The sequence below is a fragment of the Arcicella aurantiaca genome, from assembly GCF_003148625.1.
GTDB classification, from domain to species: domain Bacteria; phylum Bacteroidota; class Bacteroidia; order Cytophagales; family Spirosomataceae; genus Arcicella; species Arcicella aurantiaca.
This window is the reverse complement of the sequence record NZ_QGGO01000005.1, coordinates 57,672-106,009: the sequence shown is the minus strand read 5'-3', so window position 1 is coordinate 106,009 and position 48,338 is coordinate 57,672. Positions and strand designations below refer to the sequence as shown.

Annotated in this window: 55 protein-coding genes (1 of these 55 only partly in view); 36 read left to right on the top strand and 19 right to left on the bottom strand. The window is 35.4% G+C overall.

The features are described 5' to 3' along the window. Positions 1-40: 40 nt before the first annotated feature. The 3 genes from LV89_RS06285 to LV89_RS06275 form a co-directional block, all read right to left on the bottom strand. The gene (locus LV89_RS06285) at positions 41-943 is read right to left on the bottom strand and encodes a hydroxypyruvate isomerase family protein (protein ID WP_109742019.1); all 903 of its coding nucleotides are present in this window, start codon (positions 941-943) and stop codon (positions 41-43) included. 113 nt (positions 944-1,056) lie between these two features. After that, on the bottom strand, positions 1,057-1,416 hold the full coding sequence (locus tag LV89_RS06280) for a TM2 domain-containing protein (protein WP_229201481.1): 360 nt from the start codon (positions 1,414-1,416) through the stop codon (positions 1,057-1,059). Positions 1,417-1,465: 49 nt separating this feature from the next. Beyond that, the gene (locus LV89_RS06275) at positions 1,466-1,741 is read right to left on the bottom strand and encodes a DUF2752 domain-containing protein (protein WP_109742017.1); all 276 of its coding nucleotides are present in this window, start codon (positions 1,739-1,741) and stop codon (positions 1,466-1,468) included. A gap of 165 nt (positions 1,742-1,906) precedes the next feature. On the opposite strand from LV89_RS06275, the gene LV89_RS06270 reads away from it, so the two are divergent. The 4 genes from LV89_RS06270 to LV89_RS06255 all read left to right on the top strand — a co-directional run bounded on the left by LV89_RS06270 (position 1,907) and on the right by LV89_RS06255 (position 5,971). After that, positions 1,907-2,338: an HYC_CC_PP family protein gene (locus LV89_RS06270; RefSeq protein ID WP_109742016.1), complete on the top strand. Its 432-nt coding sequence runs from the start codon at positions 1,907-1,909 to the stop codon at positions 2,336-2,338. Positions 2,339-2,469: 131 nt separating this feature from the next. Continuing rightward, on the top strand, positions 2,470-4,707 hold the full coding sequence (locus LV89_RS06265; RefSeq protein WP_229201480.1) for a TonB-dependent receptor: 2,238 nt from the start codon (positions 2,470-2,472) through the stop codon (positions 4,705-4,707). A gap of 67 nt (positions 4,708-4,774) precedes the next feature. Next, positions 4,775-5,509: a heavy-metal-associated domain-containing protein gene (locus tag LV89_RS06260; RefSeq protein WP_158279525.1), complete on the top strand. Its 735-nt coding sequence runs from the start codon at positions 4,775-4,777 to the stop codon at positions 5,507-5,509. 114 nt (positions 5,510-5,623) lie between these two features. Continuing rightward, positions 5,624-5,971 carry a heavy-metal-associated domain-containing protein gene (locus LV89_RS06255; protein WP_109742014.1) on the top strand — a complete coding sequence of 116 codons (348 nt, stop codon included), beginning with the start codon at positions 5,624-5,626 and terminating at the stop codon, positions 5,969-5,971. Between the two features lie 97 nt (positions 5,972-6,068). Here LV89_RS06255 and accD read toward each other — a convergent pair whose 3' ends face one another. From accD to LV89_RS06225, 6 genes are all read right to left on the bottom strand, one after another. Then, positions 6,069-6,911 (bottom strand): acetyl-CoA carboxylase, carboxyltransferase subunit beta, encoded by an 843-nt coding sequence (gene accD, locus LV89_RS06250; protein ID WP_109742013.1) that lies wholly within the window; start codon positions 6,909-6,911, stop codon positions 6,069-6,071. 166 nt (positions 6,912-7,077) lie between these two features. Next, on the bottom strand, positions 7,078-9,735 hold the full coding sequence (locus tag LV89_RS06245) for a T9SS type A sorting domain-containing protein (protein ID WP_109742012.1): 2,658 nt from the start codon (positions 9,733-9,735) through the stop codon (positions 7,078-7,080). 293 nt (positions 9,736-10,028) lie between these two features. Beyond that, the gene (locus tag LV89_RS06240) at positions 10,029-11,393 is read right to left on the bottom strand and encodes a DUF4302 domain-containing protein (RefSeq protein WP_109742011.1); all 1,365 of its coding nucleotides are present in this window, start codon (positions 11,391-11,393) and stop codon (positions 10,029-10,031) included. Positions 11,394-11,480: 87 nt separating this feature from the next. After that, positions 11,481-12,341: a zinc-binding metallopeptidase gene (locus tag LV89_RS06235; RefSeq protein WP_109742010.1), complete on the bottom strand. Its 861-nt coding sequence runs from the start codon at positions 12,339-12,341 to the stop codon at positions 11,481-11,483. Positions 12,342-12,417: 76 nt separating this feature from the next. After that, entirely contained in the window at positions 12,418-13,869 is a 1,452-nt protein-coding gene (locus tag LV89_RS06230; RefSeq protein ID WP_109742009.1) for a RagB/SusD family nutrient uptake outer membrane protein, read from the bottom strand. Between the two features lie 91 nt (positions 13,870-13,960). Next, positions 13,961-17,341 (bottom strand): SusC/RagA family TonB-linked outer membrane protein, encoded by a 3,381-nt coding sequence (locus LV89_RS06225; RefSeq protein WP_109742008.1) that lies wholly within the window; start codon positions 17,339-17,341, stop codon positions 13,961-13,963. 506 nt (positions 17,342-17,847) lie between these two features. On the opposite strand from LV89_RS06225, the gene LV89_RS06220 reads away from it, so the two are divergent. Further along, positions 17,848-19,602: a phospho-sugar mutase gene (locus LV89_RS06220; protein ID WP_109742007.1), complete on the top strand. Its 1,755-nt coding sequence runs from the start codon at positions 17,848-17,850 to the stop codon at positions 19,600-19,602. Between the two features lie 308 nt (positions 19,603-19,910). Continuing rightward, positions 19,911-20,426, top strand: coding sequence for a putative outer membrane beta-barrel protein (locus LV89_RS06215; protein WP_109742006.1), 516 nt, complete (start codon positions 19,911-19,913; stop codon positions 20,424-20,426). A 56-nt stretch (positions 20,427-20,482) separates the two neighbouring features. On the opposite strand, the gene LV89_RS06210 is transcribed toward LV89_RS06215, so the two are convergent. The 3 genes from LV89_RS06210 to LV89_RS06200 all read right to left on the bottom strand — a co-directional run bounded on the left by LV89_RS06210 (position 20,483) and on the right by LV89_RS06200 (position 24,189). Next, complete coding sequence (locus LV89_RS06210) at positions 20,483-22,075, bottom strand: peptide chain release factor 3 (RefSeq protein WP_109742005.1); 1,593 nt, start codon at positions 22,073-22,075, stop codon at positions 20,483-20,485. 147 nt (positions 22,076-22,222) lie between these two features. Next, a complete protein-coding gene (locus LV89_RS06205; RefSeq protein ID WP_109742004.1) occupies positions 22,223-22,852 on the bottom strand; it encodes a hypothetical protein in 630 nt (209 codons plus the stop codon). Beyond that, a complete protein-coding gene (locus LV89_RS06200; RefSeq protein WP_109742003.1) occupies positions 22,852-24,189 on the bottom strand; it encodes an AAA family ATPase in 1,338 nt (445 codons plus the stop codon). The genes LV89_RS06205 and LV89_RS06200 overlap by 1 nt, the downstream gene beginning before the upstream one ends. Before the next feature lie 259 nt (positions 24,190-24,448). Between LV89_RS06200 and LV89_RS06195 the strand changes: the two genes are divergently transcribed. Together LV89_RS06195 and LV89_RS06190 are read left to right on the top strand one after the other, a co-directional pair. Further along, positions 24,449-26,848 carry a 3-hydroxyacyl-CoA dehydrogenase/enoyl-CoA hydratase family protein gene (locus LV89_RS06195; protein ID WP_109742002.1) on the top strand — a complete coding sequence of 800 codons (2,400 nt, stop codon included), beginning with the start codon at positions 24,449-24,451 and terminating at the stop codon, positions 26,846-26,848. Between the two features lie 99 nt (positions 26,849-26,947). Further along, the gene (locus tag LV89_RS06190; protein WP_109742001.1) at positions 26,948-28,126 is read left to right on the top strand and encodes an acetyl-CoA C-acyltransferase; all 1,179 of its coding nucleotides are present in this window, start codon (positions 26,948-26,950) and stop codon (positions 28,124-28,126) included. A gap of 42 nt (positions 28,127-28,168) precedes the next feature. On the opposite strand, the gene LV89_RS06185 is transcribed toward LV89_RS06190, so the two are convergent. Both LV89_RS06185 and LV89_RS25070 read right to left on the bottom strand, forming a co-directional pair. Next, positions 28,169-28,831, bottom strand: a complete 663-nt coding sequence (locus tag LV89_RS06185; RefSeq protein ID WP_109742000.1) for a hypothetical protein — start codon at positions 28,829-28,831, stop codon at positions 28,169-28,171. A gap of 46 nt (positions 28,832-28,877) precedes the next feature. Then, complete coding sequence (locus LV89_RS25070; protein ID WP_158279530.1) at positions 28,878-29,054, bottom strand: C1orf53 family protein; 177 nt, start codon at positions 29,052-29,054, stop codon at positions 28,878-28,880. A 334-nt stretch (positions 29,055-29,388) separates the two neighbouring features. Here LV89_RS25070 and rocD point away from each other — a divergent pair, with 334 nt between their 5' ends. Further along, positions 29,389-30,642: an ornithine--oxo-acid transaminase gene (gene rocD / locus LV89_RS06170; RefSeq protein WP_109741997.1), complete on the top strand. Its 1,254-nt coding sequence runs from the start codon at positions 29,389-29,391 to the stop codon at positions 30,640-30,642. A gap of 75 nt (positions 30,643-30,717) precedes the next feature. Here rocD and LV89_RS06165 read toward each other — a convergent pair whose 3' ends face one another. Beyond that, positions 30,718-31,293: a Crp/Fnr family transcriptional regulator gene (locus LV89_RS06165; RefSeq protein ID WP_109741996.1), complete on the bottom strand. Its 576-nt coding sequence runs from the start codon at positions 31,291-31,293 to the stop codon at positions 30,718-30,720. A gap of 287 nt (positions 31,294-31,580) precedes the next feature. On the opposite strand from LV89_RS06165, the gene LV89_RS06160 reads away from it, so the two are divergent. Then, positions 31,581-31,871, top strand: a complete 291-nt coding sequence (locus LV89_RS06160; RefSeq protein ID WP_109741995.1) for a YciI family protein — start codon at positions 31,581-31,583, stop codon at positions 31,869-31,871. Positions 31,872-32,087: 216 nt separating this feature from the next. On the opposite strand, the gene LV89_RS06155 is transcribed toward LV89_RS06160, so the two are convergent. The 3 genes from LV89_RS06155 to LV89_RS06145 are packed head-to-tail and all read right to left on the bottom strand — an operon-like array spanning position 32,088 to position 34,548. Next, positions 32,088-32,936, bottom strand: a complete 849-nt coding sequence (locus tag LV89_RS06155) for a polysaccharide deacetylase family protein (protein WP_109741994.1) — start codon at positions 32,934-32,936, stop codon at positions 32,088-32,090. Positions 32,937-32,995: 59 nt separating this feature from the next. Continuing rightward, entirely contained in the window at positions 32,996-33,760 is a 765-nt protein-coding gene (locus tag LV89_RS06150; RefSeq protein ID WP_109741993.1) for a methionyl-tRNA formyltransferase, read from the bottom strand. A 38-nt stretch (positions 33,761-33,798) separates the two neighbouring features. Then, entirely contained in the window at positions 33,799-34,548 is a 750-nt protein-coding gene (locus LV89_RS06145) for a glycosyltransferase family 2 protein (protein WP_109741992.1), read from the bottom strand. 3 nt (positions 34,549-34,551) lie between these two features. Here LV89_RS06145 and LV89_RS25065 point away from each other — a divergent pair, with 3 nt between their 5' ends. Next, entirely contained in the window at positions 34,552-34,710 is a 159-nt protein-coding gene (locus LV89_RS25065) for a hypothetical protein (protein WP_158279524.1), read from the top strand. Between the two features lie 276 nt (positions 34,711-34,986). Here LV89_RS25065 and LV89_RS25795 read toward each other — a convergent pair whose 3' ends face one another. Further along, on the bottom strand, positions 34,987-35,112 hold the full coding sequence (locus LV89_RS25795) for a hypothetical protein (RefSeq protein ID WP_262509854.1): 126 nt from the start codon (positions 35,110-35,112) through the stop codon (positions 34,987-34,989). 145 nt (positions 35,113-35,257) lie between these two features. On the opposite strand from LV89_RS25795, the gene rplC reads away from it, so the two are divergent. From rplC to rpsM, 25 genes are all read left to right on the top strand, one after another. Then, positions 35,258-35,875 (top strand): 50S ribosomal protein L3, encoded by a 618-nt coding sequence (gene rplC / locus LV89_RS06140; RefSeq protein WP_109741991.1) that lies wholly within the window; start codon positions 35,258-35,260, stop codon positions 35,873-35,875. A gap of 105 nt (positions 35,876-35,980) precedes the next feature. After that, on the top strand, positions 35,981-36,610 hold the full coding sequence (rplD, locus tag LV89_RS06135; protein WP_109742168.1) for a 50S ribosomal protein L4: 630 nt from the start codon (positions 35,981-35,983) through the stop codon (positions 36,608-36,610). A gap of 71 nt (positions 36,611-36,681) precedes the next feature. Then, positions 36,682-36,969, top strand: a complete 288-nt coding sequence (gene rplW, locus LV89_RS06130; protein WP_109741990.1) for a 50S ribosomal protein L23 — start codon at positions 36,682-36,684, stop codon at positions 36,967-36,969. 73 nt (positions 36,970-37,042) lie between these two features. Continuing rightward, positions 37,043-37,870, top strand: a complete 828-nt coding sequence (rplB, locus tag LV89_RS06125) for a 50S ribosomal protein L2 (RefSeq protein WP_109741989.1) — start codon at positions 37,043-37,045, stop codon at positions 37,868-37,870. A gap of 4 nt (positions 37,871-37,874) precedes the next feature. Next, a complete protein-coding gene (rpsS, locus tag LV89_RS06120) occupies positions 37,875-38,153 on the top strand; it encodes a 30S ribosomal protein S19 (RefSeq protein ID WP_109741988.1) in 279 nt (92 codons plus the stop codon). Between the two features lie 89 nt (positions 38,154-38,242). Beyond that, positions 38,243-38,608 (top strand): 50S ribosomal protein L22, encoded by a 366-nt coding sequence (gene rplV, locus LV89_RS06115; protein WP_109741987.1) that lies wholly within the window; start codon positions 38,243-38,245, stop codon positions 38,606-38,608. Positions 38,609-38,635: 27 nt separating this feature from the next. Continuing rightward, positions 38,636-39,508: a 30S ribosomal protein S3 gene (gene rpsC / locus LV89_RS06110; RefSeq protein ID WP_109741986.1), complete on the top strand. Its 873-nt coding sequence runs from the start codon at positions 38,636-38,638 to the stop codon at positions 39,506-39,508. Positions 39,509-39,586: 78 nt separating this feature from the next. Continuing rightward, positions 39,587-40,006, top strand: coding sequence for a 50S ribosomal protein L16 (rplP, locus tag LV89_RS06105; protein ID WP_109741985.1), 420 nt, complete (start codon positions 39,587-39,589; stop codon positions 40,004-40,006). A 90-nt stretch (positions 40,007-40,096) separates the two neighbouring features. After that, positions 40,097-40,282: a 50S ribosomal protein L29 gene (gene rpmC, locus LV89_RS06100; protein WP_109741984.1), complete on the top strand. Its 186-nt coding sequence runs from the start codon at positions 40,097-40,099 to the stop codon at positions 40,280-40,282. A 105-nt stretch (positions 40,283-40,387) separates the two neighbouring features. Next, on the top strand, positions 40,388-40,651 hold the full coding sequence (rpsQ, locus tag LV89_RS06095) for a 30S ribosomal protein S17 (RefSeq protein WP_109741983.1): 264 nt from the start codon (positions 40,388-40,390) through the stop codon (positions 40,649-40,651). Between the two features lie 80 nt (positions 40,652-40,731). Beyond that, positions 40,732-41,100, top strand: coding sequence for a 50S ribosomal protein L14 (gene rplN, locus LV89_RS06090; RefSeq protein WP_109741982.1), 369 nt, complete (start codon positions 40,732-40,734; stop codon positions 41,098-41,100). A gap of 13 nt (positions 41,101-41,113) precedes the next feature. Then, entirely contained in the window at positions 41,114-41,446 is a 333-nt protein-coding gene (gene rplX, locus LV89_RS06085) for a 50S ribosomal protein L24 (RefSeq protein ID WP_109741981.1), read from the top strand. A gap of 89 nt (positions 41,447-41,535) precedes the next feature. Then, complete coding sequence (rplE, locus tag LV89_RS06080) at positions 41,536-42,090, top strand: 50S ribosomal protein L5 (protein ID WP_109741980.1); 555 nt, start codon at positions 41,536-41,538, stop codon at positions 42,088-42,090. Between the two features lie 88 nt (positions 42,091-42,178). After that, entirely contained in the window at positions 42,179-42,448 is a 270-nt protein-coding gene (gene rpsN / locus LV89_RS06075) for a 30S ribosomal protein S14 (RefSeq protein ID WP_109741979.1), read from the top strand. Between the two features lie 173 nt (positions 42,449-42,621). Beyond that, the gene (gene rpsH / locus LV89_RS06070; protein ID WP_109741978.1) at positions 42,622-43,017 is read left to right on the top strand and encodes a 30S ribosomal protein S8; all 396 of its coding nucleotides are present in this window, start codon (positions 42,622-42,624) and stop codon (positions 43,015-43,017) included. An 86-nt stretch (positions 43,018-43,103) separates the two neighbouring features. After that, positions 43,104-43,658 carry a 50S ribosomal protein L6 gene (gene rplF, locus LV89_RS06065; protein WP_109741977.1) on the top strand — a complete coding sequence of 185 codons (555 nt, stop codon included), beginning with the start codon at positions 43,104-43,106 and terminating at the stop codon, positions 43,656-43,658. Between the two features lie 126 nt (positions 43,659-43,784). Continuing rightward, entirely contained in the window at positions 43,785-44,132 is a 348-nt protein-coding gene (gene rplR / locus LV89_RS06060) for a 50S ribosomal protein L18 (RefSeq protein WP_109741976.1), read from the top strand. A 58-nt stretch (positions 44,133-44,190) separates the two neighbouring features. After that, on the top strand, positions 44,191-44,709 hold the full coding sequence (gene rpsE / locus LV89_RS06055) for a 30S ribosomal protein S5 (RefSeq protein WP_109741975.1): 519 nt from the start codon (positions 44,191-44,193) through the stop codon (positions 44,707-44,709). Positions 44,710-44,797: 88 nt separating this feature from the next. Then, the gene (gene rpmD, locus LV89_RS06050) at positions 44,798-44,977 is read left to right on the top strand and encodes a 50S ribosomal protein L30 (protein WP_109741974.1); all 180 of its coding nucleotides are present in this window, start codon (positions 44,798-44,800) and stop codon (positions 44,975-44,977) included. A 101-nt stretch (positions 44,978-45,078) separates the two neighbouring features. Then, positions 45,079-45,525 (top strand): 50S ribosomal protein L15, encoded by a 447-nt coding sequence (gene rplO, locus LV89_RS06045; RefSeq protein WP_109742167.1) that lies wholly within the window; start codon positions 45,079-45,081, stop codon positions 45,523-45,525. Positions 45,526-45,699: 174 nt separating this feature from the next. Further along, a complete protein-coding gene (gene secY, locus LV89_RS06040) occupies positions 45,700-47,022 on the top strand; it encodes a preprotein translocase subunit SecY (protein WP_109741973.1) in 1,323 nt (440 codons plus the stop codon). A gap of 30 nt (positions 47,023-47,052) precedes the next feature. Continuing rightward, on the top strand, positions 47,053-47,859 hold the full coding sequence (map, locus tag LV89_RS06035; protein WP_109741972.1) for a type I methionyl aminopeptidase: 807 nt from the start codon (positions 47,053-47,055) through the stop codon (positions 47,857-47,859). A 2-nt stretch (positions 47,860-47,861) separates the two neighbouring features. After that, on the top strand, positions 47,862-48,080 hold the full coding sequence (infA, locus tag LV89_RS06030; protein WP_095160735.1) for a translation initiation factor IF-1: 219 nt from the start codon (positions 47,862-47,864) through the stop codon (positions 48,078-48,080). 15 nt (positions 48,081-48,095) lie between these two features. Then, positions 48,096-48,212: a 50S ribosomal protein L36 gene (gene rpmJ, locus LV89_RS06025; protein WP_109741971.1), complete on the top strand. Its 117-nt coding sequence runs from the start codon at positions 48,096-48,098 to the stop codon at positions 48,210-48,212. Positions 48,213-48,269: 57 nt separating this feature from the next. Beyond that, positions 48,270-48,338 carry the 5' end (the start) of a 30S ribosomal protein S13 gene (rpsM, locus tag LV89_RS06020; RefSeq protein ID WP_109741970.1) on the top strand. Its footprint extends 309 nt past the window's final position, so 69 of the gene's 378 nt are visible here — the first part of the coding sequence; the start codon lies at positions 48,270-48,272; the stop codon falls past the right edge of the window.

The window sequence follows — 48,338 nt, the reverse complement described above, 5'->3', positions numbered from 1 at the left end:
TTTACTGTTTACTGTTTACTGTTTACTGTTTACTGTTTTTTTACACATCACAGATTAAAACACCTTGTTTCAACGAAGCAATTTTATCAGTTCTTGCAGGAACAAACTCTTGTCCAACGAAACCTTTATAACCTGTATCAACGATAGCTTTCATAATAGCAGGGTAGTTTAATTCTTGCGTGTCATCAATTTCATTACGTCCCGGAACACCTCCTGTATGATAATGAGAAATATATTGGTTATACTTTTTGATTGTTGCAATTACGTCACCTTCCATGATTTGCATGTGGTAAATATCATAAAGCAATTTGAATTTATCAGAACCAACCATTTCGCAAAGAGCAGCACCCCAATCAGTATGGTCACATTGATAATCCTTGTGGTTTACCTTTGAATTCAGTAACTCCATCGTAATCGTAACGTCATACTTTTCAGCCGTTTTCATGATTCTTTGAAGTCCTTTTTTACAGTTAATCAAACCATCTTCATCGCTCAAACCATTACGATTTCCAGAAAAAGTAATCAAGTTTTTGATACCTGCTTTTGCTGCTTTCGGAATTAAGTCTTCATATAAAGCCACTAATCCATCATGGTTTTTAACATTGTTGAAACAAGATGTTAAGCCCATGCCGTTTCCCCATTTGTTTTCTTCTGGCCAACCAATAGCGGCAGTAAGGTCATATTTTTTAAGTATTTCCCATTCCGAAGGTCCTGTCAATTCAAGAGATTGCATCCCGATTTCTTTGGCAGATTTACACAAATCCTCAAAGGGAATTGTATTATAACACCAACGGCAAGCCGAATGATTAATTCTACCCTTGAGACCTGCACCCATTTGGGTATCAGCGGCTTCGATGCGGTTGCTGAGTGAACTTGTTAGCATAGTTGCAGTTGCTAAACCGACGCTTTGTAGTGCTGTTCGGCGTGAGATTGATTTTTCCATTTTTTAGTTATTCCTAAGTCTGAATGAGAGAGGCTTTTGTCTTTGAATTATACTCAAAAATCAATGGAATTTACAATAACTTTTTGGAATATCTATCATTTTTTAGCTGCAAATTACTGATGCCAAGTCTTCATAACATTTAGCGTTTCGTAAGCTACTTTTTGATTATACTCCAATGCTAAACTTTTGTGATTCACTAAATCTATAATTGTTCCTACAAAACAGAAACCACCCGTAAAGAAGTAAAGAATTCCCATACCGATTTGGTCGGTCAAAAAACGTTGAATACCTGCAAAACCAAAAAATCCTATAATGGTAGTAATTAAGATTAAGGTTGTGTCTCGGCGTTTATTTTGGTACATCATCACGAAGTTACGTTGTTGGTCTTCGTTCATGTCTTTAATTAAATTTTGAATAAACATGGCTTCCTCAGCATCAAGATTTGAAAGCATCATTAAAATGTTAGTGTTCATAGTTTTAGTTTTTAGTAATGCAGATTTTAGTCTGCTTGTGTTTAAAAAATTACAGACTAAAGTCTGTGTTACGAATTAATTGAAAAATTCTTTTTAAAATGACCGCTAAGGCAAAAAAACCAAGCGGATGATGTTGGAATGACGCTTTTATTTCTCCGTGAAAAAGATAAGAAATCGAATGACCTAATCCACAACCGGGGCAAAAAGAAAATCCTAAGTTTTTAATAGGGCATAAAGTAAAATGACTTTCAGAAGGATTACTAAAAGCTAAGCAAGTAAGTCCGCCAATCCAGAAAAGTAATTCTATGTTTATGCTCCGTTTCATCTTGAATCAAAGTTGTGGTAAATTTTCATTCATTGGTTATTTTTCTACATGAAGTGGTATTTTTCACATTTGACCAAGAGATTTTTTGTGATGAATATTAATTTTATCATTAGGATTGAACTAAATTAAACTTTATGTTCGTTTTAAAATTATATTTGCAATGTAATGAAAAATCAATTAACCCGCATATTTTGCCTTTTTATGGCTCTTCAAGTGCTATTTGCCAGCACTGGATTTGCTATGTACGAGCATTTTTGCAAAATAAAAGGTGAAAAGACCTATTCATTATCTGTTCCTAAAAAAAGATGTTGCCCTCCTAAAAAGGCAAATAATGAGCATTCTAAAAAAATAGTGCTGAAAAGAGCCAAATGCTGTTCAGACCATGTTGCTCATTATAAAATCACGCCGTATGCTTCGCAAAATTTAAAGGTAAAATTCAATTTTGAATTAAATCCTTATGTTTCAACACCTTTGTTTGTTTATGCTTTTGCGAGTATAAAAGAAACAATTTCTTTTAATACCCTTCATTATTCAAATTCAGCCCCTCCGCTTTCGGGACGAGATATTCTCGTGCGTAATCAATCTTTCCTAATTTGATTTTTCTCAATTAAGTATCAAGAAGTCTATTACTTAATTGCATCGTTTGCTATGTGGGCATATCATGTACGTCTATATGGTCTGAATGTGAGCGTATCCGATACGTTCTTGCATAATATAAAATCAAATTTATGAACACAAAAATATTGTTTAAATTATTGGTTTTTAGTTTTTTAATGTTTTCAAAAGATGGATTTACTCAATCAGAAATGGTTAGAGGAATTGTTTTGGAAAAGAAAGCAAATGGAAAAACAGAACCAATTATCGGAGCAACCTTACGTTGGGAAAATGCCAAAAATGGCACTTCAACCGATAAAAAAGGAGAATTTTCGTTGAATAAATCTCCACAAAATCACGAATTAATTGTTAGCTCAGTCGGATACAGAACGGACACTTTGATGGTTCATTCTTTAGATTATGTAACGATTTATTTAACGGTTCAAAATTCAGACTTACAAGAAGTTGTGGTAAAAAGTGAAGCTACATCAATAGATAAAATGAATCCAATTCATACCGAAATCATCACGACAAAAGCTCTTGCTAAAGCTGCTTGTTGTAACCTTTCGGAGAGTTTTGAGACGAATGCTTCTGTTTCGGTGAGTTATTCTGATGCCATTACGGGGTCAAAACAAATTCAATTATTGGGACTTTCTGGAAATTATATTCAAACAAATGTTGAAAATATTCCGTCGATAAGAGGATTAAATACAGCTTTTGGGCTCAATTATATTCCTGGAACTTGGTTGGCTTCCATTGATGTGGCAAAAGGGGCAGGTTCTGTTGTAAATGGATATGAATCAATGACGGGTGCTTTGAATATTGAATTAGCCAAGCCCGATATGGCAGAAAAATTGTACCTGAATGCTTATGGAAGTTCACAAGGTAGGGGCGAAATTAATTTGAATTTAGCCAATAAAATCAATAAAAAATGGTCGGTTGGTTTGCTCACACACGCCAGCACTTTGCAAACAAAATTAGACCAAAATAATGATGGATTTTTAGATTTACCACTTTACACACAGTTCAACGGTATTAATCGTTGGAAGTATCAGTCTGACAAAATGATGGCTCAGTTTGGCGTAAAAGCACTTTATGAAGATAGAACTGGCGGACAAGTTAATTTTAATCCGAATACTGACCGTAATTCTGGCAAGTTTTATGGTTTTGGAAGCAAAACACAGCGTTATGAGTTTTTTAGTAAAACTGCAAAACTTTATCAGTTGCAACCATACAAAGGTTTAGGCTTGATTATCAATGGTTTAGTGCATGATAATGTTTCGTATTTTGGTTTTAAAAATTATACAGGAACACAGAAAAGCCTTTACGCCAATCTGATTTATCAGAATATTATTGACAATACAAATCATCAATACAAAGCGGGTTTAAGTTATTTATTAGATGATTATAACGAAAAATATATTGATTCTACATTCAAAAGAATGGAGTCTGTTCCCGGGGCATTTGTGGAATATACCGAGACGATTCCTGAAAAATTGACCGTTGTCATTGGTGGGAGAGTAGATTTTCATAATCTTTACGGAACTCGATTTACCCCAAGATTTCACTTGAAATATGACGTTTCGCCAAACTCAGCTTTGCGTTTGAGTGCAGGAAAAGGTTGGAGAATGCCCAATGCTATTTCGGAGAATTTTGGAATGTTAGTCAACTCACGCCAATTGTCTGTCAATGAAGTGATTAGACCAGAGGAGTCTTGGAATTTTGGGATTAGTTTTAGCAATGATTTTTATCTTTTTGGCAAAAAAGGAACGCTAATTTTAGATGCGTATCGAACCGATTTTCAGAATCAACTCATTGTAGATATGGAAAATGCCGATTATGTAAGAATGTATAATTTGAAAGGTCGTTCGTTTTCTAATAGTTTTCAGGCAGAAATTAATTATGCTCCAATGAAACGAATGGACTTGAAATTAGCCTATCGTGTTTTTGATGTACAAAATGACGTTGCAACGCCTTCGGGAGAATTAACTTTGTTGCCTAAACAATTTGTTAATCGTGATAGGTTTTTATTGAATTTGGGATACGCTACAAAGTATGATAAATGGAAATTTGACATTACTTGGCAATGGAATGGAAAGCGAAGAATTCCTGATTTTGCAGAAGGACACGTACATTCTGCCACTTCTCCGACGGTATTTGCTCCTGCTTTTTCAAATATAAATGCCCAAATTACAAAGGCTTTTTATAAATGGGAAATGTATGTAGGAGGCGAAAATTTGAATAATTTTACGCAAAAAGACCCCATATTATCAGCAAAAGACCCTTTCAGTAAAAACTTTGATGCCTCTATGGTTTGGGGACCCGTCATTGGAAGAATGGTTTACGTAGGCATGAGGTATAAAATTAAATAAAAGTAGTGGCGTATTGCATACGCCAATTATGGATAAAAATGGCGTATGCGATACGTCACTACAAAAAATGACACAACAATTCAATATATCAGGCATGACTTGCGAAGCCTGCGAGTATAAAATACAACACGTTTTTTCTCAAATTCCAAGTGTAAAATCAGTCGTTGCAAAATTTTCAGACAATTCAGTGATAATTGAAACAGAAGAGAAATTATCTAACGACAAAATTATAGAAACCTTAAAGCCACATAGCAAATACGCTTTTATTACGAATCCAATCGTGAGTGAAATTACAACGCAGAGCCAATCGTGGACGAGTCAATATTATCCACTTTTGTTGATTGCGGGAATGATTGCAATCGTCAGTTTTTTGACCTCTTTTCATGCAGGAATTTACGCAATGGAGCATTTTCAGTTAAAAATGTTTTTACATAATTTTATGACGGGATTCTTTTTGGTGTTTTCATTTTTTAAACTATTAGACGTAAAAGCCTTCGCCGAAAGTTTCCAGATGTATGATTTATTAGCGGCAAAAGTGCCATTTTATGGTAAACTTTATCCTTTTATAGAATTGGCATTAGGCTTGCTTTGTTTAATTCACTTTCAACCTCAATTGGTTTATTGGGCAGATATTATCATTATGGCTTTCGGAGCTTTAGGGGTAATTCAAAGTGTAGTTGATAAGCGTAAAATTCGTTGTGCCTGTTTGGGTACAGTCTTTAATTTGCCAATGAGTACCGTAACGATTATTGAAAATTCGTTGATGGTGTTGATTGGAATAGCCTTACTTATTATGCTTTAGACAATAGGCTTTAAGCCATACGCAAAGAAAAAATAGATTAAAATTTTAACAAAAACATACTTATAGCTTATTGCCTACGGCTTACAGCATAAAGTACAAAACAAACAAAAAAACATGAAAAAGAGCATCATTTTATTCGTCCTGTTATTTGTGTCAGCCATTACATTTGCTGATAAACCAAAGACTGAAACCGTAAAAATCAAGACATCGGCTATTTGTGAGCAATGCAAAGAAACCATCGAGAAGAAATTAGCTTTTACAAAAGGCGTAATGGAGTCTAATGTTGATTTGGACAGTAAAGACAAAGTAACTACGGTGATTTTTAACCCAAAGAAAACATCGGTAGAGAAAATTAAAAAAGCGATTTCGGCAGTTGGTTACGATGCCGATGAATTAGTAGCTGACCCAGTTGGCTATGAAAAATTACCGGGTTGTTGCAAGAAAGGAGGAATGAGGGAGTAATTTTTAGAATTAAAGATAATGGATTGGGCATTAGTGTTATAACTCGCTATTAATCAAGTTGCAACAATAATGCCCAACACTTAAATCCTAATATCTATTAAGCTAACATTCCCAATAAAGAAGAAAGCTTGTCTTTTAAATCTTTTCTATCAACGATAAAATCTAAGAAACCGTGTTCTAAAACGAATTCGGCACTTTGGAAGCCTTTTGGAAGGTCTTTCCCAATTGTTTCACGGATTACACGTGGACCTGCAAAACCAATTAATGCACCCGGTTCAGAGATATTAAAATCACCTAACATGGCATAAGAAGCCGTTACTCCACCCGTTGTAGGGTCGGTCAAAAGAGAAATATATGGAATACCTGCTTCTGCCAATAATGCTAATTTTGCTGAAGTTTTCGCCATTTGCATTAATGAAAAACCAGCTTCCATCATTCTTGCTCCTCCAGACTTTGAAATCATCAAAAATGGGATTTTGTGTTCCAAAGCATAATCAATTCCTCTTGCGATTTTCTCCCCAACTACTGAACCCATCGAACCACCGATGAAAGAAAAGTCCATAGCAGAAATCACAATGTCAGCATCATTCATTTTTCCGTGTGCTGTTCTTACGGCATCTTTCAAACCTGTTTTCTTTTCAGTAGCCCTGATTCTATCTGGATATTTTTTGGTATCTACAAAGTTCAAAGGGTCGCCTGATGATAACATGGCATCAAGTTCTGTATATCTTGTTTGGTCAAAAAGTAGCTCAAAATATTCTTGAGAGCCTATTTTTTCGTGGTAATTGCAATTTGAACAAGTGTAAGCCAATAAACGATGTTCACGAGTGTGCATCGCTTTTTTACATGATGGACATTGATACCAAAGTCCGTCTGGAGCTTCACGTTTTGATTCTGTTGGGGTTAGGATACCCTTATCTTTTCTGGTAAACCAAGACATATTTTTAGTAGTTTGGGTGTGTATTATTCAAGAATTTATTTCAAAAAATAATACGTAACAAATAACAGACTGCAAAGATAAGCTAAAAAAGAAAAGGGAAAGAGTTGAAATTAGAATATTTATTATTCTACAAATTCAAGTCTTTCCCTTTTTGCTCAAAAATCAACTATTTCACATAAACTGCTTTACGTACAAGGGTTTCATTATTGGTTTGCATACGAATTAAGTACGTACCGCCCACAAAACGAGAAAGGTCAACTGTTTGGCTAAAATCTCTGCCTACACCTTGGAAATCCATTGAGGTAATTTCATTTCCAGATAATGTACCTACCGAAAGGGTTACATTGCCAACTGCTTTGTCAAATTTTGCAGTTAATAAAAATTGTCCCGTTGTACTTGGGTTAGGCGTTAATTTAAGTTCAGCGGTTTCAGTTGTTGGTTCGCTTGCTAAAGGTTTTACGACAACTGTTGGGCGTGGATTATTTCCTTGAATATTCAAATTGTCGATAGACCAACCCCAACCATAACCCCCAACGTCAGCTAACATTCTGAAACGAACTAATATTTGTTCGCCCGCTTTAAAATCACCCGAAGCCAACATATTAATCACTCTTGGCTTGTATAAACTTGCATCTGCTACGGCTAACGAGTTGCCATTGGCATCTACTTTGCTATCCCAAGCGGTTCTCCAAGCAGTTTGGGAGTTACTATCCCAACCATCTTGAAACCATTTCCATGTTTTACCACCATCTTTAGAACCTTCTACAATTACATAATCGAAAAAGTTACGGTTTACAGCTCCGTTACTTTGAAAAGCTAAGCCATCTTCACCAGGTTCAACTAAGGCAATTTCGTCAAAATAAATATTAGCAGTATCACTTCTTAAAATGATTGGTTTCAATAAATTAACTATTGAATTGGTATAAAAATCAGAACTTGAATTTGGATAATTATTCTCTGAACCGTCTGCATAAGGGTGGTCTGTTTGCAGAGCTGTTCCTCCATTTAGTCCAGTTCCAAAAGCTTTCACCGAGAATCCCTTTAAGTACAAATCCTCTTTGGGAGTAGATTCAAAGTCGGTTACATATTTACTAACTGCGGCTAATATTTTTTGTACTTGAATATCGTAATAACCAGTTTTAGGGAAAATAACCTTGTTTTTTGCCTTTGATTTATCCTGCACAATGACACGATATGAGATTTTTTCACCACCTTTTAACCCTAAAGAAGTAAAGTCAAAAGTACCAGAAAAACTATTGCCAAATCCACCCGAAATTACCTCAAAAGCATCTGTTCTTGTCAAACCAAAAGAAGGCAACGTTTTTCCATCTACTTGATATTCAACATAAACGGTGTCGATTCCAATGTTGTCAGAAGCCGTAAGACTTGGTAGCGTTAATTTAGTATCTGTGGCAAAAATCGAAGATAAATTATTCACAAAAGTAGCCGTAGGTTTAGTGGTATCCGCACCAATTCTGAATTTATAAGGTGTTTCAAATTTTAAAGTTAATGTTCCAATTTTTGTCGTAATTGTCTCAGGAGCTTGTGCAGGTGTTATTAATTTTCTTCCTGCGTTATCTTCGGCAGTAAAATAATATGAAATTACTTTTTCTTTTCCATCAGCAGGGAGTGTAAAAGTATAATCATCTGATGTGCCTTTTCGTGTTAATTTTACTTCAGTTGCTGTTGTTTTTACATCACCCAAACTATAAAATAACTTTACGCTTTCAGGTTTATAAGTGGTATCACTAAAGAGTTTTACATCAAAAGTTAAGGCTTTATTCAAGTCTTCTAAGTCGGTTAATCTTTTGTGTGTAATAGAAGAACCCGTCCACCCCATATCTCTGAAAAATGCCAAAACAATTGGTCCGGGATTGTTATTTACTTCTCCGTTTGCTCCTTGTGGCGTCATGGTAGCATTGATTGTGCCAGTTCTATAAGTTGTTTCATCTAAATGGCTATAACTTGAGCCTGACGAATACGTACTCGGAGCATATAAACGAGCGGGAACGCCATCATTATTTTTTAATATTTCGGGAGAATTTGCATACAGATTTCCGCCCGTTAAGGCTTTATATAAGTCTGTTGAAGGGTTTTTAAAAACATCAGTATTTAGTAATTTTTGATTAGTAGCATTTTCAGTAAAATGGTCATAAATGTATGGTAAACCTCCATCTGTAATAATTCCTTGAGTTGCATCTGCTTCGTAAGGTCTAAGAGAACCAAAGAAACCTAAACCATGCCCAATTTCATGGAGAACCGTTGATACAAAATCTTGGCGATTGGCAGGCGTTTTTCCATCTGTGCCTAAGTACCAGTTAAAATCTGAGTTGAAACGAGCAACAATATCAGGATTGTTCCCATTCAATTCTTGGTGAGCCATTTTTTCTGCCAATGCAATAGGATAATACGTAAAGGCTTTATTTGCACCCGAGAAATCACGATAAAGAGAATTTGCCGATGCCGAACCTAATATTGTTTTTCCTAAGCTTTCCCAACGGGCAGTTAATCTAATTGGCACATCTGAAATTAGGATGGATTGCCAAATATCTACGGCTTTTTGAAATGCCGCTTTTGCATCGGTCGGAAAGTCAACATAAGTAACAATAAACTTAGAACGGTCAGCTTGTGGACGTGCATTTTTATCAAATTTTCTAAGATATTCTATTGGCGGAGCAATATAAGACGGAGTATATGGCTTAGAAAAATCAGGAATAGGGCATATAATTTCTACTCCTTTAGTAGAAAAACTATCTGTTTTTTGTTGTCCGTAACTAATTACATAACAAAGCAATAATATGGCTGAGAGTAAAGTCCTTTTCATGGAAAGTATAAATAAAAATTAATTTTTGTAGTTGTTAGATGAAATGGTTTATTCGTTGTTAAATCAAGACAGTCCTTGTTTATAATTCGTTGCCTTGATTATTTTAAACGATAAAATAAAACTTGAATTGTGATAAATTATGTAGGTATCAATTCAAACTCAAATATCGTGCAAAGTAAAATTCTCAGGATAAATTCTTAAAGTAGATGTTGAAGAATTGAGTGAATTACAAAATAAAAAAGCCTTTCTTATGGGTTATAAGAAAGGCTTTGGATAATTACTATCAAAGTCAATTAGTATAAAAGACCTTTAATAGAAATATTTTGAGGGCCATTACTTTTTAGAACTGCCGTTCTCTCAGCAGTTGGGTCATAGTCCCAAAGAAATGTATTTCCTTCTAAAACATCTGTTAAAGGTTTTATACCTGCACTAACAATTCCACTAATTCCACTGCTTAATGTGCCACCACTTAGCGTTGCCGTAGTAGAAAGGCGTGTAAATTTGATATTTCCCTTACTATCAAGACTTGGTTGGTAGTACAAAACACCAGCACCATTAAAAACCAATGTTCCATCAGGGTTTGTTCTGGTATATGATACAACAAGAGCAAATACCCCGTCGTCTGGTAGATATTCCAAAAATACATTTCCGATTACTCGCACAGGAGCAGCAGTAGATAAACTAATAACATTTGCTTTTATTTTTTCATATAATGCTTTATACTCAACTGTTTGTGTTGGAATGTTTGGATTCATATTGAAACCTACAAATAAATTTCCGAGAGCATAATAAAAAGGTAAAGCAGGTTTAGATGTTCCTGTAATATTGATTCTGGTATTATTTACATTGATGTAATAAAGTTTCTTGGCATCGTCCCAGAATAATTCTTGAAATTTAATGCCATATAATGAAATGGCATCTTTTAACTGAATTCCCGTAGTAGTGACACTAAATGCAGAATAAGCGACGTCCACTTCTCCACTTTTATTGATATAGAAAAGTCCCAACTGTTTGGCAGACATATTTATCAATAAATCTGACTTTTCACCAGTAGGGAAAACCAACGTTAAAAATTTTCCTGTATTAGCATAATCATAAGTATTGTTAAAGACAGAAGCTAAACCTCCTTTTGCTAAACTTTCAGATTCGGTTTTGGTTATTTTGGTTAAAACCATTTCAGTTTGGTGGACATTGCCTACCAAATTGATTTGAGCATCTGTTGATGAGGAAATAGCCAATTCTAAATCTGCGAGTTGCCCTGTTCCTCCGTTATAATCTGGATTGACAAGTTCATGCAAATAAGAATAAGAATCGAATACCAATGTTGGTTTTTGTAATGCTTTTATCTGATACGTTGTGGTAAATGCTTTATCATAGCCATTGGTAAAATAATAGAAACCATCAATGTCTGAATACATCGAAACATTGCCATTGGCATCAAATTTTAAGAAAAAACTATATCCTCCGTCTTTTGCTCCGTTGGGGTAATAAAGTCCTTTCCAACCGTATTCAGAACTTATCAATTGTTTTTTATAGGCTTCTATTTGCGTCGTAACCCTTTTGTTACTTGACTCTTCAAATATTGGGTCAATTTCAGATTTTTTGCAAGCAAAAAATACCAATTGAAAGAGTATTGAATATATAAGAAATTTTTTCATGATAGTATGAATTAGGCGAATCGTTATTAGTGATAGAAGAGTATAGTATTTCTTTTCCCATTACTAAAAACCAGTCGCTTGATGAAATCATTTTGTAAAGTTGATAATAGCCGTTTGTGTACGAGTCTGTAAACTTTTAAAATCAATGTTATAGGATTTTTTCAAATAATCTACCACAATTTGCTCTTTCTGACGAATTGCTGCTTTGCCTGCTGTGGTTGTACTTGAGTTTACTAAAGCATCAAAACCTGTTTTGCCTTCAACCAACATTGTAGATAATATTTCAACAAAATCTTCGTCAGGGCCATTCATTGAGTATGGAGTGATATAGCCTGCGGCTAATGCCTCTGAGTCAGATACATTGTACCAATTTGAGGTATAGCTACCCGGTGTGATTTGTTTGAAACTTAATGGATACAAAATATTTTGATGTAAAATATGACCAAATTCATGGTGGATAGTATGTAACATTTGCTTTACGCCCTCTACGTTCTTTTTGTCGAAGTCATTAATTACATATAAAACAACCTTTCTTCCGCCTTCTGCCGTTCCTAAAACAATTGTTCCGTTAGTATTCCAATTGGCACTGCCTACCAATACATATTGTTTGGGACAAAACTTCTTAATAAAGTCAGAACCTGCTTCTTGTTCATAAGGGTCAATCCAGATTGCCTTTACAGCTTCCATCGTAGGTTGAACTTTTGCCACAAGTGGTGGTACTAACGTTTTGTCAAGAGGTACTTCGTAAGGGTCCCAACGGTATTTAACTTCAATATTATAAGGTTTTGTAAAGGTTTGTTCTATCCAATTATCAAGGGGTTGTTTGGTGTAAACATCTCCGCCCAATCCATCAACTTTAGGACTCAAATCTTCTACTGTACTATTACAAGCACATAGTATGCTCATGATAAGAGCAAACAGTGATATATTAATAAATGTCTTTTTCATTTTTTGTATCTTGTTAATTACTGATAAATAATAAAACACGAAAAGTTTTTATGAACTCAATACTTTGAATCATTTACTATCTCGGATTTAGAGCCATTCCTGATAGAGAGGCTTCTTGTGGAATTTGCAGAACTCGTCTTTTATCAGTAGCCGTTAACGTTTGGCTTGTACCATCAATATTATAATGAGTTACTGGAATTTTATAACGCAATAAGTCAAACCAACGCATTCCTTCGTGCATGAATTCTCTTCTTCTATAATCAATAATAGTTTGTAACAATGCCCCCGATGTATTAGTTGTGCCATAATAAGCATTGTTTTTTGCTACCGTCAGCGTGTGGGAAGCAGGGCTATAATTGGCTATTCTTAGGCTTAAAAATGTATTCAAATCTGCTAAGCAATTTGTTACATCATTTTTATACAAATAGGCTTCAGCTCTATTAAAAAGTACTTCTTCTGTTGTAAATAAAGGGTTCATGTTAAAGCCATTACCAATATTTGCACTTGAGTTTATACGTACAAAATATTCATTGTATTTAGGGAGATATACGCCATTATCACTCCCGAAAAGAGAATATGCAAAAGAGCCACCCGCTGGATTTGCTCCAAAATATAAACTACGAGCTGTATTAATGTTGAGTCCGTATCTTATAGATGCCGCCCAATATCTTCCCCAATATGAACTTGTTTCTGCTAATAACAGGTTTGCTTTTTCAGTAGCTTGGCTGTATTCTGTTCTAATAATGGTAAAGCTTTTAGTAGAATAATTGGTGTTCCAATTTCTTAAATTACTACTAAACCCATTTGTTCCTGCCACTTTTGAAGCATATTCAATGACTTTATTATAGTCTTTTTTATACAAATAAAAACGTGAAGCAAAAGCATTGGCAGCGTTTTGAGTAAAGTGATAGGCAGGCACTTTATAAACTTGGTCGCTGATTAAAGGTAAACCTTCCAACAAATCTTTTTCAATCATTTCATATACGTAAGCAACTGTTTTACGGTCATATTTTTTGAGAACGACTTTCTCTGTTTCAGTAACATACGGAATGCCCAAGTCTGAATTAGGAGTGCTTGGGTCATAAAATTTAGAAAATAAATTGACAAGCATAAAATGTGCATAAGCTCTTGCCACTAAAGCTTCTCCTTTTTGGGGATTAAGATTGGGCGTACCTCCCAAGGCTTTGATTGATTCTAAAGCTTGATTGGCTGCTGCAATGGCAGTATAACAAGATTTCCAGTAAAACTGTGGAGAGTCTTCATCAAGCTGTAAAACATCGTCCCAAAAATAGGGTTTTGAATAGATTTGGTTTGGAGTTGAGTTGTTATAATTATCCTCAATATTATCCGACATGATTTCGCAAAAAGCGTGATAACTTCCCGATGGGTATGCACCAACCAATAATTCAGATATTTTTTCGGGCGTATTAATGTCAGTTCTATTATCAGGAATGGTATCCAGATAATTATCACAGCCAGATAATGTTATCAGGCATAGTGTACTTATATATAGAATGAATTTCTTCATGTTATGTTATTTTTTAAAATTAATAGATTCATGTATCTAAAAACGGATTTCTCAATACACAAAATTTAGATACTTTGAAAAAAGGTTGTGACTAAAGTGTTGCTTTCAAAGAGAAAGATACTTGCTTAGGTACAGGCAATGCCACTCCTCCAGAACCAAAGAATTCTGGGTCTTGTCCTAACAATCTTTTATCAGAGTATAACAGCATGATATTGGTTGCAGAAATCTTTGCCGATAGTCCTTTAAATCCAATTTTTGTTGCCCAAGCAAGTGGTAAGGTATAACCCAATGATAGGTTTTTCAATCTTACGAAGTCGCCATTAACAACTCTTGCCGAGGATAGATTATAATTGGTTAATGGATATTCACCTCCAGTTAATAATGATGCAATTCTTGCATCCATGATAGCAGGGATATTTGTTTTAGCTTCGTCTCCCGGTAAAACCCATCTGTTTGAAAACTCTTTTGGAGAAGCTACTAAGTCTGAGTAAGCCTCTGAAAACTTAGAATCAAGTCTGATTTTATTTCCTCCTTGAAACGAAACAAATACGTTAAAATCCCAATTTTTATATTTAAAGCTATTAGAAAAACCTCCAAACATTGTAGGGTCAAGTGAACCTTCATATTTTAGATATTTTGTTTCTTGGCTTTGAATATCAACAATCGTAGAAACCTCTCCCTTTTCATTAACAAATGTTGGAATTCCGTTACTGTTCAGTCCTTTAAAATCTAAAGAGAAAATACTTCTTACAGGATAGCCTTGTTGAGCTCCGCCTTCTTGTTTGGTAAGGTCATATATTAAAGGAAGGCTTTTTAGATTGGTTATCTCAGACTGATTAATGGCATAATTAAGGTTGGTTTTCCATTGGAAGTCTTTATAATTGAGTACTGTGGCGGATAAACCAATGTCAATTCCTCGAGATTTCATATCGGCATAGTTTGCATCTTTGAATAATTGCCCACCCACACCTGAGGTTTTAATTCTACCAATAAGGTCAAAGCCTTTTCTTTGATACGCATCAACAATCAAATTAATTCTATTATTGAATAAACCTAAATCAAATCCAATATTGGTTTCATATTGTTTTTCCCAAGTTAATTCTGAATTTTCTAAACTTTCAATGTATATACGAGATTCTTTTTCAGACAAATAAGGTCTGGTTGTTAATTGATTTTTGAAGATAGCCGTAGAGTTTTTTACTTTTCCCATACTTGCTGTTAGTCCGTAAGTACCTCTCAATGACAATCTGCTAATCAAGTCATTGTCTTTTAAGAAATCTTCTTCTTTAGCATTCCAAGAACCACTGATATTCCAAGTTGGTAAATAACGTGCAGAGGCAGAACGTCCCAGTTGGTTCGAACCATCTATACGAGCTGTACCATTAAAAATATACTTATTCTTGTAAGCATAACTTGCGTTTGAGAAAAAGGCGACATAACGGTCTCTTTTATTTTCTAAACCATAATAATTGAAGTTATAATCTAAACCCTGTTTGATAATTCTATAATCAGTAAAAGGAATACCCCCTTTGTCGAATTGGTATCCAAAACCATTGAAAAAAGCTTCCTCACGGTTGGCAAATTTGATTTCTTGTCCAAGTAATACATTGACAGAGTGAATTTCATCAAAAGTTTTGCTCCAGTTTAGTTGATGTCTGGCATAATAATTAACCAATTTGTCTTCATTTCTTTTATAAATACCTCCTTGTGGCAAAACGACTACTGGTTCAGCCTCAGGGTTATCGGGGTCTCTGTAAAGATATTTGTTTGCTTCTCTAACCGTACTACTCTCTGCTGCACGATAGGCATTCGCTTGGTTAGAAGTTTCGTAGGTTTTATTTTCTCTGGTTGAGTTTACATAACGCATTGTACCTAACACATTGTAAGTAAGATTTTTATTAAACTTATATTGTGTTTCTAATTGTAACTTTAGGTCTAATTGGCTCAAATCCAGATAATTTGTAGCAGATTCTTGAATGATATTAAACGGAGCAAAATCTCTTTTAAAATACTCTAAATTGCCATTTTCATCATAAGCAGTTAAAGCTCTACTGGTATTGAGGGCATAGCTGAAAGGATTGATGTCAAAATCACGGTCATATTTTCCTTGATAAGCATTGTTCACTCTATCCTGTGAACCCGGAGCTTTTTGTTCTCTAATAGAACCTACTGTTATAAACCCTAAAGAAAGTTTTTTACTTAAATTAAAATTAGCTCTCATGGTAGCAGTGTAACGTCTTACTTTATCAGCAATTGACCAACCACTGTCATCATAAACAGAAGTAGAGAAATAATACTGAGCAGCTTCAGAGCCAGAATTAATGCTAAGAGAATGTTCTTGGGTTAAAGAATTACGGAATAATATTTTAAACCAGTCAGTATTAACAGAGGCATATCTTTGTAAGAAATTAGATTTTGCTTCTGGTGTATTTTCCAAACCAAATTTTTTGGTGGTAGCATCATAACTACTGATAAGGTCGTACATTTTGCCATAAATACCTGAATTTGCTCTACGAGAAACGTCACTGTATGTTAGCCAACCTTTTCTTTCTAATTCTGCATAAACACCCATTTGTTCATTTGAATTCATGATGTTATAGCTATCATAAGAAGGACGAAGTGTTACTGAAAAATTGCTTGAATAGTTGATGGTCGTAGGTTGGACACGCCCTTTTTTAGTTGTAATAACCACAACCCCATTCATCGCTCTTGCTCCATATAGTGCGGTTGCAGAGGCATCTTTCAGGATTTGAAAACTCTCAATATCATCAGAGTTTAATCCTGCAACCGCCGAACCCAAAAGTGTATTGGCATTACCTGAAGAAAGGTCATCATTTGAAATATTGACAACATCCTCTAATACAACGCCATCAATAACCCAAAGAGGTTTATTTTCACCAGTGATAGAAGTTGCCCCTCTTACTCTGATTTTAGGAGCAGCTCCAAATGACCCCGACACATTTTGAACTGAAACACCTGAAGCACGTCCTTCAAGCATACGTCCAATATCAATAGTACCTGCCAGTTTTATATCATCTGTCTTTAATTTAACTGCCGCACCCGTAAAATTGGCTCGGTCAATTTTTTGATACCCCGTCACAATAACTTCATCAAGAGCTTGATTGTCCGTTTCTAAACTTACATTAATTTTTGCCTGTTTATTCACAACAACCTCTTTCGAGTTATAACCAATAGCTGAAAAAATGAGGATAGCACCCTCTTTTACTTTGATGGTATATTCACCATTTAGATTGGCAGATACGCCATTTTTTGTCCCTTTTTCTCTTACTGTTGCTCCGGGAATTCCACTATTGACGTTATTGGCTTCTGTGACTTTTCCAGAAACTGTAATTTCTAACGCATAATTTGTGATAAGGTTTGTGTGAGCATAAGTATAATTTGTAAGATAGAACCAACAAATTATGAATGGACTTAACCATTTTAAATGTAACATAGTACGGTTTTTCTTCATAAGAATTTTAGATTGTAATAGAGAAATTACCTCAGAATGTTGATACGAACTCTGTTTAGAGTCATTATACAAAAAATAAATATAGATTAAAAAACATGATTTACAATGAAGTTTTTAGTTCTTTTTGTTACCAAAGGGGGGAAATGTATATAAATTCAAGATTTTCCCTGTTGAACATTTTTAAGTTGGGAGTGGGGTTAAATAGAAGTTGGGGTTCTTGTTGGAATTTATTATTAATCAAGTTATTAGAGAATAAGTAATGAGACACAATGAATTACTATTGTTATTTTTTGTAAATAATTGATAATCAGGATTATGGGAATTGTAGGTTGTAGTTGTAACGGCGAACCGTTCGAACCGTTCTTAAATCGTCAATGTACTTACTTAATATAAAATGCCCAAAGTTAAATGCCCCTAAATTTATGTATCATTATCCAATCCGAAAATAATTTTTATCTTTGCTTTGTAGAAATAATCTCAGACTTTCAAATTAACTAATAATAATTATGTCAACAGGCTTAGACGCTCTTACCCAACAAAAAATTAATTCATGGCTTTCAGGTAATTACGATGCTGATACAAAAGCCAAAATCCAAGAACTTTTAGATGGTAATAAAGAAACTGAATTGACAGATTCGTTCTACAAAGACCTTGAGTTCGGAACGGGTGGAATGCGTGGTGAAATGGGTGTTGGCTGTAATCGTATGAATAAATATACGGTTGGAGGAGCAACACAAGGTTTTGCTAATTATCTGAAAATGAGTATTCCTGATGGAAATATCAGTGTAGCAATCGCTCATGATTCACGTAATAATTCTCCTTATTTTGCTCGTGTAGCAGCAGATATTTTCTCTGCCAATGGTATAAAAGTATTCTTATTTGAAGCATTACGCCCAACGCCAGAACTATCATTTGCTATTCGTCATTTGGGTTGCCAAGGTGGTTTAGTGGTAACTGCTTCGCACAACCCACGTGAGTATAACGGTTATAAAGCTTACTGGAACGATGGTTCGCAGGTAGTTGCTCCGCACGACAAAGGAATTGTGGCAGAGGTTACTAAAATTCAAGCAGTTGATGAAATTAATTTTACAGGAAATCCTGATTTAATTACGATGATTGGAGAAGAAGTTGATGCTGAATATTTAAAAACAATCGAGCATAATTCTATCAATCCAGACGTAATTGCTCGCCAGCAAGACTTAAAAATTGTCTATTCTTCCATTCACGGAACAGGTATTACCCTTGTGCCAAAAGCGTTACAATTACTTGGTTTTGAAAATGTTAGTGTAGTTCAAGCACAAGCAGAACCTAATGGGGATTTTCCAACGGTAGTATATCCAAATCCAGAAGAAACAGAAGCGATGACTTTAGCCATGAACCAAGCTAAAGAATTAGATGCAGATTTAGTAATTGCTACCGACCCAGATGCCGACCGTGTAGGAGCTGCCGTGAAAAATCCTGCGGGAGAATGGGTACTTTTAAATGGTAACCAAATGGCAAGTTTGATTATCTATTATTTATTAAGTGCTTGGAAAAAAGCAGGGAAATTGACAGGGAAAGAATTTGTAGCAAAAACCATTGTGACGACCAATATCATTGATAAAATGTGTGAAAGTCAGGGTGTTAAATGTTATAATACACTTACAGGTTTTAAATATATTGCTGCCGTTATTCGTGAATTAGAAGGTAAAGAACAATTTATTGGTGGTGGAGAAGAATCTTACGGATATTTAATTGGGGATGCTGTGCGTGATAAAGATGCGGTGGCTTCATGTGCTATGATTGCAGAATTAACTGCTTATGCCAAAGACAACGGTAAATCATTGTTCGATTTCCTAACAGAAATGTACATGGAAAATGGATTCTATTACGAAGGTTTGATTTCATTGACTAAAAAAGGAAAAGCAGGAGCAGAAGAAATTCAACAAATGATGGCGAATTTAAGAAGCAATATTCCCGCAACAGTGGCGGGTTCAGAGCCAGTTACTGTTTTGGATTATACCAACTTGACTTCAAAGGACTTGAAAACAGGAGTTGTAACCAATATTCCAGAAGGATTAGGAATGGAGTCTTCAAATGTAATTCAATTGGTATTAGCAGATGGAACAAAAGTTTCAGCACGTCCATCAGGAACAGAACCTAAAATTAAGTTTTATGTTTCAGTTAATGCTCCATTGACCCGTCCAGAGGATTTTGAAACTGTTTTAGCAAGTTTAAAAGCTAAAGTTTCTTCAATTCAAGAAGACTTAGGATTGAAGTAAAAATAAACACTTATCATAATAAAAGAGTAGTCTCAACTCTTTTATTATGATATTTATCATGTCAGTAATCGCCAAACTCTCTGACCTTTGTTTTGCAAACAACAATTTGATTTTTCAAAGAAATAATTGTTGTTTATAAATTAATCCCGCCCAAATACGAATCAAATACGACCGCTTACTAAGTTTAGGCTTGCAGTAATTATAAAAAGTATTTAATTTGTGCCGTTAGATATTTGATATTTTAATCAATAAAACAATCAATTAATACATAACACTAAATCAATTTTCAACCCTTAATTTTTTATAACATGAAAAAATTACTAACTTTTTCCTTCCTTCTCGCATTATTGTTAACCGCTTCTCAAGGTTTTTCACAAGCTTACAAACAAGGAGATAAATATTTAAACGCAACAATAGGTTTAAATTCATATTACAGCACAGGTTTGCCTTTAGGAGCATCTTTCGAGGTAGGTATTACGGATGCTATTAGCGTTGGGGGACAAGCTGACTACGCTTCTGGTAATTATGGTTCAGGTCTTGGATTTACTGCATTTTATATTGGTGCAAGAGGTGCTTATCACTTAGGAGAAGTTCTTAAAATTAACTCAGATAAAGTTGACCTTTATGCTGGTTTGGGTTTAGGTTACCGTTCATTTAGCTGGAAAGATGGCTATAATGGAACTGGTTACAGTTATGGTAATGGTTTAGATTTTAACTATTTTATCGGTGGTAGATATTTCTTCTCTGATAATATTGGAGCTGTATTAGAATTAGGTTATAGTGGTGTTTCAAATGCTCGTGCAGGTTTGACATTCAAATTCTAATCAAAAGTTTGTCATATAAAACTAAAAGGCGAGAATCACTTCTCGCCTTTTTAGTTTTATAATGCTCTTTTAAATTCTGAAGTAAAGTGAAATTGAATATCTGGATTGTTTTGGATATTCATTCTTAAAATCCAATCAGATTCTGCCAAGAATACATAATTTTCGTCTTTATCTTGAGCAATGTTTTGTCCTTTCAAACGTACAAATTCAGCTAATTTTTTAGGGTCTTCTGCCGTAATCCAACAAGCTTTGGCAATATCACGATGGTCAAAACGGCATTTTGCACCGTATTCATGCTCCAAACGATACTGAATTACCTCATATTGAAGTTCCCCAACCGTTCCAACAATTTTACGATTTCCCAATTGTGGTTGCAAGAATAATTGAGCCACACCTTCGTCGGTCAATTGCATAATTCCTTTTTCCAATTGCTTCGATTTCATTGGGTCAAGGTTCATTAATTCCTTGAAAATCTCAGGAGAAAAACTTGGAATACCTTGATATTGTAAGTTTTCACCTTCCGTCATGGTATCACCAATTTTGAAGTTACCCGTATCATACAAACCAACTACGTCCCCCGGGAAACCTTCTTCAATAACCTCTTTATCTTGAGCCATAAAAGTATAAGGGTTGTTAAAACGGAGGTTTTTATCCAAACGAACGTGTTTGTAAAACTTATTTCTTTCAAAAGTTCCCGAACAGATTCTCAAAAAGGCAATTCTATCACGGTGTTTTGGGTCAAGGTTTGCGTGAATTTTGAAGATAAATCCTGAGAATTTTTTCTCTTCTGGCTCAACAACACGTACATCTGTCTGACGAGCTTGCGTACTTGGTGCAATTTCGGTAAACGTATCTAATAACTCTTGAACCCCGAAGTTATTAACCGCCGAGCCAAAGAAAACAGGAGCAATTTCGCCCGACAAATACGTATCTCGCTCGAAATTCCCGTAAACACCTTCAATCAATTCTACGTCTTCTCGTAATTGATTAGCATCTTTTTCGCCCACTTTTTTATCCAATTCCTCCGACCAAATATCTACCGCTACAACTTCTTTCTCGATTTTGGTTTTATTAGCACTGAATAAGTTTAATGATTTTTCGAAAAGATTATAAACTCCTTTAAAATTTGCACCAATGTTGATTGGCCAAGTCAAAGGACGAACTTTAATGTTTAATTTCTGCTCCAATTCATCTAATAAATCGAAAGGGTTTTGCCCCTCTCTATCCATTTTATTGATGAAAATAATCACAGGCGTATTTCTCATTCTACAAACTTCCATCAATCTTTCCGTTTGCTCCTCAACGCCTTTTACGCAGTCAATAACTAAGATTACAGAATCGACAGCCGTAAGGGTACGGTAAGTGTCTTCCGCAAAATCTTTGTGACCGGGAGTGTCCAAAATGTTGATTTTGAGATTGTTATATTCAAAAGTCATTACGGAAGTTGCCACCGAGATACCTCTTTGGCGTTCAATTTCCATGAAATCGGAAGTTGCTCCTTTCTTGATTTTGTTAGATTTTACTGCTCCCGCCGTCTGAATTGCCCCCCCAAAAAGTAGGAGTTTTTCAGTAAGCGTAGTTTTACCCGCATCGGGGTGAGATATAATTCCGAAGGTACGGCGTTTGTGTATTTCGTCTTGAATAGTCATCGCTGAATAAAATTGAGGTGCAAAATTACGGATAAAAAAGTAAACCTTTTATATTACGTTAAAAATGGCAAAAGGATTTCATAGAATTTTATCGTTGCATAGTTAAGCCAGATGTTATTGGAAGAATATGGAATATGAGCAAACTTATCACAATTGATGCTCTGAGTTGCCATCAGTTGTAATCTCTTTAAGCTCGCATTTATACAATTTCAAAAACTTTATTTTACGAGAAGAACTTGCTTTAAAATTTGGGTAAGAAAAGAATTTAGGAACAACCAAAACGCATATACTTTTCAAATTATCATCATTCAATTGTTCTCTGAATGAACAAAGTGTTTTAGCTAATTGTGCCTCGGCTTTATTGCGATTATTATCAATCTGTTGAATTGTTTGAGAGGTCGCATCTGCTTTAAATTCTAAGAAATGTAGCTTATCAGATACAATCAAACAATCACAATCGCCAGGAGTTTTGTTCTCAATACCATGTTCATTTTTCCATTCAAAAATAAATTGATTAGTATTTTTTACAGGTAATCCAGTAGATTGAAATACGCCTTGAATACCGTCTACTGGAAAAATTGAACAATTTTCTCCTTGATTTTGAGAAACTTTTAGCCAATTTAGAGTAGAAGAATTCTGAATTTTTATTTGATTTGAACCATCAATCTGCTTTTCATCAGCAATCCAAAATGTGGTTTGATTAATGGTTTGAATATTAGCCTGATTACGAGTAACTAACGATTCTATTTTTTCGAGATTTTCAGAATAATTACTCATTAAACTTGTTCAAGTAGTAGATTGTATAGTTCACTGTTTTGCATTCCTAATTGTTCAGAAATTGTATCTAAATAATTTTGGTCAATCATTCCCGTTTCAGCATCTTTAATATCGACACAATAATCTTCACTTTGTCCAAGCGAATAAGCATTAAAAAATTGCGAATCTAACCAATATTCTTTTTGAACTATCTTCACAATCTTTGATTGATTATTTGTTTGATTAGTAACATATTGAGCAAAAAGTAAGATGTTCACACAAGCTAAAATATAGGGGCTATGTGTTGTAATGATTAATTTACCATGGTGGATAGTGTTCAAAAATACTCCAAAAGCATTCATTAATTCTTTTTGTGCCAACGGATAAAGATGGGCTTCGGGTTCTTCGACTACAAAAAACTCTCTTCGATTTGTTAATCCTATTGAAAGAAAAACACCTTGTAAGATACGTAATACCTCTTGTTGCCCAGAAGATGCATCTTTCAAAGAAATATTTAAGTTGTTCTCTAATTTAATTTGTTCACCCCATTCTTCACTTTGATATGTGCCTTTCAAGATTTTTTTTGAAATACGTTCAATCATAGTAGTTGCTACTTGGTTATTAAGACCTCTTCCTACCTTTTGAAAGGTTTTTCCATTGTTTTTAAAGTTATTTCTAACTCCCTTAGACCATTGAACAAATTGGTAGAGGAGTTTTTCATTTCCTGTTCTCTGTCTTTTTTCAAAGTCTTGTTCTTTGACTTCATCTTCAATTAATTTTTCAATTTCTTGTTCAATAACCCTCTCAAAAATATCAGGAAAAGCGACAGTCGTACTCCTTCCCGCAATTAAATAGGTATGTGTATTTGTTTCTCTTTTAAAAAGTAAATCTAAATCTTGCTTGAACTGTTGCCTTAAATTAATTTCATCAAGGTTGTCATCCAGTCTTGGAGCTTTGAAATATTTTTTCAAAGCCTCTCCCAGTCCAAATCCCATATTTTTTTCAAAGAGAGCGTAAGTTAATTTATCTGCCCCTTGATTAATTTTTAAATAGGAGGTGTCATTATAGTGAAAATGAATTTCAAAATGGTCACTCCTTGATGTTGGTCCAAATGTTTCTAAGAATTTTTGCCTTGTAATACGATTAATATGTTCTAAAAAGTCAAAATTTTCATTTCTGGAACGTGCAATAATTCCATTTTCATATAATGAATCTGGTAAGGTCTGGAAAAAGAAAATTAATTTTGCAATCGTACTTTTTCCACTTGCTTGCTCACCAATAAGTAATAAAAACCTATTTAATTTTATTATACAAGGCTTTACACCCATAAATTGACTTGAAATAACTAACTTTTGCATCGTAAATCTTCTTTATAAATTATATCCCTAAAATTACGTAAATTTCTTCTGAAACTTGATTTTAGTCATTAACTTCTAAAAAAATAAAATAGTATGCTTGCATAACAATTTAAAAAAATATTAACTTTACAGTATCACAGTTAGCAGTTAACAATAAACAGTTATCAGTTACTATAATCAGTATTTTCGGGTTAGTAGTCATTGTAATTTCTTGATTGTTTACTGCTTACTGATAATTGTTTACTGATAACTGAAAAAAATGAACCGTTCAATCAGAAAAGTAGCCGTACTTGGCTCTGGAATTATGGGAAGCCGTATCGCTTGCCATTTTGCTAATATTGGTGTGGAAGTTTTACTTTTAGACATTGTTCCAAGAGAACCGAATGATGCCGAAAAAGCGAAAGGACTTACTACCGAACATCCTGCGGTGCGTAACCGTATCGTGAATGAAGCTTTCCAAAATACATTAAAATCGAATCCTGCGGCATTATATTCTGCATCTTTTGCCAATAGAATTAAGTTAGGAAATTTTGATGATAACCTTGCCGAAATCAAGAATTATGATTGGGTAATTGAGGTGATTGTTGAAAATTTGGCGATTAAAAAATCTCTTTACGCAAAAGTAGATGCTTTGCGTAAAACAGGGACTTTGGTAACGTCAAATACTTCTGGTATTCCAATTCATTTAATGGCGGAAGGACGTTCTGAGGATTTCCAAAAACATTTTTGTGGAACGCACTTTTTTAATCCTCCAAGATATTTGAAATTGTTGGAAATTATCCCAACACCAACCACTGACCCAGCGGTTACAGATTTCTTGATGCACTACGGCGACCGTTTCTTGGGAAAAACGACCGTTTTGTGTAAGGATACTCCTGCTTTCATCGCCAATCGTGTGGGTGTTTACTCGATGATGAAAACCATGAAAGTGGTGGAAGAAATGGGCTTGACGGTGGAAGAAGTTGATAAATTGACATCGGTAGTAGTGGGTCGCCCGAAATCTGGAACATTCCGTTTGTCGGATGTGGTGGGTTTGGACACAACCATAAACGTATCGAACAATTTGTACGCAGGTTTGACCAACGACGAAGCAAAAGATACTTTTGTTCTTCCTGAAATGATGAAAATATTACAGGAAAATAAATGGTTAGGCGACAAAACGGGTCAAGGATTTTATAAGAAAGTAAAAGGAGCAGGAGGAAAATCGGAGATTTTAGCTTTAAACCTTAAAACTTTTGAATACGAACCGTCTCAAAAAGTAAAATTTGATGTTTTTGAAAAAACGAAAAATTTAGCTTTGAAAGACCGCTTTGCCGTTTTATTAGCTGATAAATCTAAAGCAGGTGAGTTTTATAGAAAGACTATTTTAGATGGATTCAAATATGTGACTAACAGAATTCCAGAGATTTCTGATGAATTATACCGAATTGATGCCGCTATTTGTGCAGGTTTCGGTTGGGAAATCGGACTATTTGAAACTTGGGACGCTATCGGAGTAGAAAAAGGAATAGAATTGATGGCAACTGAAGGCATGAAACCCGCTGAATGGGTGAATGAAATGTTAGCTTCGGGAGCAAAAACGTTCTATAAAAAAGAAGGTGGCAGACGCTTGTATTACGACATTCCAACAAAATCATATAAATCTATTCCAGGAACTGAATCATTTATTATTCTTGAAAACTTATCGGATAATGTGGTTTGGAAAAATGGAGAAAGTACCGCTTACGACTTAGGAGATGGAATTTTAGGTTTAGAATTCCGTTCTAAAATGAACACTTTCGGAGCGGGTGTTATCGAGGGCGTTCAGAAAAGTATTGCTTTGGCTGAAAAAGATTTCAGAGGCTTAGTAATCGGAAATGATAGCACAGAAGCCTTCTCGGCAGGAGCAAATTTAGCAATGTTATTTATGTATGCCATCGAACAAGAATTCGATGAAATAAACATGATGATTGCCCAGTTCCAACAAACAATGATGCGAGTACGTTATTCGTCAATTCCTGTGGTAGTTGCACCGCATACTTTGGCTTTGGGTGGTGGTTGCGAAATTAACCTTCATGCAGACAGAGTTGTAGCAGCTGCAGAAACTTACATGGGCTTAGTAGAAGTTGGCGTAGGTTTAATTCCTGCGGGCGGAGGAACGAAAGAAATGGCAGTACGTTGTTCGGACGCTTACAAAAATGGCGACCCAGAATTAAACACATTGCAGTCGGCATTTATGAATATTGCGATGGCAAAAGTGAGTACCTCAGCTCAAGAAGCGATGGAAATGGGATATTTGCGTCGTGGTGATGAAATTGTATTGAATCGTTCAAGATTAATTGCTGATGCCAAACAAGCAGCCATTGAATTAGCAGAAGCAGGTTATACACAACCAAAACAACGTACTGATGTTAAAGTGCAAGGAAAAGCAGGAATTGCTTTATTCAAAGCGGGCGTTCAAGGTATGAAAATGGGTCGTTTTATTTCGGAACACGATGCTAAAATTGCGGATAAATTAGCTTACGTTATTTCGGGAGGTGATTTGAGCTATCCGCAGTTAGTTTCGGAACAGTATCTTTTAGACTTAGAAAGAGAAGCATTCTTGTCACTTTCGGGAGAGAAAAAGACTTTAGAGCGTATCCAAAGTTTATTGAACGGAGGAAAGCCTTTGAGAAATTAGCATTAGGCGACAGGCTTTAAGTTTTAGACTTAGAGTTTAAAATCAATCAACATCAAGATAGCCTAAAGCTAATAGCTTATGGCTTAAAGCGATAAAAAAATGAACGCATACATAGTAGCGGGCTACCGTACCGCAGTTGGAAAAGCTCCAAGAGGTGTTTTCCGTTTTACAAGACCAGATGATTTGGCAGCCGAAGTTATCAAACATTTAGTTGCACAAGTTCCTGCTTTAGACCCAACTCGGGTTGATGACCTCATCGTGGGTAATGCCGTTCCAGAAGCGGAGCAAGGAATGCAAATTGCGAGATACATTGCTCTTTTATCATTACCTAAAAATGTTCCGGGTTTTACCATCAACCGTTATTGTGGTTCTGGTTTGGAGGCAATCGCTTTGGCATCGGCAAAAATTCACGCAGGAATTGCCGATTGTATCATCGCAGGTGGAGCAGAATCCATGTCCTTAGTACCTGTAATGGGTTATAAAACGGCTTTAAACTTTGAAATTGCTCAGAAAAATCCAGATTATTATATCGGAATGGGTTTAACGGCTGAACAAGTTGCAGACCAATTCAAAATCACTCGTGAAGAACAAGATGAATTTGCGGTAGAATCTCATACAAAGGCATTGACAGCACAAGCTAACGGACTTTTTAAAGACGAAATCGTGCCAATTACCGTGAAGGAAACCTTTTTTGATGAGAAATCAGGAAAGAAAAAGACCCGTGAATCAATCGTTGATACCGACGAAGGACCAAGAGCAGGAACAAGTATGCAAGCTTTATCTAATTTGAAGCCCGTTTTTGCTGCGGGAGGCTCTGTAACGGCAGGGAATTCATCTCAAACTTCAGACGGTGCATCTTTTGTGATGGTAATGTCAGAAGCGATGGTAAAAGAATTAAATCTTGAGCCAATTGCCCGTATGGTAACCTATACAACGGCAGGCGTTGAGCCACGCATCATGGGCATTGGACCCGTTGCGGCTATTCCGTTGGCTTTGAAAAAAGCAGGTTTAAATATCAACGACATCGACCAAATAGAATTGAACGAAGCTTTTGCTGCACAGTCGTTGGCAGTTATTAAAGAATTAGATTTAGACCGTTCAAAAATCAACATGAACGGCGGAGCAATTGCTCTTGGACACCCATTGGGTTGTTCGGGAGCGAAATTATCTGTTCAATTATTCAACGAAATGCGAAGAAGAAATCAGAAATACGGAATGGTTTCCGCCTGTGTAGGTGGAGGACAAGGCGTTGCGGGGATTTATGAGTTTTTGAAGTAGAGATTATGAGAGTATAAGAATAGCCAACTTTCAAAAAGTTGGCTATTCTGTTTTATTGAGAAAATTTTTGTAGTTTCTATATTTCATTGTCCATCTATAATCTTCTTTTTGATAAAATTTGTGATTTAGTTTTGCATCAAGAACGTTTCGTTCTTCTTCAGTAGCCCTTCTGATAAAGTATCTCTTTAGTTGGTTTTTGTTTAAAGAGTCAATCAATATGTCAAAAAATGGGTTTTGAATAGTATCAGATAATGATGCTATGGAAATCATATCGTCACTAAATTTTTTATTCTTTTTGATTATTTCAAATACAGAATTACCTGAAACTTCAATAATATCATCTGGTTGAATATCTAAAAAATCAATTTCGTCATCACGAATCCCTGTGCCACACGCATGAAAGAGATTATCTTTATTATGAAAGAAAATTCTATTACTTGTGTGAAAAATGATATTGAACTTACTACAATACATTCCAAAATTTCCAATATTTTTAGGAATTAGGGGCGGTGGTACTGGAAATTTAGTTAAGCGAGATAAACTATCGTTTTGATGTTCAATAAGGGAATCTTTAACAGAAATGATATATGGTGTTTTGAAAAAATCTGTATAAAATGATTTCTTTTCTGTGTCTTTTGATACACAAGAAGTAAGTAGGAAAAGGAAAATTACAAAACTTTGTAGAATGATATTTTTTTGATTCATGGTATGAAAATACAGAAAAATCTATAATTTTCTATCGAAAAATCAATCAAATACCCTGCTTCAAAAACCTATAAGGACAATGCCTACACCCATTTTTACAACAAAACCCACGTTTTAAGTGATAGGCTTCTGTAAAAACCATAAAACCTTGCTCATTCAGATAAAAATCTTCTTTTGATAGTCCTCTGTTAGCTTCTTCTGTATTTTTTGTTTTCTTTTCCATTAAACATTCAACACTCATTTTTGAAAAAAGTTTATTCTTTCGTATTTTTGAGGAATATGAACGAATATCAAAGTAAATATCATCACGGTTTTAAACTCTTTGCTCAAAAGACTAAGGGTCGTGTATTTACTACGGGTTCACTTTATGGTCATTTCTGCAAAATTCACCGTATTCTCACTGTTTCTGTACAAATCTTGTACGTGATAAATCTCCTTGGAGGTTTCGGGATTGCTTAATCCTAAAATCATCTTTTTATATCATTTTTCAATTAATTTATTCTCGCTCACTTTGTGCCTTGGTGGCTTTGCTACTTTGTGCCTCAAGATAAAATACCATGACTTCCACAACACAAAATATCAATATACAATCAGCATCCGACAAAGCTATTCAACTCGAAGACCGCTTCGGAGCTCATAATTATCACCCAATGCCTGTTGTTCTCCAACGTGGAGAAGGCGTATTCGTTTGGGACGTAGAAGGTGATAAATATTTTGACTTTCTTTCTGCTTATAGTGCTGTTAATCAGGGGCATTGCCACCCAAAAATTGTTGAAGCATTAGTTGCCCAAGCTCAAAATTTAACTCTAACGTCTCGTGCATTTTACAATGACCAATTAGGTATTTGTGAGAAATTCCTTTGTGAGTATTTTGGTTACGACAAAGTTTTGATGATGAACTCAGGGGCAGAAGGAGGGGAGACAGCCTTAAAATTGACTCGTAAATGGGCGTATAAAGTGAAAGGCGTTCCACAAAATCAAGCTAAAACGGTTTATGCTGCGGGTAACTTTTGGGGACGTACCATTGCCGCCATCTCATCATCGACAGACCCATCAAGTTATTCTGATTATGGCCCTCTTTTGCAAGGTTATGAAATTATTCCGTACAATGATTTAGAGGCTTTGGCGGAGGTTTTGAAAGACCCAAATGTAGCAGGTTTTATGGTTGAACCTATTCAGGGAGAGGCAGGTGTTGTTGTTCCAGACGAAGGATATTTGAAAAAAGCCTACGAAATGTGTCGTGAGAAAAATGTACTTTTCATTGCCGATGAAGTACAAACGGGCATCGCACGTACAGGAAAACGTTTGGCTTGCGACCATGAAGGTTTTCAACCAGATATTTTAATTCTCGGAAAAGCACTTTCGGGTGGAACATATCCTGTTTCAGCAGTGCTTTGTCGTGATGAAATAATGCTAACCATCAAACCGGGTGAACACGGTTCAACTTATGGAGGAAACCCATTGGCTTGTGCCGTTACGATGGCTGCTTTGCAAGTGGTTAAAGATGAAAATTTAGCTGAAAATGCGGAAGCAATGGGGCAATTATTCAGAAATAGAATGAATGATTTAATGGCTAAACGCTCAGATTTATTAACCGTAGTGAGAGGGAAAGGACTTTTGAATGCTATTGAAATCAACGATTCCGAAGAAGGAGAAACCGCTTGGGAAATGTGCGTAGCTTTTAAAGAAAATGGACTTTTAGCAAAACCAACACACGGAAATAAAATTCGTTTTGCTCCGCCTTTAGTCATCACAGAAGCTCAAATGAATGAAGCTTGTGATATTATCGAGAAAGTTATTTTGAATTGGTAATTTTAGAAGAGTAAGGAAAGAAAGGAGAGAAGAAATGAAGATAGAATTCTATTTTCTTCATTTCTCCTCTCTTCTTTATTTGCTGGTAATTTTTCTACGCAAACGGCTTAGCGATTGGGGGGTAATTCCTAAGAAGTTTGCTAAATAAATCTGTGGAGTTCTTCGCATTAATTCTGGTTGCATTTCTGATAACCTTTCGTAACGTTCTTGAGCAGTTTCTGCGATAAATGAACGCAATCTGACTTCCTGACCAATGGTATAACCTTCAAACAAAATTCTGCTAAGTCTTTCCCATTTCACAGACTGTTCATAAAGAGCATCTAAATTATCTTTTGAGATAATACATAGATAAGTATCTTCAATCGCTTGAATATAATCTTTACTTGGAAGTCCAAAAGAATAACAGTAAGTGCAAGTAACCAATTGATTTTCAATAGTTAAGTCAAATGTTTTTTCTGTTTCGTCTTTAAGGAAATAAGACCTAAGCATACCTTTGTTAACAAAAAGCATATCTGCATTAAATTCACCTTCTTTTACCCAAAACTCACCTTTTTTTAATGATTTTTCGGTAAATAAATGCTTTGCGTTTTGTAATTCTTCATCGGTAAAAGGTACAATCTGCTGAATAAACTGTATAAAATTTGGGGTCATAATATTTAGGGTAATCGGCGGATTGTCATATTTAGGAATAATAGCGGCATCAAAAAAACAACTTTTTTTGTGTTTGAAAAATTATCAAATGGTAATTAAGGTTATAAAAGTGGATAAACGCCTCTTTTATTGCATATACTGAAGAAAAAAGTAGCAATAAATGATATTGAAAGCTTGTTTGTTACACTAAAAAAGTAAATTGTAAGGATTTTAATTCGTATTTTAAGACCCTATCAATATTAAAAAGTCACACATTACTCAATTTTTTGAGTGAAAAATCAATATTTATGAATCAATACTTAATAACTGCTTACGACGGAACAGACGAAAATGCCTTAGACAGACGAATGACTGTCAGACCTTTTCATTTGGAAGGAGCCAAAAAACTGAAAGAAAACGGTAATTTTATTATTGGCGGGGCGATGCTCAATGATGATGGAAAGATGATTGGCTCAACGATGATTTTACAGTTTGAGAATGAAAACCAACTTCAAAATTGGATTGATTCAGAACCATATATTCAACAAAAAGTTTGGGAGAAATTTGACGTTCAATTATTTAGAGTAGCACAAGTGTAGATGATAAATGATATAAAATTCAAAAGTCTTCATCCAATATAATTTGGGTACAAATACTTTTGGGGGAACTTCTCGAAAGTGCTAAAACTTTTGAGAAGTTGAAATAAGGTATTAAAGAGTAGACTTCCTGCGAAAGTGTTTTATGATTGAAAAATGGTATATTTTCACTCGAAAAGATGTTGTTTTACGACTTAAAATACTTTCGCAGGAAGTCTATTATATTTTTACCGTTTTTGCATTATTCCAGTCAACTAATTTTTCGGCAGAAGCCAAATCTATAAAAGGAAAATCTGTCAATAATTCTTGAAGTTTACCTAAACAACCTCCTAAACCATAATATGATTTGAATTTCCGTAAACGACTCAATTCTTCAATCATAGGTTGATTGGCGTCAAAGTCTCTTGGATGAAAATAAGTCATCACATATTCCGACTGCCTTGTTAATTGTTGCAAAACGGTATAAGGAAGCAATCTAAAATAGCCACCTCCCGAAAAAATCAAAGGCGTTCCAAAACCATTAAAAGTATTAATTGGAAATTCCTTTAGTCGAATACCGTCAATATCAATCCAACATGGTTCAGCAATGCCAAATTGTTCAAATCCTCCGTGCGAGCGTTTTGCAGGAAAAACCGAACAATCTACTTCAATGCCATTTTCTGCTAAAACTTCAAAAACCCACTTATTCTCTTGTTTTATCGAAAATCCGGGAGCTCTGTACGCTCTGATTTTCTTACCAATCACATCTTCCAATGCTTTGATAGAAGTTTCTAAATCGTTTTTGAATTCCGTTCTATTTTGTTCATAAGCCAATTGATGTAAATCAGAATGTGTCGCAATTTCATAACCTTTATCGGCAATTGAACGAATAATATCGGGATGTTTTCGAGCAACCCAACCCAAGCAGAAAAAAGTAGCTTGCTGATTTGTATCTTCTAAAAGCTGAAAAATACGTTCCATATTTTCATGGATTCGAGTTGGATATTTCGCCCAATCTGCCTCTGTCTTCGTCGAATCATTATCCAAAATATGAAACCACTCCTCTATGTCAAAAGTAAGAATATTCATAAAATAGTAACACAGACTTTAGTCTGTATTAGTTATGCAGGTTAAAACCTGCGTTACTTTTAATAAAACCTCTTTCCAGCCGCTAAAAACTCTTTTACGTCATCTTTAGTAGGGAAAGAAAAATACGTCATTTCTTCATTCGGGTTTGGAATCAACTCGTACCCACCCGTATGTATTTTCTCAACCGATTCCAAAATTGCCTGCATTCCCAATAATTTAGTATGGTCAATTAATTCTGCTTGCGTTTTGTTGCCAATTTCTACTTTTTTCTGTACCAAAATATCACCACTGTCAATTCCTTCATCTACAAAAAACACAGAAACACCCGTATATTTTTCATTATTCTTAATTACCCAAAACGAAGGCATTAATCCACGATATTTAGGTAAAAGTGCCGTATGTAAATTCAGACAACCTTTAGGAGCAAGATTGATAAGAGGCAATTTGAAAATTTGATTCCCTGCAATTGAAATTAATAAATCAGGTTTATAAGCCTTCAAACGTTCAAGATTTTCAACTTTATTGATATTTCCTTCAATTTCCACCAACGGTACGTTATGTTTTGCCAAAATATTTTTAACCTTCTTATTCGGGTTCAATTTCGACATGACAAATTTTACTCCGTAATTGACGAAGAATCCCAAACCAAAAATATCATAAGTCTTTTTGAGTTTATCCGAAAAAGATTCTCTTTTCCCAAATGGAGAAACATCAAAAACCACCGTCGCCACCACTTCCGAATGCTTAGGCATATTTTTAATCAAATAATCAATATTCTGAGCCAAATAAAATGGGTCGTCTTGGGTAAGCAAAATTATACGCATATATGTAGCACGGACAGCCCTGTCCGAAATTTAATATTTTAAGATTTCATAAACAATTGTCCAATTTTAGCAATTGGTTTCATCCATAAAGTGTACCAATGTGGTTTTAGATTATTGATTGCCCAAGCTCTTCGGTCTTCCATATTAGCACGGTAGCGATGTTTCCAAGAAGCAGTGCTTGTACCACCATTTCTCATCGTCATCACAACTTCTGGCAAATAACTGGCAGAGAGATTATTTTTATATAACATTCTCAACATCAACTCATAATCACCAGAACAAGTAAAGTCTGTGATATAATAGCCGTATTTCTCAAAAGCAGACTTTTTTAAGTAAAACGATAAATGTGGAGGCATCCAACCTTTCAACCAATTCTCACGTACATACTCACCCGACCGCCAGTAACGTACAATCGTTTGGTCATCACCCAAGTTTACATATTGTTTGTCTCCATAAACCGCATCTGTTTTATTATCTTCAAATGCTTTGGCAATATGACTAATGACTTGGTTGTTAGGATAAAAATCATCGCCACCAATCGTTCCTATAACATCTCCCGTCGCCATTTTTACACCTTTATTTAAAGCATCATAAATACCTTTATCAGGTTCAGATATAAATTTGATTTTATCTCCAAAAGATTTCAGAATATCAACAGTCCCATCTTTAGAAGCTCCATCAATTACAATATACTCCAAATCAGGATAATCTTGAGTAAGTACACTCTCAATGGTTTGGCGAATCGTTTTGGCACTATTAAAAGAAACGGTAATAACGGATATTTTCATGGAATGATGATTGATAAACACGTAGGAGGGATGAATATTGAAAACTCTCGCCTCAATTTAATGGGACACAAAGATAAGCAAGGACTTTGGTTTTGTCAGATGAAAATTATCAAGCGGACAAAAGGTGTAAAATGTACGGATAAATTTCTAATTCAGACTTAAAATCCTAAATACAATTCTGGACACAGGAAATATAAAAAAAACAGAAAATATTTTCCATAACCCCTTGTAATTCAAAAAGAAAGTGCTAATTTTGCAGTCCGATTTAGTAAACAAAATATTTCTCTGTTTTTATACGGGTTGGCAGAACTCGATAAAATTTAAAAATTAATAGAAATATTCAGCAGCTAAATCCTTTTAGTAAAGGTTAAACTTTTACAGTTTTGAAATATAGATTAACATATTTCAAATTCAAATAGTGTCAGAACTGATATTGGATTAATTCGTTGAATGCCCATCAATTAATTTTAATGTTAAGCTACACAAGAACATTCTTTCGTATTGCAGACGTTTTGGTCTGTCCTGCCCGAGCATATCTTGTTGCTTTTCAGTTATTTTTGTCATTTTTGTAGAAGTGAATTTATTTTCATAGATTTTTGTTTATGCCAAATAAAATTCCGACCTTTGCAATCCGTTTTACGGAGATTGTCGTGATGACAATCGTAACTCGTTCATTTACAATCAATTATTAACGTTTTATTCTAATAAAATGTCTGGAATTATCGGAAAGAAAATCGGTATGACCAGCCTCTACAACGCTGACGGTTCTGCCGTTGCTTGTACGCTGATTGAAGCCGGTCCTTGTGTAGTAACGCAAGTAAAAACAGTAGAAAAAGAAGGTTATAGTGCTATTCAATTAGGCTATGGCGAGAAAAAAGAGAAGCATACTACGCAACCTCTTTTAGGTCACTTCAAAAAAGCAGGTACCACTCCAAAGAAAAAACTCGTTGAGTTTAGATCTTTTGACTCACCACTTACATTAGGAGAAACCATTACAGCAGAATTGTTCGCAGAAGGAGACTTCGTTGATGCAGTTGGAACATCTAAAGGTAAAGGTTTTCAAGGTGTTGTTAAACGTCATGGATTTGCAGGGGTAGGTGGTCAAACTCACGGACAGCACAACCGTGGTCGTCACCCAGGTTCAATTGGTGCTTGTTCATTCCCATCTCGTGTATTCAAAGGTATTCGCATGGCAGGTCGTACTGGTGGAAATCGTGTAACAGTTCAAAATTTACAAATTTTGAAAGTTTATGCAGATAAAAACCTTATCGTAGTGTCAGGTTCTGTACCAGGAGCGAAAAACTCATACGTTATTCTTGAAAAATAGATTTGAAAATTTGAAAGATATTTGATTGCTGATTTAGCAATTTTTAAGTATCGAAAGTCATCAATTTTCAAATTTTCAAAATTAACTAATTTTCAAATTAGACAAATGGAATTATCAGTTTTAAATATACAAGGCAAAGAGACAGGAAAGAAAGTAACTCTTTCTGACGAAATCTTTGGCATCGAACCAAACGAACACGTAGTTTGGTTAGACGTGAAGCAATTCTTGGCAAACCAACGTCAAGGAACTCACAAATCAAAAGAAAGAGCAGAGGTTTCTCGTTCAACTCGTAAGTTGAAAAAACAAAAAGGAACAGGTGGTGCTCGTGCAGGTTCTGCTAAATCACCTTTGATGAAAGGTGGTGGACGTATTTTCGGGCCAGTACCAAGAGATTACTCTTTCAAAGTGAACAAAAAAGTAAAATCTTTAGCACGTCAGTCTGCATTTGCTGCAAAAGCACAAGGTGGAAACGTGACTATCTTAGAAGGTTTTTCTTTCGATGCTCCTAAAACAAAATCATATATCGCAATGTTAGATGCTCTTTCATTATCAGGAAAGAAAACATTGTTGATTTTGCCAGAAGACAATAAAAATGTTTATTTGTCAGGACGTAACGTGCCAAAAGCACAAATCGGAACAGCTGGACAAGTTAATACTTATGATTTAGTAAATGCAACTCAACTACTTATTGTAGAAGGTGCAATTGCAGCAATCGAATCATCTTTTAGTAAATAATAGCAGTCAGAGGTTAGAGTTGTATTATTAAACACTACGACTTATGACTTTCGACTTTAAGACTGAAAACAATGAGCATTATCAAAAGACCAATTCTTACTGAGAAATCTCAGGACTTACAGAAAGGCGGTCAGTACGTTTTCGAGGTAGCCAACAAGACGAATAAAATCGAAATTGCAAAGGAAATCAAGAAAATGTATGGTGTTGAGGTGGTAGCCGTAAACACTCTTCGTCAATTTGGTAAGAAGAAATCAAGAAGTACCAGAACTAAGGTAACATCTGGAATTACTTCAACATTCAAAAAAGCAATCGTAACTATCGCTAAAGGTGAAGTTATTGATTTCTATGATGGAATTTAATCACAATTATTGATTTTTAATTAATAATTGAAAACTATGGGAGTTCATCCCGATAATTGAACAAAGCACAGAAATGGCAGCTACAAGAAAAATAAAACCAACAACTCCAGGACAACGTCAAAGAATTGCTCCGACTTTTGAAGAAATAACTGCTTCAAAGCCGTACAAGCCTTTATTGGATGTTGTTAAAAGAACAGGTGGTCGTAACGCAGATGGACACCGTGCCATGCGTTATATCGGTGGAGGACACAAACGTCGTTACCGTATCATCGATTTTCATCGTAATAAATTCGATGTTGAAGCAACAGTTTTGACAGTTGAATACGATCCAAACCGTACAGCACGTATCGCTCTAATCGAATATACAGATGGCGAAAAGGCTTACATCATTGCACCAGCAGGAATTAAAGTTGGACAAACTGTAATTTCATCTGCAACAGCAGCTCCAGAAGTAGGTAACACTATTCCTTTAGCAAACATCCCAACAGGTACAATTGTACACGCAATCGAACTTCGCCCAGGTGGCGGTGCTGAAATGGCACGTTCAGCAGGTACTTATGCACAATTGTTGGCTCGTGATAGCAAATACGCAACGTTAAAATTGCCTTCAGGTGAGATGCGTATGGTATTGTCAAGATGTTTAGCAACTGTTGGTTCGGTGTCTAACTCAGACCACATGAATACCAATATGGGTAAAGCAGGTCGTCATCGTTGGTTAGGTCGTCGTCCAAGAGTTCGTGGTGTAGTTATGAACCCAGTCGATCACCCAATGGGTGGTGGTGAGGGTCGCTCATCAGGAGGTCACCCTCGTTCACGTAACGGTTTATTAGCGAAAGGTAAGAAAACACGTACACCGAACAAACAATCAAATCGTCTAATCATCAGTAGAAAGAAAAAATAGGTAGATGGCACGTTCATTAAAAAAAGGACCTTATATAGACTATCGCCTTGACAACAAGGTACAAGTCATGACCGAATCGGGTAAAAAGTCAGTTATTAAGACTTGGTCACGCCGTTCGATGATTTCACCTGATTTCGTTGGTCATACTTTCGCAGTACACAACGGAAACAAGTTCATTCCTGTATTTGTAACAGATAACATGGTTGGGCATAAATTAGGTGAGTTTGCTCCTACTCGTAACTTCCGAGGTCACACAGCAAAAAAAGATAAAGGCAAAAGATAATTTGGAATGCGGAATGTAGAGTAACGAATTGAGATTAATATCTTAATTCAGAAATCCAAAATCCAAAATCCGAAATCCGAAATCAAAAAATGGAAGCAGTAGCTAAATTAAATAATATTCCGACCTCGCCTCAGAAAATGAGAATCGTAGTAGATATGATTAGAGGTCAGAAAGTAACTAAGGCTCTTGGTATTTTGAAATACGAGCCAAAAGTTGGTGCAAGACACGTAGAGAAACTTTTACTCTCGGCAATTGCTAACTGGCAAAACAAAAATGAAGACGTTAAGTTAGAAGATGCTGACTTATATGTTAAAACCGTTACAGTTGATGGCGGTAGTTCATTGAAACGTTTGCGTCCAGCTCCGCAAGGTCGTGGTCACAGAATCTTGAAACGTTCTAACCACATCACGCTTGTAGTTGCTTCAGCAACAGCACCAACAGTAATTTCAGAATAATTAGACAAGAAATCTAAATATCACAAAATGGGACAGAAGATAAACCCCGTTGGTTTAAGACTTGGTATCGTCAGAGGTTGGGATTCTAACTGGTATGGCGGAAAAAGTTTTGCCGATAAATTAGTAGAAGACGATAAAATCCGTAAATACGTAGCCGCACGTATTCCTAAGGGAGCAATCTCAAAGGTTATTATCGAGCGTACTTTAAAGCGTATTACCCTTACAATCAACACGGCTCGTCCAGGTGTTGTAATTGGTAAAGGCGGACAAGAAGTAGATAAAATCAAGGAAGAATTAAAGAAAATCACAGGGAAAGACGTTCAAATTAATATTTTTGAAATTAAACGTCCTGAGATTGATGCTAAATTGATTGGCGAAACTATCGCACAACAATTAGAAGCACGTATTTCATTCCGTCGTGCCATGAAACAATCTATCGCATCAGCTATGCGTGTAGGTGCTCAAGGTATCAAATTGAAACTTTCAGGTCGTTTAGGAGGTGCTGAAATGGCACGTTCTGAAGGATACAAAGAAGGACGTATTCCATTGCACACACTTCGTGCGGATATTGATTACGCAGTATCAGAAGCTTTAACAGTTTACGGAAAAATCGGTATCAAAGTATGGGTATTCCGTGGTGAAGTTTATGGAAAGCGTGACCTTTCTCCAAATGCAGGTGTTGCTGCATCACAAGCTTCAGCAAGTGGTGGAGACTCTCGTGGTGGAAACAACCGTGGTGGACGTGATGATAACGACCGTCGTGGTGGTGGACGTGGACGTGGTGGCGAAGGCGACCGTCGTAACAACAACGCTGGAGGAAATCCTAACAACCGTGGTGGTGGTAATAAACCAGGCGGTAACAATCGTGGCGGTGGAAACAAGCCAGGAGGAAAAAGATAATTAGAAATCTTAGTCAGATGTCGTGAGCCTTAATTACTTACGACTCACGACTGTTCGACTTAAAGACTTAATACAACAATGTTACAACCAAAAAGAACCAAGTTCCGTAAGCAACAGAAAGGTAGAATAAAAGGATTGGCAACACGTGGTCATGAAATCGACTTCGGGTCATTCGCTATCAAGGCTTTGGAACCAGGACGCATCACTGCTCGTCAGATTGAGGCGGCTCGTATTTCAGTAACTCGTGCAATGAAACGTGAAGGACAAGTTTGGATTCGTATTTTTCCTGACAAGCCTATCACTAAGAAACCAGCAGAGGTTCGTATGGGTAAAGGTAAAGGTGCTCCAGAATATTGGGTTGCCAGTATCAAACCAGGTACAATTTTATTCGAATCAGCAGGTGTTCCTTTAGCATTAGCACAAGAAGCATTACGTTTGGCAGCACAGAAATTGCCACTTCGTACATCTTTCGTAGTTCGTAAAGATTATCAAGAATAGGAGATAAGTGGATGAGTTCAGAAGTTTATGAGTTTACCTTGAAAGCAACTCATAAACTCATAAACTCATAGACTCATAAATTCAGTCAAAATGAAAAACGCAGAAATCCAAAAGTTAAGCTTAGACGAATTGAAAAACACTTTAGCTTCTGAAAAAGATGCTTTGGCTCGTTTAAAATTTGCTCATGCTATTTCTCCAATTGAAAATCCATTACGTATCCGTGAGGCTCGTAAAGTGATTGCTCGTTTGGAAACTGCTATTACAGCAGCGAAATAGATTAAAGAGTTATAAGAGTTTTTTATAGCTATTTAATTTAATCACAACAGATTCCATCAATATACTGCTTGGAGTCAATTAATAACAACAATTTAAAATCCAACCATGGAAGAATTACAAAGAAATCTGAGAAAAATCAGAGTAGGGCGTGTGGTGAGTAACAAGATGGATAAGTCTATCACCGTAGCCGTAGAAAGAAAAGTTAAGCATCCACTTTACGGAAAGTTTATGAAAAAAACTTCTAAGTTGATGGCTCACGATGAAGCAAATGAGTGTGGTATTGGCGACACGGTGAAAGTAATGGAGACTCGTCCACTTTCAAAAAACAAGCGTTGGAGATTAGTTGAAGTTATTGAAAAAGCGAAATAAAATTTGAATTTTCGTCAATTTAAAAACCTTTTAGGTTATTCAAATCTTCAAATATTCAAATTTAATTAAGATATAAAACAATGTTACAACAAGAATCAAGATCTGGCGTAGCTGATAACTCAGGAGCAAAAGAAGTGCTTGTAATCCGTGTATTAGGCGGAACAGCAAAAAGATACGCTTCAATTGGTGATAAGGTAGTAGTAACTGTAAAGTCAGCTTTATCGTCATCAAGTATGAAGAAAGGTACGGTTTCTAAAGCCGTAGTAGTAAGAACTAAAAAAGAAATCCGTCGTAAGGATGGTTCATATATCCGTTTCGAGGACAACGCAGTCGTATTGTTGAACAACAACGACGAGCCACGTGGAACTCGTATCTTCGGACCTGTAGCTCGTGAGTTACGTGACGCAGGATTTATGAAAATTGTTTCATTAGCCCCAGAGGTGCTTTAATCATTAATGTATCATGCAAAAGAAATCTAATAAGCAGCCAAAACTGCATATAAAATCTGGTGATACGGTTATCGTTATCGCTGGTAATTCAAAAGGTCAGACAGGAGTAATCACCAAAGTATTAGTTGATAAAAATCGTGCAATTGTAGAAGGTGTAAATCTTCAAACAAAACACGTAAAACCAACTTCTACAAGCCCACAAGGTGCTATCGAAAAACGTGAAGGTTCAATTCACATATCAAACTTAGCAGTAGCTGAAAATGGTAAAGCGGTACGTACTGGTCGTAAATTAAACGAAGCAGGGAAATTACAAAGATTCTCTAAAGCATCAGGTAAATTTGTTTAGTTTGAAATTTAATTAAATTTTTTACTGTTCAAATCGACAAATTTTCAAATTGAAAAAGTGGGTCGGAAATCCACATAAATTTTCATACAATGACAACTACAAGATTAAAAGATAGATATGTAGCTGAAATCGTTCCAGCATTAAAGGAAAAATTTCAATACAAATCAGTAATGCAAGTGCCAAAAATTACTAAAGTTGTAATCAACAAAGGTATTGGTGCAGCAGTTGCAGACAAGAAATTAATTGATACAGGTGTTGATGAAATCACACTTATCGCTGGACAAAAAGCAGTTGCTACAATGTCTAAGAAAGCTATTTCTAACTTTAAGTTACGTGAAAATATGCCAATTGGTGTAAAAGTAACTTTACGTGGAAATAAAATGTATGAATTCCTTGACCGCTTAATGACAGTTGCTTTACCTCGTGTACGTGACTTCAAAGGTGTTTCAGACAAAGGATTCGACGGACGTGGTAACTACACTTTAGGTGTTAAAGAACAAATCATCTTCCCAGAGATTTCAATTGATAAAGTAAGTAAAATCTCTGGTATGGATATTACATTCGTAACCACTGCTGAAACAGATGAAGAAGCAAACGCATTGTTAACTGCAATGGGAATGCCTTTCGCAAATCAGAAGAAATAATTAGGTGTGAAGAGTTAGGAGTTAAGAGTAATAACTTTTTAACTCATAGCTCATAACTCAAAACTCAAAAACATAGATTCTAAACACAATGGCAAAAGAATCAGTCAAAGCAAGAGAAAGAAAAAAAGAAGCTACAGTTGCTAAATATGCTGCAAAACGTGCAGCTTTGAAAGCAGCAGGTGATTATTTAGGATTAGATAAATTACCTAAAAATGCTTCTCCAGTACGTTTACACAACCGTTGTAAATTGACAGGTCGTCCAAGAGGTTATATGCGTAAATTCGGTATCAACCGTGTTACGTTCCGCCAAATGGCATCTGATGGTTTAATTCCAGGTGTAACAAAATCAAGTTGGTAGTTATTGATTGTTAGAGAAGGTTAGAGTGTTTTAAATAGATTTTATTATTACACATTTAAAAGACTTTAGAACTTCCTTAACTCTTTAATTCAAAACAACTTGTCTTTATAAATTTAATTCCGTAATTTTGCGAGCCTTTTCAGAAATAAGGCTCGTTTCAAATATCGAAAACAATGACAGATCCAATAGCAGATTACTTAACACGATTGAGAAATGCCATCAAGGCACGTCACAGAATCGTTGAAATCCCTGCTTCTAACATCAAAAAAGAAATAACTAAAGTTCTTTTTGATAAAGGATATATTCAAAACTACAAATTTGACGATACAACTGTACAGGGTACTATCAAAATTGCATTGAAGTATAATCCTACTACTAAGCAGTCAGCAATCGTTAAATTAGAAAGAATTTCTAAGCCAGGTTTACGTAAGTACAAAGGTGCAGGTGAATTACCACGTGTATTAAACGGATTAGGTATTTCAATTCTTTCAACATCAAAAGGCGTTATCACCGACAAAGAAGCTCGTGTGTTGAACGTAGGTGGTGAAGTTCTTTGCCACGTTTATTAATAATCACATTGCTGAAAGAAGCGGTTTTAGTTTTTGTTAATACAGATAATTAAATAACCTTCCATTTAAGCACAAAACACAAAGTCATGTCAAGAATTGGCAAAAAAGTTATTATTATCCCTGCTGGTGTAACAGTTACAGTTGATAAAAATAACGTATCAGTAAAAGGACCAAAAGGTACTTTGTCTCGTACAATTGACCCTGATATTACAGTTGAAATTGAAGGTGCAGAAATGACCGTAGTTCGTCCAACTGAACAAAAACGTCACAAAGCATTGCACGGTTTATATCGTTCATTAATCAACAATATGGTTGTTGGTGTAAGTGAAGGTTATAAAGCTGAAATGGAAATTGTTGGGGTTGGTTATAAAGCTTCTAATCAAGGGAATATCCTTGAATTAGCCTTAGGGTATTCTCACGGTGTATTTGTTCAGATTCCTGCAGAATTGAAAGTTACAACTGCAATGGAAAAAGGACAGAATCCAAAAGTTACTCTTGAGGGTATTGATAAAGAATTAGTCGGTCAAGTATCAGCAAAAATTCGTTCATTACGTAAAATTGAGCCTTACAAAGGTAAAGGTATTCGTTTTGTTGGAGAACAAATTCGTAGAAAAGCTGGTAAAACTGGTGGTAAGAAATAATCATAATTTGAGAATTCTTCAATTTGAAAATTTGAAGGTTAATTTATTTAGTTTTCAAATTTTCAAATTATTTATTTCCAAATTGAAATCGTGGGTCGGTAATCCACAAAACATACAAACATTACAATGGCTACGCAAAAAGATTCAAGAAGATTACGTATCAAGTTGTCAATCAGAGCAAAGATTTCTGGTACAGCTGAAAAGCCAAGATTATCTGTTTTTCGTTCAAACGCAGGTATCTATGCTCAAGTTATTGATGACGTAAAAGGACATACATTAGCAGCAGCTTCTTCAAAAGAATTAGGATTGGCAAACGGAAACGTTGAAAATGCTAAATTAGTAGGAGCAAAAGTTGCTGAAAAGGCTTTGGCAGCAGGGATTTCATCAGTTGTATTTGACCGTAATGGATATTTATATCACGGACGTGTTCAAGCAGTTGCTGAAGGTGCAAGAGAGGGAGGTCTTAAATTCTAATGAGTTAATTTGAAATTGGAGACAGTTTCAAATCCACAAATTTTCAAATTCAGATAAAATGTCGCAATTAATATCAAAACCAATTAAGGTTAACGAAGGCGAATTAAAAGAAAAAGTTGTTGCTATCAATCGTGTAGCGAAAGTTGTTAAAGGTGGACGTAGATTCAGTTTTTCAGCTATCGTAGTAGTAGGTGATGGTAAAGGCGTTGTTGGATTCGGTTTAGGAAAAGCAAATGAAGTTACTGATGCTATCGCAAAAGGAATTGAAGATGCTAAGAAAAACGTTTTCCAAGTTGCTCTTTTAAAAGCAAGTGTACCTCACGAACAAATTGGTAAATTCTCAGGTGGTTTCGTATTGTTAAAGCCTGCTGCTCCTGGTACTGGAGTAATCGCTGGAGGTGCAATGCGTGCTGTATTAGAATCTGCTGGTGTTCATGACGTATTAGCAAAATCTAAAGGTTCTTCTAACCCACATAACGTGGTTAAAGCAACAGTTGATGCTCTTGTGAAAATGAGAAATCCACATACCGTTGCTTTCCAAAGAGGAATATCATTAGCAAAAGTATTTAACGGGTAATTACTCTAATTATTAGTTATGAATTATGAGTTATGAGGTCTATTACCAATACGAATTCATAACTCATAATTTAGAATTCAAATAAGCCATGTCAAAGGTAAAAATTACACAAGTTAAGAGTACAATCAAACGCCCTGAAGTTCAGAAACGTACAATGCAAGCATTGGGTTTAGGTAAAATCAACAAAAGCGTAGAAAAAGAGTTGAACCCTGCAATCGAAGGAATGATTCGTGCGGTAAAACACATGATTGTTATCGAAAATATCTAATAGTTACTCCAGCTCTTGCTGTTTAGATGACCTTTTGGTCGAGTACAAGCGAGTTGCCTCACGGTGAGGTAGCGTTTAGCAAACATTTAACAAAATTTACAATGAATCTTTCTTCATTAAAACCCGCACAAGGTTCTACTAAAATTAGAAAAAGAGTAGGTCGTGGTCAGGGGTCAGGTATCGGAGCAACTTCAGCTCGTGGACACAAAGGTGCTAAATCTCGTTCAGGTTATTCACGTAAGAGTGGTTTTGAAGGTGGTCAAATGCCTCTTCAACGTCGTGTCCCTAAATTTGGTTTTAAAAATATTAACCGAGTAGAATACAAAGCTATCAATCTTGATACTTTGCAAGCATTAGCTGAATCTGCTGGTGTTTCAGTAATCAATCATGATGTATTGTATCACAATGGTTTAGTTTCTAAAAATGACTTAGTGAAAATCCTTTCTCGTGGTGAAGTTAAATCAGCATTAGAAGTAACAGTTAAAGGTTTTTCAGCATCAGCTAAATCTGCAATTGAAGCAGCTGGTGGAAAGGCAATTGTTGGATAAAATATTTATTTCCATAAGTCGAAAAAACTTCGATTTATGGAAATTTTCAAATTAATCAGGATAGGCAACAGAAATATTTAAGTAATCGTGCGAAAACTGGCAACAGATTTGTATTTAAAGAAAAAGTTGAACAATTTGGATTTTTATTCCTTAACGATTATTTAAACAGATAGCATGAACAAGTTTATTAACACTATCAAAAACATTTTCTCAATAGAGGAATTAAGAGGTAGAATTCTTAATACCCTGTTGTTTATTACCTTTTTTCGCTTAGGTTCATACATTGTATTGCCAGGAGTAGATGCCAATAAATTGGATGCCAAAGGAGATGGAGGTTTATTAGGATTATTAAATATGTTCTCTGGTGGAGCATTTAATAATGCTTCAATATTTGCTTTGGGTATTATGCCTTATATTTCTGCGTCAATTGCTATACAGTTATTGACAATTGCATTGCCTTATTTCCAAAAAATGCAAAAAGACGGAGAGTCAGGACGTAAGAAGTTGAATCAGATTACTCGTGTTTTAACAATATTAGTAACTGCTGCTCAAGCGACTGCTTATTTACAAACAACAATTCCTGCTGAAGCTATTGTTGTAAGTGCTTGGTCATTCCGTATATTCTCAGTGATTATTTTAATTGCAGGGACTATGTTTTGTATGTGGTTAGGAGAAAAAATCACAGATAAAGGAATTGGTAATGGTATTTCAATGCTAATTATGATTGGTATTGTATCTCGTTTCCCAAGTTCTATTATTGGTGAGGCTCAATCTCGTGGAATGTCTGGTGCTTTATTATTTGTTATTGAAATGGTTGCTTTATTCTTCGTTGTGATGGGAGCTGTAATGGTTACTCAAGCTGTTCGTCGAATTCCCGTTCAGTATGCAAAGCAAGTTGTAGGTAATAGAGCCTCAACAGCTGTTGGTGGAGAAAGACAGTATATTCCTTTGAAGCTTAATGCTGCAGGAGTTATGCCAATTATTTTCGCTCAAGCGTTGATGTTTGTACCTGGATTATTAGCAGGACAATTTGCTGATAAAAGTGAATTTGCACAATCTGTAGTTCAAAACTTTGGAGACCCAAGTTCATGGGGGTATAATTTACTTTTTGCCTTCTTGATTATTGTATTTACATTTTTCTATACAGCAATTTCAATTAACCCTACCCAGATTTCAGATGATATGAAGCGTGGGGGAGGATTTGTTCCAGGTGTTAAACCCGGAGAAGCAACTTCAAACTTTATTGCAGATATTTTAGACAGAATTACTCTTCCAGGAGCTATTATGTTAGCTATCATTGCAATTTTGCCAGCTATTGCAGGACTATTTGGAATTACTCGTGGTTTTGCTTCATTCTTTGGAGGAACATCATTATTAATTTTAGTAGGAGTTGTTTTAGATACTCTTCAACAAATTGAAAGCTACTTGTTAATGCGTAAATACGAAGGATTGATGCAATCAGGTAGAGTACAAGGTAGAGCTCAAGCTACCGTATAATTCAAGAGAGTTGAAAGGACTCTTTAAAAGATGATTTTTTTAAAAACAAATGCTGAGTTAGATATAATCAGAGCCAACGGAGTTATTTTGGGTCAAGCTCATGCCGAGGTCGCAAAGATTATAAAACCAGGAGTAACAACAAAGGAGTTAGATAAAATTGCTTTCGAATTCATTAAAGATAATAATGGACATCCTTCATTTTTAAATTACAATGTAAGTGGCAATAAATTTCCTGCTTCACTTTGTATCTCGGTAAATGATATTGTTGTTCATGGAATTCCGAGTAACTATCAGCTAAAGGATGGAGATATAGTTTCGATTGATTGCGGTGTTTATAAAAATGGTTTTCATGCAGATAGTGCTTATACTTATGCTATTGGAAATGTCAAAGAAGAAACACTTAAATTGCTAAGAACAACGAAGGAATCTTTAGCTTTGGCTATTGAACAAGCTGTTTTTGGTAAAAGAATTGGAGATATAGGTTTTGCTGTTCAACACTATTGTGAAAGTTTAGGCTTTACGATAGTTAGAGAGTTAGTTGGACACGGTGTGGGGAAATCTTTACATGAAAAGCCTGAAGTTGCAAACTATGGTAAACGTGGAGATGGACCTAAGTTAAAAGAGAACATGGTTATTGCGATTGAACCTATGGTGAATCAAGGTAAAAAGAGCATACATCAAGAAAATGATGGTTGGACAATTAGAACACAAGATAGAAAACCTTCTGCTCATTTTGAACATACCGTTGCAGTTAAAAAGAACAAAGCTGATATATTGACAACGTTTAAATATATCGAAGAAGCAATAAGTAAATCCGAGTATATCGTTAAAATTTAATTATGGCAAAACAATCATCAATAGAAGTAGATGGAATTATCATTGAGGCTCTCTCAAATGCTATGTTTAGAGTTGAGTTGGAGAATACCCATCAAGTGATTGCCCATATTTCAGGGAAGATGAGGATGAATTATATCAAAATCTTACCTGGTGATAAGGTGAAATTAGAAATGTCTCCTTATGATTTGAGTAAAGCAAGAATAGTGTATCGTTACAAGTAAAAAATAATTACTAAAATGAAAGTAAAAGCGTCTATCAAGAAACGTAGTGCTGAATGTAAAGTAATTCGTCGTCACGGAAAACTTTTCGTTATTAACAAGAAAAATCCAAAGTTTAAACAAAGACAAGGATGATAATATAATAGGGTAGTTGTGAAACTTCCTTATTTAAAATCTAAAAGCTAAAAAAGTATGGCTCGTATTGCAGGGGTTGATATTCCCGACAAAAAAAGAGGCGAAATTGCTTTGACTTATATCTTC

Bases quoted from the DNA above. Each gene is read 5' to 3' on its own strand.
- LV89_RS06285 (WP_109742019.1), bottom strand. From the start codon at position 943: ATGGAAAAATCAATCTCACGCCGAACAGCACTACAAAGCGTCGGTTTA.
- LV89_RS06280 (WP_229201481.1), bottom strand. From the start codon at position 1,416: ATGAACACTAACATTTTAATGATGCTTTCAAATCTTGATGCTGAGGAA.
- LV89_RS06275 (WP_109742017.1), bottom strand. From the start codon at position 1,741: ATGAAACGGAGCATAAACATAGAATTACTTTTCTGGATTGGCGGACTT.
- LV89_RS06270 (WP_109742016.1), top strand. From the start codon at position 1,907: ATGAAAAATCAATTAACCCGCATATTTTGCCTTTTTATGGCTCTTCAA.
- LV89_RS06265 (WP_229201480.1), top strand. From the start codon at position 2,470: ATGAACACAAAAATATTGTTTAAATTATTGGTTTTTAGTTTTTTAATG.
- LV89_RS06260 (WP_158279525.1), top strand. From the start codon at position 4,775: ATGACACAACAATTCAATATATCAGGCATGACTTGCGAAGCCTGCGAG.
- LV89_RS06255 (WP_109742014.1), top strand. From the start codon at position 5,624: ATGAAAAAGAGCATCATTTTATTCGTCCTGTTATTTGTGTCAGCCATT.
- accD (WP_109742013.1), bottom strand. From the start codon at position 6,911: ATGTCTTGGTTTACCAGAAAAGATAAGGGTATCCTAACCCCAACAGAA.
- LV89_RS06245 (WP_109742012.1), bottom strand. From the start codon at position 9,735: ATGAAAAGGACTTTACTCTCAGCCATATTATTGCTTTGTTATGTAATT.
- LV89_RS06240 (WP_109742011.1), bottom strand. From the start codon at position 11,393: ATGAAAAAATTTCTTATATATTCAATACTCTTTCAATTGGTATTTTTT.
- LV89_RS06235 (WP_109742010.1), bottom strand. From the start codon at position 12,341: ATGAAAAAGACATTTATTAATATATCACTGTTTGCTCTTATCATGAGC.
- LV89_RS06230 (WP_109742009.1), bottom strand. From the start codon at position 13,869: ATGAAGAAATTCATTCTATATATAAGTACACTATGCCTGATAACATTA.
- LV89_RS06225 (WP_109742008.1), bottom strand. From the start codon at position 17,341: ATGAAGAAAAACCGTACTATGTTACATTTAAAATGGTTAAGTCCATTC.
- LV89_RS06220 (WP_109742007.1), top strand. From the start codon at position 17,848: ATGTCAACAGGCTTAGACGCTCTTACCCAACAAAAAATTAATTCATGG.
- LV89_RS06215 (WP_109742006.1), top strand. From the start codon at position 19,911: ATGAAAAAATTACTAACTTTTTCCTTCCTTCTCGCATTATTGTTAACC.
- LV89_RS06210 (WP_109742005.1), bottom strand. From the start codon at position 22,075: ATGACTATTCAAGACGAAATACACAAACGCCGTACCTTCGGAATTATA.
- LV89_RS06205 (WP_109742004.1), bottom strand. From the start codon at position 22,852: ATGAGTAATTATTCTGAAAATCTCGAAAAAATAGAATCGTTAGTTACT.
- LV89_RS06200 (WP_109742003.1), bottom strand. From the start codon at position 24,189: ATGCAAAAGTTAGTTATTTCAAGTCAATTTATGGGTGTAAAGCCTTGT.
- LV89_RS06195 (WP_109742002.1), top strand. From the start codon at position 24,449: ATGAACCGTTCAATCAGAAAAGTAGCCGTACTTGGCTCTGGAATTATG.
- LV89_RS06190 (WP_109742001.1), top strand. From the start codon at position 26,948: ATGAACGCATACATAGTAGCGGGCTACCGTACCGCAGTTGGAAAAGCT.
- LV89_RS06185 (WP_109742000.1), bottom strand. From the start codon at position 28,831: ATGAATCAAAAAAATATCATTCTACAAAGTTTTGTAATTTTCCTTTTC.
- LV89_RS25070 (WP_158279530.1), bottom strand. From the start codon at position 29,054: ATGGAAAAGAAAACAAAAAATACAGAAGAAGCTAACAGAGGACTATCA.
- rocD (WP_109741997.1), top strand. From the start codon at position 29,389: ATGACTTCCACAACACAAAATATCAATATACAATCAGCATCCGACAAA.
- LV89_RS06165 (WP_109741996.1), bottom strand. From the start codon at position 31,293: ATGACCCCAAATTTTATACAGTTTATTCAGCAGATTGTACCTTTTACC.
- LV89_RS06160 (WP_109741995.1), top strand. From the start codon at position 31,581: ATGAATCAATACTTAATAACTGCTTACGACGGAACAGACGAAAATGCC.
- LV89_RS06155 (WP_109741994.1), bottom strand. From the start codon at position 32,936: ATGAATATTCTTACTTTTGACATAGAGGAGTGGTTTCATATTTTGGAT.
- LV89_RS06150 (WP_109741993.1), bottom strand. From the start codon at position 33,760: ATGCGTATAATTTTGCTTACCCAAGACGACCCATTTTATTTGGCTCAG.
- LV89_RS06145 (WP_109741992.1), bottom strand. From the start codon at position 34,548: ATGAAAATATCCGTTATTACCGTTTCTTTTAATAGTGCCAAAACGATT.
- LV89_RS25065 (WP_158279524.1), top strand. From the start codon at position 34,552: ATGATGATTGATAAACACGTAGGAGGGATGAATATTGAAAACTCTCGC.
- LV89_RS25795 (WP_262509854.1), bottom strand. From the start codon at position 35,112: ATGACAAAAATAACTGAAAAGCAACAAGATATGCTCGGGCAGGACAGA.
- rplC (WP_109741991.1), top strand. From the start codon at position 35,258: ATGTCTGGAATTATCGGAAAGAAAATCGGTATGACCAGCCTCTACAAC.
- rplD (WP_109742168.1), top strand. From the start codon at position 35,981: ATGGAATTATCAGTTTTAAATATACAAGGCAAAGAGACAGGAAAGAAA.
- rplW (WP_109741990.1), top strand. From the start codon at position 36,682: ATGAGCATTATCAAAAGACCAATTCTTACTGAGAAATCTCAGGACTTA.
- rplB (WP_109741989.1), top strand. From the start codon at position 37,043: ATGGCAGCTACAAGAAAAATAAAACCAACAACTCCAGGACAACGTCAA.
- rpsS (WP_109741988.1), top strand. From the start codon at position 37,875: ATGGCACGTTCATTAAAAAAAGGACCTTATATAGACTATCGCCTTGAC.
- rplV (WP_109741987.1), top strand. From the start codon at position 38,243: ATGGAAGCAGTAGCTAAATTAAATAATATTCCGACCTCGCCTCAGAAA.
- rpsC (WP_109741986.1), top strand. From the start codon at position 38,636: ATGGGACAGAAGATAAACCCCGTTGGTTTAAGACTTGGTATCGTCAGA.
- rplP (WP_109741985.1), top strand. From the start codon at position 39,587: ATGTTACAACCAAAAAGAACCAAGTTCCGTAAGCAACAGAAAGGTAGA.
- rpmC (WP_109741984.1), top strand. From the start codon at position 40,097: ATGAAAAACGCAGAAATCCAAAAGTTAAGCTTAGACGAATTGAAAAAC.
- rpsQ (WP_109741983.1), top strand. From the start codon at position 40,388: ATGGAAGAATTACAAAGAAATCTGAGAAAAATCAGAGTAGGGCGTGTG.
- rplN (WP_109741982.1), top strand. From the start codon at position 40,732: ATGTTACAACAAGAATCAAGATCTGGCGTAGCTGATAACTCAGGAGCA.
- rplX (WP_109741981.1), top strand. From the start codon at position 41,114: ATGCAAAAGAAATCTAATAAGCAGCCAAAACTGCATATAAAATCTGGT.
- rplE (WP_109741980.1), top strand. From the start codon at position 41,536: ATGACAACTACAAGATTAAAAGATAGATATGTAGCTGAAATCGTTCCA.
- rpsN (WP_109741979.1), top strand. From the start codon at position 42,179: ATGGCAAAAGAATCAGTCAAAGCAAGAGAAAGAAAAAAAGAAGCTACA.
- rpsH (WP_109741978.1), top strand. From the start codon at position 42,622: ATGACAGATCCAATAGCAGATTACTTAACACGATTGAGAAATGCCATC.
- rplF (WP_109741977.1), top strand. From the start codon at position 43,104: ATGTCAAGAATTGGCAAAAAAGTTATTATTATCCCTGCTGGTGTAACA.
- rplR (WP_109741976.1), top strand. From the start codon at position 43,785: ATGGCTACGCAAAAAGATTCAAGAAGATTACGTATCAAGTTGTCAATC.
- rpsE (WP_109741975.1), top strand. From the start codon at position 44,191: ATGTCGCAATTAATATCAAAACCAATTAAGGTTAACGAAGGCGAATTA.
- rpmD (WP_109741974.1), top strand. From the start codon at position 44,798: ATGTCAAAGGTAAAAATTACACAAGTTAAGAGTACAATCAAACGCCCT.
- rplO (WP_109742167.1), top strand. From the start codon at position 45,079: ATGAATCTTTCTTCATTAAAACCCGCACAAGGTTCTACTAAAATTAGA.
- secY (WP_109741973.1), top strand. From the start codon at position 45,700: ATGAACAAGTTTATTAACACTATCAAAAACATTTTCTCAATAGAGGAA.
- map (WP_109741972.1), top strand. From the start codon at position 47,053: ATGATTTTTTTAAAAACAAATGCTGAGTTAGATATAATCAGAGCCAAC.
- infA (WP_095160735.1), top strand. From the start codon at position 47,862: ATGGCAAAACAATCATCAATAGAAGTAGATGGAATTATCATTGAGGCT.
- rpmJ (WP_109741971.1), top strand. From the start codon at position 48,096: ATGAAAGTAAAAGCGTCTATCAAGAAACGTAGTGCTGAATGTAAAGTA.